This window comes from Bacillus sp. FSL R5-0560 (assembly GCF_037966305.1).
Lineage (GTDB): Bacteria > Bacillota > Bacilli > Bacillales > Bacillaceae > Bacillus > Bacillus mojavensis.
In genome coordinates this window covers 1,100,243-1,157,109 of record NZ_CP150195.1, presented here as the reverse complement: position 1 = coordinate 1,157,109, position 56,867 = coordinate 1,100,243, and the positions used below count along the sequence as shown (strand labels likewise).

Genomic DNA, 56,867 nt, shown 5'->3' with positions numbered 1-56,867 from the left:
CGTCACTTCCGTATCGTCGAATTCAGTCGGTTTGAATTCTTTTACATGCACATGGGAAATCCAGCCGCATTGGGGTCTAGTCGAAGAAAGTGTAGGGAATAAAAAGATTTGGTTCGAAGGGTCCACCATGATTGGTGGTTTGTGAGAAATTTTTGTCACTTCATAAGTTCCCGCTTTTCTTCCCGCGTAGCTTGATCCGAAAAATCGGCAGCTTCGGTCGACAATTTGCAGCGGCTTCATGCTGACGTAAAACATACAGTCTTTTTCAATGATTTTTGAACAGATTTTGCCGTCGATTTCTTCTGGCAGCACGGCAATTGTTGCGCTGTTTACTTCATACGATTCTAGTGGTGCGTCAGTTTTCTGACTCATGTTATGGCCTCCATCCTTTTTCTGCAAATTTTATACTAATAATCTATCATCTGTGTTTATAAAACGACAGGATTTTTTAACAAATGAACTAAAATCATCTTTTATTTATATTTTTTAGTTCTATTTTACTAGTAATAAACCGATTTTACTTTACTATATGATCTCATAACACAGCACTTCGCAGGATATGTCGATAGATTGCCAAGTATTAGTTGTCTAAAAATTATAAAAATTTATTGATTTTTTCGACCGTTATCCATATACTATAAAAAAGGCATTGGGGGGATTCTTTATGAAAGAGAAAAAGTCGTACACTGAGCTCATGAAGTCCCGCAACACGCAAAAAACAAAAGAATTTGATGTAACAATGATGGATATTTACATTCAAATGGTGCTCGATGAATCCTTGTTTAAGCGTCGGTTGACCATGCTGACTGACCAAATCAACAAAGCCTTGGACGAAAAAGATAAAGATGCGTTTCTTACGCTCTCTAAAGAATATGCAGCGCTCAAACAGAGCGAATAAGCCAATCCTTAAGGATTGGCTTTTTTAATTATCCATTTACAATCGTTCCCCCGTTGACATGAATGGTCTGCCCGGTGACGTAAGTAGAATCATCGCTGGCAAGATATAAATAGCTCGGCGCCACTTCCACCGGCTGGCCCGGCCGTTCCATCGGCACATCCGAACCAAACACTTCCACATCTTTTGCGGCAAAGCTGGCCGGAATGAGCGGTGTCCAGATTGGTCCCGGCGCAACCGCATTGACTCGAATGCCCTGCTGGACAAGCGATTGGGAAAGGGATCTTGTAAAAGTGACAATGGCTCCTTTTGTCGCTGAGTAATCGATCAGTGTTTTATTGCCTTTGTACGCGGTGATCGATGCTGTATTGATAATACTGCTTCCTTTTTTCAAATGAGGCAACACAGCCTTCGTTAAATAAAACATAGAGAAAATGTTTGTCTGGAAGGTTCTGATCAGCTGGTGGCTAGTGATTTTTTCAATGCTCGGCTGCACATGCTGCTCAGCGGCATTATTGACCAAAATATCAATGGATGAAAAAGCCTGGCTGGCCTGTCTTACCACCTCGTTACAAAAGGCTTCATCTCCGACATCTCCTGCAATCAGCAGGCACTTCACCCCTTCTTTCTCTACATACTCCTTTGTTTCTTCGGCGTCCTGATGTTCATTAAAATACACAATGACCACATTCGCCCCTTCTTTTGCGAATAACACCGATACAGCGCGTCCGATCCCGCTGTCTCCACCTGTAATAATGGCCGTTTTGCCCGCTAGTTTTTTTGCCTTCTTCGGCTTATCAAATACCGGACGGGGATCCATCAGATATTCGAATCCCGGCTGCTGGTCCTGATGCTGCGGCGGCAATGTTTTCTTTTTCTCATTCGCCAATGCAATCACTCCTTTTCAACCCTATTATGTTATGAATAAAGCCTGCTTCCTATGTATGAAAAGATAGAAAGTGGAAAAATTAAGAATAAATGATATTGGAGGTACAATGGCTTGGCTAATCAACATTTTTCAAAAGAAGCTCCTGAAACATATTGGAGAACATCGGCGGACTTGCCTTCTTTTCCGGCGCTGCAAGAGGATACGGAATGTGATGTCACTATTATTGGAGGAGGCATTACAGGAATCACGACGGCCTATGAGCTGTCCAAAAGAGGCTTCCGAGTCGTTCTGATTGAAGCAAATCAGGTTCTCAATGGCACAACGGCCCACACAACGGCAAAAGTGACAGCTCAGCACGATATGATCTATGATGAATTTATCCGCAACTTCGGGTTGAACCACGCAAGGCTTTATTATGAAGCGAACCAAAATGCAATTGATTACATAAAAGGGATTGTTGATGAACATCAGATCGATTGCGAATGGACCAAACAAGATGCTTACCTTTACACAACAAGTGAAGATGCTGTACAAAAAATCCGCACTGAGCATGAGGCATATACAAAACTAGGGATTGAGAGAGACCTCGTAAAAGATCTTCCCCTTCCCGTCGGCTCTAAGCTGGCGCTTGTAATGAAGAACCAAGCCCAATTTCACCCGCTTCACTTTTTAACGGCGCTTCTTGATCAGATCGTGCAAAAAGGCGGACGGATTTTTGAAGAGACTGTTGCGCTTGATATTAAAAAAGGGGAAATGCCTGAAGTTGTTACAAAAAGCCGGCACGCCATTAAAAGCCGATTTATCATATGCTGCTCCCATTTCCCTTTTTATGACGGGGGCGGATTATATGCAACAAGAATGTATTCTGACAGATCCTATGTCCTCGCCGTCAAGCCGAAGATCGACTATCCTGAGGGCATGTATGTAAGTATAGATCAGCCGTCAGTTGCGCTTCGCTACACCATTGCCAACGGAGAAAAGCTGATTCTATTCAGCGGAGTAAGCCATAAAACAGGCCAAGGAAAAGACATGTCGACCCATTACGAAACGCTGAGACAATTGGCAGAAAGCACAATTGGAATCGAAAGCATTCCCTATTACTGGTCCACACAGGATCTCGTGACTATCGACAAAATCCCATTCATCGGACCTATGTCTGAAAACGAAGACAATATTCTCGTTGCGACCGGCTTCAAAAAATGGGGCATGACATCATCAGCTGTCGCAGCTCAGCTTTTGTCAGACCTTGTGGAGAAAAAAGACAATCCATATGAGAGCATTTTTACACCGTCGCGTTTTCATCTGAATCCCGGCTTGCAAAAGGTGATTTCCTATAATGCAGATGTGGCCAAGCATTTCATTAAAGGAAAGCTTGAAAAACCCGACGTCGGGTTTGAAGAGATCGCGCCAGGTGAAGGAAAAGCCGTCACCATTAACGGGAGACGCGCGGGGGCATTCAGAGATGAAACAGGGTGCCTGCATCTTGTTGATACAACCTGCACCCATTTAGGCTGTGAAGTGGAATGGAACGATGGAGAGCACACATGGGATTGTCCGTGCCACGGATCACGCTTTAAACCAAACGGCGAGGTAGTTGAAGGGCCGGCCATCAAACCATTAAAACAAATTGACCTTGATTAAACCGTTCAGTGAACTGAACGGTTTTTTTATAAATAATTTCTATCTGGCGTCTTCATTCGTGCTCCCCTTGACCGATAAAAAAGAAAAAGGCTTAAAAAACCAAAAGATAAAATTATATTTTTCCCAAGGGGGATCACTGTATTGTTATTTAAAAAAGATAGAAAAAAAGAAACAGCTTATTTTTCAGATTCAAACGCACAGCAAAAAAATCGCATTCAGCTCACAAACAAGTTCTCAGATGTGAAAAAACAGCTCAAAATGGTCAGGCTGGGAGACCCAGAGCTGCACGTGCTGCAGGAGCTTCAGCCCTTAATCCAAGAAAACATTGTTTACATCGTGGACGCTTTCTATAAAAACCTCGACCATGAGAGCTCATTAATGGATATTATTAACGACCACAGCTCAGTTGACCGCTTAAAACAAACGTTAAAACGGCATATTCAGGAAATGTTTGCCGGTGTCATTGATGATGAATTCATTGAAAAACGAAATAAAATTGCTTCTATCCATTTACGAATCGGCCTTCTGCCAAAATGGTACATGGGGGCGTTTCAGGAATTGCTTCTATCAATGATTGATATTTATGAAAAATCAATTTCAGATCACCATGAACTGCTGAAAGCAATCAAAGCGACAACCAAAATCTTAAACTTGGAACAGCAGCTTGTTCTTGAAGCGTTTCAAGCTGAGTACAACAAAACTCGCGATGAACAAGAGGAAAAGAAAAATCTTTTGCATCAGAAAATCCAAGAAACCTCCGGGTCGATCGCAAATCTGTTTTCAGAAACGAGCAGATCCGTTCAAGAGCTTGTTGACAAATCTGAAGGCATTTCCGAAGCATCCAAAGCCGGCACAGTCACATCCAGCACCGTTGAAGAAAAGTCGATCGGCGGGAAAAAAGAGCTTGAAATCCAGCAAAAACAGATGAATCGGATCGATACGAGCCTCGTCCAAATCGAAAAAGAAATGGTGAAGCTGGATGAAATCGCACAGCAAATTGAAAAAATCTTCGGCATCGTCACAGGCATTGCCGAACAAACGAATCTTCTGTCACTAAACGCATCTATTGAATCAGCCCGTGCAGGCGAACACGGCAAAGGCTTTGCTGTTGTGGCCAATGAAGTGCGGAAGCTGTCTGAAGATACGAAAAAAACCGTTTCTACAGTGTCCGAGCTTGTGAACAACACCAATACACAAATCAACATCGTGTCGAAGCATATCAAAGACGTGAACGGGCTTGTCAGCGAAAGCAAAGAAAAAATGACACAAATTAACCGTTTATTCGATGAAATCGTTCACAGCATGAAAGTCAGCAAAGAACAATCCGGAAAAATTGACGTCGATCTGCAAGCCTTTCTCGGAGGGCTCCAGGAAGTCAGCCGCGCCGTTTCTCATGTGGCTGCTTCTGTTGATTCGCTCGTCATACTTACAGAAGAATAATCATCAAAAACCGGCCGAACGGAGGGCCGGTTTTTTTACGTTTCTTATGTAAACCTCCATTAATATTAAGTTGACATAGAAGCTGTCTGCATTTATTGTAGAACCATATTTTATTCGTTAGCTGGAGGGTTTCATATGAAATTAATAGACATGATGCACATTGCAATCTTTACTGCACTGATGGCAGTGCTTGGCTTTATCCCCCCTCTTTTCTTATCCTTTACACCCGTTCCCATTACGCTGCAGACGCTCGGTGTCATGCTGGCCGGCAGCATCCTCAGACCCAAAGCCGCTTTTTTAAGCCAGCTTGTCTTTTTGCTGCTCGTTGCCTTTGGAGCACCGTTATTGCCCGGCGGCCGTGGCGGGTTTGGCGTTTTTTTCGGGCCGAGCGCTGGTTTTCTGATGGCTTATCCGTTCGCCTCATGGCTGATCAGCCTAACCGTTCACAGACTGCATAAGGTAACGGTGTTCCGTCTCTTTTTCATTCATATTGTATTCGGCATCGCCTTTATTTACCTGCTTGGGATTCCTGTACAGGCTTTTATCATGCATATGGATCTGTTACAGGCGGGTTTTATAAGTCTTTCATTTGTGCCCGGCGATTTATTAAAAGCGGCAGCATCTGCGCTGCTTGCCATTAAAATCACCCAAGCCTTGTCTCTTTCTGATACGATGTATACAAAAGGAGGCTGACATTCTGTGACCATTACACATACATATAGATCCTTTGCCGATATAAATCCAAGCCGGATTGCAATCCAGACTGAATCTGAACATATTACATATCGGGATTGGAATCGGCTGGTCACCCAAACTGCCAATTGGCTGCGGACACAGCCAAACGTTCCAAAACGTGTAGCCATCCTGCTCCCAAACAGCCTTGCATTTTTACAGCTGTTTGCCGGAGCTGCCGCGGCCGGGTGTACGGCCGTTCCTATTGATACACGCTGGAGTGCGGCTGAATGCGGTGAGCGGCTGGCAGTAAGCGGTGCTGATTTTGTGGTGGCTTCATATCTTTTTAAAAACAAACTGACAGATAGTCTGACACCCGTTGTTTGGCTGGAAGACTGTATGGCGCATATCGCTGAGGCATCCGCTGATCCGGCAACAGCCGTTGACCCTGAGCTTCCCTTTTATATGGGCTTTACGTCAGGCTCAACAGGCAAGCCGAAAGCATTTACGCGCTCTCATCGCTCTTGGGTTGAAAGCTTTCAGTGTACAGAAACAGATTTTTCGGTCTCCTCAAATGACAAAGTTCTGATTCCGGGAACGTTAATGTCTTCTCACTTTTTATTCGGTGCTGTCAGCACTCTGTATCTCGGGGGAACCGTTTGTTTGCTTAAAAAATTCATTCCCGCTCAAACGAAGGAGTGGTTCACACAGAAATCCATCAGCGTACTCTATACCGTACCGACAATGACAGATGCCCTCGCCAATATTCACGCTTTTCCTGACAGCTCCGTTACAATCATTTCATCGGGAGCGGACTGGCCGGCAGCATCCAAGGAGAAGCTCGCAGCCAAATGGCCTCATTTGAAGCTGTACGATTTTTACGGCACATCTGAGCTTAGTTTTGTGGCATATCTATCACCGGAAGACAGCAAACGAAAACCTCATTCAGCGGGCCGCCCTTTTCATAATGTCCGCATAGAGATTCGCAGCGCCGCCGGGGACCTCTGTCAGCCGGGGGAAATCGGGAAAATATTCGTCAAAAGCCCGATGAAGTTCTCAGGCTATGTAAACAGCCGCACATCAGATCAATCGGAATGGATGACAGTAGATGACATGGGCTATGTTGATGAAGAGGGATTTCTGTACATTGCAGGACGAGAAAACGGAATGATCGTATATGGCGGATTAAATATATTCCCTGAAGAAGTTGAGCGTGTGCTTCTCTCCTGCCCAGAGGTTGAAAAAGCAGCTGTGACGGGCATTCCGGACGAGTATTGGGGAGAAATCGCCGCGGCCGTCATTTGCGGGAATACAGACGCCAAAAAACTGAAAGCCTGGTGCAGACACAAACTGGCATCCTACAAAATCCCGAAAAAATGGGTGTTTACAGACTGTATTCCGGAAACTAACAGCGGCAAAATTGCCCGTTCCAGCGTAAAAAAATGGCTGCGGGGTATGGTGGATTGAACGCGGTGATTGCAGATGCAAAACGAACGATTTTCGGAAAAGAAAACGGACTGCTGAAGCAGTTTCTGCCGGAGGATTTGGCTGCTCCTCTCATCAGCTGTCTCGGCCGAAAGTTAGAGGATCAAATCGATGAAGTGATTTTGGGAAACGCCACTGGCAGAGGCGGCAACCTCGCCCGGCTGTCAGCACTTCAAGCCGGACTTCCTTTATCTGTTCCCGGCATGACAATTGACAGACAATGCGGCTCAGGGCTTGAAGCAGTGCGTTCCGCATGCAATCTTATCAAAGCGGGATCCGGAAACATTTATATCGCAGGCGGCTCAGAAAGCAGCAGCCGATCTCCTTTTTCAGAAAGAGCCCGCTTTTCACCGGACACTGTTGGTGATCCCGATATGGGCATGGCGGCCGAATATACAGCAGCACGCTATGCCATCCCAAGAAGCATGCAGGACGAATACGCGCTTCACAGCTATCACCGCAGCTGGAGTGCTCATACTGAAGGGCTGTACCGTGAAGAGATTGTTCCTCTCGGGGAGTTGGAAACAGATGAAGCTTTCTTGAAAAGACGGCCGATGGAAGCAATCATTTCTCGTGCAAAGCCGGTGTTTGACACCAGCTCCGGAACGGTTACAGCCGCCAACAGCAGCGGCATATCAGATGGGGCGGCTGCACTCCTTGTCATGGAAGAGAAAAAAGCTGCATCCCTCGGCTATAAACCTGTGCTGCGCTTTATCGGAAGCGCCGTTAGCGGCATTCATCCCAACTATCCGTCCGCCGCTCCGGTTGAAGCGATCAGAAAGCTTCTAGCTGCTAACGCACTGACGACTGACGATATCGGTTTATACGAAATCAACGAAGCCTTTGCCGTTAAAATATGCGTCTGCTCACAAGAACTGGGTATTCCCTATTCAAAAATCAATGTGCGGGGCGGCGCATTAGCTCTCGGCCATCCTTACGGCGCTTCCGGGGCGGCACTGGTCACCAGATTGTTTTATGAAGCGCAAAGACGGACAGGCTGTCAATATGCTGTCGCTGCCATCGGAAGCGGCGGCGGAATCGGTTTGGCTTTATTATTTGAGGTATTGGCATAGGCTTTTTCATAGGATGCATGCCTCTGATTTAGTATAATAACGATAAGATTAAAGTCAGGAAGGGGATTTTATGACAGCCGTTTGCTTAGTAAGACACGGAGAAACCGATTGGAACCTGCAGCAAAAATGCCAAGGGAAAACAGACATCCCGCTGAACGAGACAGGCGAACGCCAAGCAAAGGAAACCGGAGAATACTTAAAAGATTTCTCTTGGGATATCATTGTCACCAGCCCGCTGAAAAGAGCCAGAAGAACCGCGGACATTATTAATGAATACCTCAATCTTCCTATTGTCGAGATGGATGACTTTAAGGAGCGTGATTACGGGGACGCGGAGGGGATGCCGCTTGAAGAACGGACAAAGCGCTATCCGGACAAGAACTATCCAAACATGGAAACGCTGGAAGAGCTCACGGACAGGCTGATGGGCGGATTGGTAAAAGTAAATCACGCATATCCAAATCAAAAGGTACTGATTGTCGCGCACGGCGCAGCGATTCACGCACTGCTTACAGAGATTTCCGGCGGTGATCCCGAGCTTCAGAATACGCGCCTTGTCAATGCCTGCCTCAGCAACATTGAATTTGCAGAAGAAAAATGGAAAATTAAAGATTATAACATCAATAGCCACTTATCCGGTTTTATTCAATAAAAAAAGACAGGCGTTTGCCTGTCTTTTTTATTTATTCTCCGCTGCCATATCATTTTGAAGTTCATCTAAAATGGCATTCGCTCCATCCACACTGCGGCGCAGAGACCATACCTGACGGTCAACATGGTACACATGTCCGTTTTTCACTGCCTTCAGCTTCTTCCACAGAACATTTTTTTCGATCGGGCGTTTGCCGTCCGCGTCAATATCGTCTGTTTTTCCTGTCATCAGGATGATTACATCCGGGTCTGTTTTCAGCAGCTGCTCAAGTGTCATTTTCATGTTCACAGAGTCGCCGCCATTACCGGTTTTTTTGTTATCGGACGTGCTGATCGCATATTGATAGCCGACTTGTGTTAAAAGTCTCGATGTGAAGAAATTTTCATCTCTGGCCATAATCGTGTCATTTGTATTTCCAATCAAAAGCACAGATTGGCTGTTCGCACTGATCTTTCTCTTTGTTTCATTCACTTTTTCTTCATGCGCTGTCAGCTTTTTCTCCATATCCTTCTCTTTGCCGACTGCTTTTGCAATGGTAAGCGAAACGTCAATTGTATCCTGATAATCAGCATTTAAATTATTAAGCGCGATCGTCGGCGCGATTTTTTTCAGCTGATCATATACTTTCTTATGACGAGTCGTGTCTGCAATAATTAAATCGGGTTTCAGCGAAGAAATTTTTTCCATACTTGGCTGTGACCTTGTACCGACAGATGTGTAGCCGTCAATTTTTTTCAGTACATCCTTGTTGATCAGCTGCTTCGCTTTATTGTCATCCGCCACTCCAATAGGCGTAATGCCGAGATCAAGCAAAGTGTCGATGAAGCCAAGCTCAAGCACAACGACCCGCTTCGGATGCTCAGACACGTTCGTCTTCCCTAAATCATGTGTTACCGCTACTTTATTTTCTTCACTGTTTTGATTGCCGGCTGAAGAAGAACAAGCCGCCGTCAAGACAGAAAGAAGTAAAACTGTAAGAATAATCAGTGTTTTTTTCATAATATTCCAGTCTCTCCTGTATCTCAATTGAGGTGTCCAAAAGATAGTATAACACGTAATGATAATCATTATCACTATTATTATTGAAAATCAGAATAGAAAGTTTCATTTGGAATGGGGTGACGATTGGGAGGAATGTTTGAAAACGGATATGCTGTCATGTGATACAGAAGCTTTGAATGAACCTGCATATTCTATACAAACAAAAAGCTTGCAGAAAAAGCATCGTTTTTTCTGCAAGCCGAAACTTCTCATTTTACAGTTTTACAAGGACCCTTCCTTGAATGTGATTTTGCAAAATATCGTTTAACGCATCAGGTGCTTCTGTTAAAGAGACTTCCTTGTCTACGATGGTCAGCAGCTGATCAGGCTTGAGATCAGAAGACATGCGCTCCCAAACAGCGGCTCTGACATCCATCGGACAGTACACTGAATCGATTCCCAGCAGACTGACTCCGCGAAGAATAAACGGATACACCGTTGCAGGAACCTCTCCCCCGCCCGTTAAACCGCTGACTGCGACAGATCCGCCGTATTGAATTTTGCTTAAAAGCGAGGCAAGCTGCTTCCCGCCGACAGGATCAACGGCTCCTTGCCATTGCTGCTTGGACAGCGCCTTACGTTTTCCGTCATAGACATCTTTCCTGCTGATCACTTCATCAGCACCGAGCTGCTTCAAATAGTCAGCCGCCTCCCGGTTTCCTGTGCTTGCGACCACATTGTAGCCGCGTTTGCTGAGCATCGATATTGCAATTCCGCCGACACCGCCGGTTGCTCCGGTGACAAGCACGCTCCCTTTTTCAGGAGAGAGTCCGTTCTGTTCAAGACGATGGACAGATAACGCCGCTGTAAACCCCGCCGTTCCGTACGCCATCGCTTCCTGCAGCGAAAGGTTCTTTGGCAAAGGCACCAGCCAGTCGCCAGGCACTGAAACATATTCGCTTAATCCGCCATGGCGTGAGACACCAAGCTCATAGCTTGTCGCAATGACTTCATCTCCTTCGGCAAAACGCGGATCATTTGAAGAGACAACCGTACCTGCGGCATCAATGCCTAAAATAAGCGGATATTCTCTAACAATATTCCCGCCTGCTTTTCCGGCCAAGCCGTCTTTGTAGTTGATGCCAGAATATGCTGTTTTAATCAGCACGCCGTCTTTCGGCAAATCCTCTGTTGATATGGTTTTGACATTGACTGAAACATCATCTGCATTTTTTTCTGCCAGCAATGCTTGAAATAACGTTGACATTCGGCACACTCCTTTTCATCTTTATCGTAACCGAACATCAGCCAAAAAACCAAATCATGAGGCCTCTATTTTCACTTCTCCGGCACATTAAGACTGTAATGCACAAATGCCGTTTCCTCTTCATAGCTGTTTTGCTCATATAAACTTCTTGCCGTCCGGTTGTGATGTTCCGTCTGCAGCTTTACACATTTCGCTCCGTTTTCCGAGGCATAATCCTTTGCAGCGGAAAGCAGCCGCCGGCCAACTCCCTTTTTTCGTACAGAAGGAGCGACAAATAAATCATTTAATGTGTAGATTCTTTTCATAGCCACGGAAGAAAGGGCTGGGTAAAGCTGTGTAAAACCTATGAATTCCCCATTTTCTTCCGCGATAAAAATAGCAGATTCTTTATTTTCCAGGCGTGCTTTCAAAAAAGCCTCTGCTCCTTCCAGATCAGGCGCCTGCTTATAAAATTCCCGGTACTGATTAAAAAGCGGCGCAACGGCTGCCGCATCTGCTGTTTCAGCTTGTCGAATGTTCATCCCTTTTCCTTCTCTCTATATGTTGTTAAGAATTTCATTTTATATTTTAATAGAATTTTCTGTAAACCACATTGTTCAGAATACTTTTTTCAGCATGCATGGAAAAAATATCACGATAATATCCATTGATCTCAAAGAAAAACATGCAGGTCATTGGAACTGATTTATTCGACAGGGTTCTTTCTGGTCGCGGGAGGATTTAACCTGAAAAAACATGAAATTTCAACATAATGATTATTTACTCATGTCTATTTTCGTTCTTTTCTGTATGTATACAGTTATTTCGAGCCACTATAAAAATAGCGAGAGATGATATACCTAAATAGAAATAAAACAATCTCAAAAAAATGGGTCTACTAAAATATTATCCAATCTATTACAATAAATTCACAGAATAGTCTATCAATAGGCTGCTCTGAAATTGTAAAAGGAGAGGGTAAAGAGTGAGAAGCAAAAAATTGTGGATCAGCTTGTTGTTTGCGTTCACGCTAATCTTCACGATGGCATTCAGCAACATGTCTGCACAGGCTGCCGGAAAAAACAGTGAAGAAAAGAAGTACATTGTCGGATTTAAACAGACAATGGGGACTATGAGCACCGCCAAGAAAAAAGATGTTATTTCTGAAAAAGGCGGGAAAGTTCAAAAGCAATTTAAGTATGTAAATGCAGCCGCGGCAACATTGGATGAAAAAGCTGTAAAAGAACTGAAAAAAGATCCGAGTGTTGCTTATGTGGAAGAAGATCATGTTGCACATGAATATGCGCAATCTGTTCCTTACGGCATTTCTCAAATTAAAGCGCCGGCTCTTCACTCTCAAGGCTACACAGGCTCTAATGTAAAAGTAGCTGTCATCGACAGCGGAATTGACTCTTCTCATCCTGACTTAAACGTTCGAGGCGGAGCAAGCTTCGTACCTTCTGAAACAAACCCATACCAAGACGGCAGTTCTCACGGCACACATGTAGCCGGTACTGTTGCCGCTCTTAATAACACAATTGGTGTTCTGGGCGTAGCGCCTAGCGCATCGTTATATGCAGTAAAAGTGCTTGATTCTACAGGAAGCGGCCAATACAGCTGGATTATTAACGGCATTGAATGGGCGATTTCTAACAACATGGATGTCATCAACATGAGCCTTGGCGGACCTACTGGGTCTACAGCGTTGAAAACAGTAGTCGATAAAGCGGTTGCAAGCGGTATCGTCGTTGTTGCCGCAGCCGGAAACGAAGGAAGTTCAGGCAGCACAAGCACAGTCGGCTACCCTGCAAAATATCCTTCTACTATTGCGGTTGGCGCAGTAAACAGCAGCAACCAAAGAGCTTCATTCTCAAGCGCAGGTTCTGAGCTTGATGTGATGGCTCCTGGCGTAACCATCCAAAGCACACTGCCTGGAGGCACTTACGGCGCTTACAACGGAACGTCAATGGCGACTCCTCACGTTGCCGGAGCAGCAGCGTTAATTCTTTCTAAGCACCCGACTTGGACAAACGCGCAAGTCCGTGATCGTTTAGAAAGCACTGCAACATACCTTGGAAGCTCTTTCTACTATGGAAAAGGGTTAATCAACGTACAAGCAGCTGCACAATAAGATAAAAAAGAAGCAGGCCACTCCATACCTGCTTCTTTTTTATTAATCGGCCCCCTGTTCTGAGGCCGGGTGTTCTGACGTATTTTCATCGGTTTCCGCATGTTGAATCCGCTCCATGATCGAAGGGTGGCTCCCTCTGAAAAGTTTCACGAGAAAAGGCGGATCAACCTGGCTCAGCCCCGTAACAGCCAAATCCTGAAACGTTCTGACTGCGGCTTCGCTGTCCCCTGTCAGCTCAATTCCATATTGGTCTGCCTTATTCTCCTGATAACGGGAAACGGCATTAGAAAAAGGCGTAACGGCAAAACTCAAAACAGACACGATAAGCAATAACAGCGGCAATGCCGCAAGATCATGCCGGCCCTCTACATGAAACAGATTTCGTGCAAAGCGTACCCCCCGCTTGTAAAGCTTATCAACCATATAAAATCCCGCTAGCGACACGATTAAATAGCCGGCCAATCCGATATACACGTGCTTCATGACATAATGGCCCATTTCGTGCCCCATAATAAAGAGAATTTCCGAATCGTCGAGTTTATTCAGTGTTGTATCCCACAGAACAATCCGCTTATTGGCCCCAATTCCTGTCACATAGGCATTAAGCGCGTTTGTTTTTTCTGACATATTCACTTCATACACATGATCAGCCGGGATATCGGCTTCATCTGCCAGTGCTAAGATTTTGCTTTCCAGCTCTTTGTTTTTCAATGGATAAAAATCGTTGTATAAAGGATCAATAATCACCGGCTGAATAAAAAACAGAAACAGCGAAAACGGCACTGTTAACAGCCAGGCGTAAAACCACCATTTTTTTTCATGCTTTTTGATCAGCCAATAAAACACGAGAACGCAGAGCGTAAAGATCGGAAAACTGATCCAAAAGTCTATGACCTGGTCCTTAGCCCAGCTAGAGGCTGTCTGCGTCGAAATATGGTAATCAAGCGATACCTGATAGCCTATCCAATCTAAAGGCAGCGTCACTAACGTTGTGATCAGCGAAAGCACAAACACAAAACCAATCATCTGCAAAAAACGAAAGGGCACGGCCGCTTCCATCCATTTCTTGATTTTCTTTGAAACACCGCTGACCAGCAATACAAAAAATAGAAACCAATCAAGAGGAATACTGATAAAAAATAAAAAGTTCTTCACGTCAGAATACTGTTCGGCGACAGCCAATTGAGACGGCTTCATGAAAGAAGCCGGGTCAGCCTGTGTTCCTTTCACGGCCTCCGGCACAGCGGAATCGCCGGACATAAAGAAATACCAATAGAAAAAAATTCCATACAACACATATGCAAGCCCTGCACCCGCAATCCACTTGCGCATAACGCCTCACTCCTCACATCTAGACCCATTACTTCTATTGTAATCATAAATCCAATTTCTTAGAACCAAGCTGTGAGTTCGGACTTTTCCGCATGGAATCACCCACTGCTGGAGAAACTAGCAAATGTTTGGAGTGATGCAGATGAAAAAATTAGTAGCAGCTATCGTGGTTATCGGTCTTGTGTTTATTGCATTTTTCTACCTTTACAGCCGGTCAGGCGATGTGTATCAATCGGTTGATGCGGAATTGATCACCCTGTCTTCAGACGGGCGGGAAAAGATTGAAATCGAAAAAAGACAGCACGTCAAAGATATGCTGGACATTATGAATCAGGGAAAACAGCTGAAAACTGAGAAAACATCAGCTCCTGATTATGAAGGCACGGTAAAATTTCATAAAGACAGATTTGACTCATTCAGATTATGGATTGACGACAGCCAGCAGGCCGTTTTTTTGAAAGACGGCACGTATTACAAATTAACGCGAAACGATACCAAAGCGCTGCAAAACATCATTAAAAAAGAAGCAAAGGATTAAAAATGAAAAAGCGAAGCCCGCTGCTTCGCTTTTCTCACATTAATGAGGCAACATATCTTTCAGCGCCCGTCTGAGCATTTTGCCTGTTGCATTTTTCGGAATGTCATCAAGAAAGATGATCGCGGCAGGCCGTTTGTATTTTGCCAGATGCTTTTCGCAATGCGCCATCATTTCTGCTTCTGTGACACCAGACCGTTTCGGTACGACATACCCCTTTACCGCTTCGCCGCTTTCAGCATCAGGCACGCCGATGACAACAGCCTCCTTTACGTCCGGGTGGCTGTACAGCACCTCTTCCACTTCACGCGGATACACATTGTACCCGCCTACAATAATCATGTCTTTTTTCCGGTCTACAATGTAAAAATAACCATCCTCATCCCGCCTTGCCAGGTCTCCCGTATAGAGCCACCCGTCCTTTAAGGCGTGCTTCGTTTCCATCGGCATATTATAATAGCCCTTCATCACATTGGGCCCTTTTACGATCAATTCGCCCACCTGGTGATCAGGGACCTCTCGGCCGAGCGGATCGACGACCTTGTTTTCGACATGCAAAATACTTGTCCCGATGGAGCCTGGTTTTCTCCCTCTGTCAAACGGGTTAAAGCATGTGACAGGCGATGCTTCCGAAAGCCCGTAGCCCTCCAAAATGGTGACGCCGAATTTCTCTTCAAATGCCGTAAGCAGCGCGACCGGCATGGCCGCACCACCCGAGATGCACAAGCGAATAGAAGAAAAATCATCTGCCTTGCCTTCTTCATACTGGAATAAATAATTATACATCGTAGGCACGCCGGCAAAAATGGTTGCCTGCTGCTGATTTACAAGTTTAAAGACAGATGCAGGGCTGAACTGCGGTTCAATCAGCACGCATGCGCCGCTCATCAGCGGAGCGTTCATGCAGACAGTTAAGCAAAAAACATGAAACATCGGAAGAGCGCAGACTACATTGTCTCTCTCATCCATTCCCAAATACCCGGCGACATCGTTTGCATTGCTGAACAAATTCTGGTGGGTCAGCATCGCGCCTTTCGGTTTTCCCGTTGTTCCTGATGTATATAAAATAACCGCTGTATCATCAGGTACAAGCTCTGGATGGCGTGCAGCACCGTGTGTCGGTTGCAACAATTTTGTAAACGTTGTCATTTTCATTCTGACCTCGGGATCTGAAGCTTCCTGCTCATTTTCTCCCGTCCGGCATAAAATGACGAGTTCGACCTTTGGCAAAGATTCATGCATGCTTTCATAAATCGGCAAAAGCTGATCTACTCCTACGATTGCTTTGACATCACCGTTTGTCAGCATATAGCCGATTTCTGTCGGCGTGTAAGTCGGATTGATCGGCACCACCACAATACCGGCCTTTAATGCGCCGAAAAATGCGATGACAAAATCAGGCGAATTGCCAAGCAGCAAAGCAAGATGGTCCCCTTTTTCCATGCCCGCTTCCTGAAGGCCATCCGCAAAACGCTGAATATTGTCATTCAGTTCCTTGTAAGTAATCACTTGATCCCTAAACCTGCATGCGATGCTGTCCGGCTTCTCAGATGCTGTCTCTTCTAATTTCGAAACCAGATTCATTCTCCCACCCCTTAAAGTGAATGAGTAGTCATTCATTATTGAAGATAAGCTTTCCTTTTCATTATAGAGAAACACAAAAAAACACTCAAGAGCAAAAAGCCCCGAGTGTCAGTAGTGTTATAGATTCTTCAAAGCTTCGGCAATCGGTGTATCTCCTTCAGTGAGATCAAAAGCCCGATTTTCCGTGTTGGTTTCATCTAAAGAGGCAATGACTGCTGCCGCAACGTCATCACGTGATATATCACCCCGCTCTAGATCTACGGCTGCGGAAACCGTTCCTGTTCCCGGTTCATTGCGAAGGCCTCCCGGACGTATAATCGTATAGGCTAAGCCGCTGGATTCCAAAATTTTATCAGCATAATGCTTGGCCACGTAATAAGGTTTAAGTGCCTCATTCCAATTTTCACGGCGGTGGGCCTGCAGGGCGCTGACCATAATAAAACGTTTGATTCCCGCGATTTCCGCAGCCTCTATAGCTTTTGCCGCTCCGTCAAGATCCACCAGCAGCGTTTTATCATAGCCTGTGCTGCCCCCGGAGCCCGCTGTAAAAATAATCGCGTCACAGCCTTTTGCCGCGGCTGCGATTTCTTCCGGGCTTCCTTCTAGATTTGCTAGCACAGCTTCCGCGCCGGCCGCTTCCAAAGATGCTTTCTGTTCTTCTTTTCTGACCATCGCTCTGACGGAATGATCAGCATTCTCTTTGAATAAAGAAACAAGTCTTTGTCCGATTTGTCCGTTCGCTCCGATTAAAAACACTTTCATGTGAATCCCTCCTGCCTCCATTATTTCAAAACACAAATTTCCTTTCAAACAATGTGTTTCACATTAATAAATTAGATCTAGAAAATCTTCTTTCGTAATGTTCCCAAAATAATGCTTCAGATTCACATCAGTCAGGGCATCAGCAATCACACTGCGCTCATATTGCTTTCCAATCAGCAGGTTTTCGATTTCCGATACATCGCCCACACCGAAGAAATCACCGAAAATTTTGCAGTCTTCAATTTTCCCTTTTTTTACTTCCAAACGCAAATCTATGGACCCGATCGGATAACGCTTCGAATGGTTCAGGTTAAATTTGGGTGAGCGGCCGTAGTTCCAGTCCCAATTTTGATAGCGTTCTTCCGAGATTTTGCGAATGACTTCCCAATCTTTTTCAGTCAGCTTATACTCCGGCACATCTTGAATGTGATTAGTGTTGAAAATATGTCTGAGCAAATGACTGCGGAATTCGTCGGTCGTCATTTTATCATCAAGAAACTCACTGATGTTTGCCACACGGCTTCTGATTGATTTGATGCCCTTTGATTCAATTTTATCCTTTTTGACTTTTAAAGCGGACACAACATGATCAATGGCTGAATCAAACATGAGGGTGCCGTGGCTGAAGATGCGGCCTCTTGTGGCAAATTGGGCGTTCCCTGATATTTTGCGTCCATTTACCACAATATCATTCCGGCCGCTTAATTCCGCTTCCACTCCAAGCTGATGTAACGCTTGAATCACCGGCTCAGTGAATTTTTTGAAGTTATGAAAGCTGTCACCGTCATCCTTCGTGATAAAGCTGAAATTCAAATTCCCTAAATCATGATACACAGCCCCGCCGCCTGATAAACGGCGGACGACGATAATTCCGTTTTCCTCTACATACTTTGTATTGATTTCTTCTATTGTATTTTGGTTTTTTCCGATGATGATAGACGGCTGATTCACGTAAAAAAGCAAATACGGCTGTTCAGGGTCTAAATATTTCAGGCAATATTCCTCGATGGCCAGATTGATCCGCGGATCATTGATATGTTGATTGTCAATAAATAACATGGTGCTCCTCCTTTATCCTTCCCACACAAAACCAGATTTCGCAATGTTCACTTCCCCGTTAAAAACGGTCTTGGCTTCTTTGCGAAGATTGTCATGCACGCCGAAATGAGGCAAATGGGTCAACAGCAGCTCGCCCGCTCCCGCTTCTTCTGCAATTCGCCCTGCTTCCAAGCTGTTCATATGGCCTGCGCTTGTCCCGTCTTGATCAGCATAAAAATTGCATTCTGAGATCAATAAATCAGCATTTGTCGCAAACGGAATAAATGAATCCTGATAGCTCGAATCAGCAGTATACACAACAGTATGGCTGCCGTCAGTAATCCGCATCGCATAACAAGTCACCGGGTGAACCGTTTTTAAAAAGGTAATCGTAAACGGACCGACAGTCAGCGGCTGATCAGGCTGATAGGCAATCCCTTGCGTATGCGTTTTATATGTAAGCTTTTGAAACTGTTCTATATCAGCATCATGTCCGTAAATCGGAAGCGTGTGCTCTCCTTTGCCGAGGAACGATCCGACTTGCTTGGCAAATTGCAGCGGCCCAATGTCGGCAATATGGTCATGGTGATAATGAGACAGAACCACAGCATTCAGCTTTTCCGCCGGGACATATCCAAACAGCTTAGATAACACGGCACTTCCGCAATCCACAAGCAATGAATAATCCCCCGATTGAAACAAGTAGCCCGACGTCGCTTCATTTGCGGCCGGAAAACCGCCGTAGCATCCGATAACTGTAACTTTCATAATGTCCTCCTTCTTTTTAAAAGAAAATTGATCCTCCTTCAATATACCCATTTTTCTAAAAAAAAGCATGTTTTAAACATTGTATCAAAACAGATATTGAATTTTACTTTCTGTTATATTACAATGAAGACATTACAAAGGGGAAAGAGGGATTGGTTATGCTAGGGAAAATTACTGAATTTTTTAGAAACCTGCCTTCGAAAAAGTGCACGGAATGCGGAAAAAAGATAGATGAGCAGCATGAGTGTTATGGAAATATTTGCAACGACTGTATAAAAGTAAGCGATATGTAAAGAGGCGAAAATCTCACGCATATAGTGTGAGATTTTCTTCATTCTTCTAACTTCTCTTTATATTGAAATAATAGTTAGGGTTGGGTCAAAGCTCACCTGTTTTTAGATAATTCTGGTGATTCACTTTATATTTTTGAATATTCTATATTTTCGAAATATAATTTACTATAGACGAACCTATTTCTTATCTATTATAATTTGATCTAATAGTGAGATTAAATATATGTCTATTCATGATATATGTTGATACTTTGTTTTTTGGGAGGTAATCTATGAAAAGAATTAGGTTTGGATTAGCCACGCAAATATTCGTTGGACTTATTCTAGGTGTTATTGTTGGCGTTATTTGGTACGGCAACCCAGCACTGCCTACTTATCTGCAGCCAATCGGGGATCTCTTTTTACGCTTAATCAAAATGATAGTGATTCCTATTGTTGTCTCCAGTTTAATCATCGGTGTAGCCGGAGCCGGAAATGGAAAGCAAGTTGGTAAATTAGGCTTCAGAACAATTCTGTACTTTGAGATTATTACGACCTTTGCCATCATTCTCGGACTAGCCCTTGCAAACATCTTCCACCCGGGTACAGGAGTTAATATACACGAAGCTCAAAAAACAGACATCAGTCAATATGTTGAAACAGAAAAAGAACAAAGCAATAAATCAGTGGCAGAAACATTCCTGCACATTGTGCCGACAAACTTCTTCCAATCCTTGGTCGAAGGGGATCTTCTTGCCATCATCTTCTTTACCGTACTATTTGCGCTGGGAATTTCCGCAATCGGTGAAAGAGGCAAGCCAGTATTAGCCTTTTTTGAAGGCGTTTCCCATTCGATGTTCCATGTGGTAAATCTTGTGATGAAAGTAGCGCCGTTCGGGGTTTTCGCTCTAATCGGAGTTACTGTCTCTAAATTCGGACTCGGTTCTCTTCTATCTCTCGGAAAGCTTGTCGGATTGGTATATGTCGCGCTTGCTTTCTTCTTAATCGTCGTTTTTGGGATTGTCGGAAAAATTGCCGGCATCAGCATCTTCAAATTCCTAGCTTATATGAAGGACGAAATTTTATTGGCGTTCAGTACGTCCAGCTCTGAAACCGTTCTTCCGCGCATCATGGAAAAAATGGAGAAAATCGGCTGTCCGAAAGGTATTGTATCTTTCGTTATCCCGATTGGATATACGTTTAACTTAGACGGCTCCGTTCTCTATCAGTCTATTGCCGCGCTGTTTCTGGCACAGGTATACGGCATTGATTTAACGATTTGGCACCAAATTACGCTTGTATTAGTTTTGATGGTGACATCTAAAGGAATGGCTGCCGTTCCGGGAACTTCTTTTGTCGTCTTGCTTGCAACACTGGGCACGATCGGTGTTCCGGCAGAAGGACTTGCCTTTATTGCCGGTGTTGACCGCATTATGGACATGGCACGTACAGTTGTAAACCTGACTGGTAACGCACTTGCTGCCGTTGTCATGTCTAAATGGGAAGGCATGTTTAATCCTGCAAAAGCAGAAGCTGTCATGACCCAATCTAAAGCAGATCAAAACGCAACCATTTCCGGTTAATCAAAAAAGCCTGCGGGGTTCTTATCGCCCCACAGGCTTTTTTTTAATCTTGAACTAGCTCAAACAGCTCTGTAATCAAAACCGTCTCCTCATTCAGCTCCATTTCGCCATTTTTGATCAGCTCCGCCCATGCTCTCCGATGGTCCTCCTGAAATTCATCAATTCGGTCTCCATTGCCCTCGCCTTTGACTAACCTCATATCAGGCGCTCCAAAGGTCGTTTCAAACACATCTGTCACTTTTATATTGCATCTCGGATGATCATGTTTATCATAAACGGTTACAAGCTGTCCCGCTGTTTGATATACTTCACTCAGTTCATCATTTGTATATAATGACTTTGGCGCGCAGGTGGCCGTTTTTTCTCCAGCAAGGATTTGCTGGATCAGCTGTTCTCCAAGACCTTCATCGCCTTCCCAGCCGAAAGTGCTTTTCAGCTCATGGATTTTCATTCGTTTCCTCCCTCTTATACCATCGGTGATTGCACATAATAATACAGAAGCTTCGCTGTATGGCGGAGGGAAGACTTATGCGTGCGCTCAAAAGCGTGCGAAGCGTCTATTCCCGGCCCGATCAGGCCGTGCACGATATCGTGACCTGATTTGATCGCTGCTGAGGCGTCCGACCCGTAATATGGATAAATATCAAGCTTATAGTCAATATGATGCTTTTCAGCTAAATCGACCAAATGCTTTCTCAGCTGATAATGATACGGACCGCTCGAATCCTTCACGCAAATCGAAACCGAATATTCGTCTGTCGCCTGCCCGTCACCGATAGCGCCCATATCCACCGCCAAGTATTCAACAGTTTCAGCAGGAATATTGGAGTTTCCGCCGTATCCGATTTCTTCATTATTAGAAATCAGAAAATGAGTCGTATACGGCAGTTCAATGTCTTCTGTTTGAATTTGATGAATTAAGCGAAGCAACAAGGCTACGCTTGCTTTATCATCTAAATGGCGTGATTTAATGAATCCGCTTGATGTGATCTCGACACGGGGATCAAACGAAACAAAATCCCCGACGCCAATGCCAAGCTCTTCCGTATCCTTACGGCAGTGCACAGGCTCATCCAGGCGGATTTCCATGTTCTCTTGATTGCGCTCCGCTTTTCCCGCGTCTTTGTACACGTGAACAGACGTTTGGTGCATTAAGATGGTCCCCGTATACGTTTTACCCGAGGCCGTTTCAATTTGGCAATACTCCCCTTCAATCGAGTTGTAGCGGAAACCGCCGATCAAATCAATTTTCAGCCGGCCGTCTGCCTTAATTTCTTTCACCATTGCGCCCAAGGTGTCAACGTGCGCCGTTAGCATTCTGTGACGGGATGTATCGCGGCCCGGAAGTGTGGCAATCAAACCACCCTTATGGTTCAGAACCGTTTCGACCTTCCATTCTTTTAAAAGGTGTTCAACGTATTTGATCACCTCATATGTATTCCCTGTCGGACTTGGGATAGACACAAGTTCTTTAATCAGCTCCATCGTTTTCCGAACGGACGTCATCGGACATTCCTCCTTTTATTATCTATTTAAAATATACTCTTTTCCTGATAGACCCGTCCAATCTTTTCCTATCAATCTTTCATATGCTGTAGTAAGCATGGGAAGAGGAGGGATATCTATGTGCTGTCGTCATTCACATGAACAGAAATGTCATTGTCACCATTGGTTCGATGATTTTTGGTTCTTTGACGAGTGGTTCGATAAAGATTTCCACGACCATTGCAAGAAAGAGAAAGAATGCCATGACCCTTGCGAGAAAAAGAAGAAAAAGAAAAGAAATTGCTCTTGCAAAAAACGCTGCCACTCTTGCTGTCATTGCTAAGGACTGAATCAGAAATATTCTGATACCCCATGCCTAAACGAATATTTCATTCATATTTTTCCAAGCGGGCTGTTACTGCTGCTTGGATTTTTTATTGAAACAGCCTTTTTGCCTTTACAATCCAAACCACTGATGCCGCGGCTATCACAGCCACGATGAGTTCAACAGCCGCCGCATGTTCTATCACTCCTTTTTGGTATAAAACCGCCGGTACATTAAACAGCCCGTGTAAGAGTATCGAATACAGCAAAAACAGCGGCCGGCGGCTTTTAACCGCATACAGCACAAGCAGTGACAGACCGATTTGGACAGAGATGGCGCTGATTCTTTCCATTCCGCCGAGCAGCCATTCATACGAAGGTGTATTCAGCAGCTGCGCCTGAATCGGCATAAGCGCCTGCTTCACATCATGATGAATCAAAAGCTGTTCAAAAGTGCCGCTATTGATCGCAAAAGCGTACACGATAAGCGTAATGCTGGACAAGCCGGTTATTAGGATCGCCTCCAGACCGCCGTGGCCCGCTCCGAAGGCCAGACCGTCCGCCCAAGAAAGACGGCGCTTCATAAAGAAACGCATCATGATATACCTTCCGCACTCCTCAAAAATCCCGGCCATCAAGCATCCGTAAAGGGCATACCACACTGGATGCTTCATCACTTCTTTTGTCGTTTCATTCATTTGCAGCACATAAACATGAACGCCGCCCTCCAATAGCTGAGCAAAGACAAAAAACGTAAGAGCGCCAATAAAAAACACCTTAAGCGAAGCATGATACTTTCGCCTAAACCACATCATCAGTCCGATCGGCAACAAAAACGCAATAACCCCGGAAATAATCATAGAGGCTATCGCTCCTTGACTGACCATTTTTTTCCTCCTTTTCTGGTTTTCTACTGACAGTTTCTCTTTTTTTATCAAAAATCCTCTTTTTAGTACCAGATACTAATATCTAGTGTTATAATCTGATAATAAAAGGAGTTGTTATGATGTCAAAAGCAAACATTACAGCAATCGGAACCTATGCGCCGACCCGGCGTTTAACCAATGCGGATCTGGAAAAAATCGTAGATACGTCTGATGAATGGATTGTTCAGCGCACAGGAATGAGAGAACGGCGGATTGCCGATGAGCAGCAGTTCACTTCAGACTTATGCATTGAAGCAGTGAAAGATCTCGAGAGCCGTTACGACGGAACACTTGAAGATGTGGATATGATTCTCGTCGCCACAACAACAGCAGATTATGCCTTTCCGAGTACAGCTTGCCGGGTGCAGGAATATTTCGGCTGGGAGAACACCGGCGCGTTAGATATCAATGCGACATGCGCAGGACTGACATACGGTCTCCATTTGGCAAACGGATTGATTACATCCGGGCTTCATCAAAAAATTCTCGTCATCGCCGGAGAAACATTGTCAAAAGTGACTGATTATACAGATCGAACGACATGCGTTCTGTTCGGCGATGCTGCGGGCGCACTATTGGTTGAACGAAATGAAGAGGCACCGGGATTCCTCGCCTCCGTTCAAGGAACATATGGAAAAGGTGCAGATATTTTGTATCGGGCAGGACTGCGGAGCGAACTCAATGGCATGCCGCTTGCGGATTCAGGGAAAATGGTCCAAAACGGACGCGAAGTGTACAAGTGGGCCGCAAGAACCGTTCCCCGTGAATTTGAACATCTTTTACACAAAGCAGGGCTCAGCCGTGATGATCTTGATTGGTTTGTTCCACACAGCGCCAACTTGCGCATGATCGAATCGATTTGTGAAAAAACACCGTTTCCGATTGAACAAACACTCACCAGTGTCGAATACTACGGAAATACATCCTCAGTCTCTATTGTTTTGGCCCTTGATCTGGCAGTGAAAGCCGGGAAGCTGAAAAAAGACCAAACCCTGATGCTTTTCGGCTTCGGCGGAGGATTAACGTATACCGGACTTCTGGTCAAATGGGATGTTAAATAAAAAAAGACCTTGTTTCCTGAGAAACAAGGTCTTTTTCATTAGGAAGCCGGCTGTTCTTCTGAAGTGTCTTCCTTCCGGCTTAAGATCGTAAAGTAGGTAATGCTCAGCGCGATCATGACAAGAGCAATGCCGATTAAGACACCGGCCATCTGCCACATGTAGCCGAAATCTCCGTTTGAAATCACTGCTCTGAACCCGTTTATGCTGTAGGTCATCGGCAGCGCGCCATGGATCACCTGATAGAAATGCGGAAGCAATTCTAACGGGAAGGTTCCTCCGCTGGCCCCGAGCTGCAGCACTAAGATAATGACTGCAATAAACCGTCCCGGATTGCCCATCGTCGTGGCCAAAAATTGTATCATTGCAAGGAAAGCGAGACTCGTAATGATCGTAAACACGTAAAATCTCCATGTGCTCTCCACCTCGAGACCGATTCCGAGAAGAAGAACTGTCGCCACAATAAGCGATTGAATGATTCCCACCAGCATCATGACATTAAATTTACTGAAGAACCACTCAAATCCGTTTCTCGGACGGCCTGATGCTTCTTTTAGCGGGAATACGACCGTCAGCATAATGCCGCCGACATACAAGCCCATTGACAGGATATAAGGCGTCAGTCCTGTTCCGTAGTTAGGGACGGAATGAATGGCGTCGTCATTGGTTTTAACCGGATCTGCAAACATACCGTATGTTTCATCATCAGCGCTGATATCCCCTGTTTGATCAGCCGCATCATTCAGCTTATTAGACAGCTGTCCTGTGCCGTCCAGAAGCTTGCCTAAACCTGTATCAAGCGATTCAGATCCCTCAGCGAGTTTCGATGATCCATTTTGAATTTGTTTAGAACCGTCTAACAGTTTCAGTAAGCCGCCTGACACTTGGCTGCCGCCTGTCACCAATTGTTCTGAGCCTGCTTTTGCTTTACCAAACTGTTTATTGTATTCTCCAATACCGGCTGTCAGTTTATTTTGGCTATCTGTGATCTGCTGTGAACCGTTGTATATCTTCTCGGTTCCTTCAGTTAATTTGTCAATTGCATCTTGCGTCGCTTTTGCACCGTTATAAAGCTTAGATGTAGCTTCCGGCATTGCTTTCAGCTGTGCCGCCTGCTCTTTTACATCTTCCAGAGAGGCTTTAATCGTTGAAATGTCAGGAAGCTGATCCACTGAAGGGAGCCGGCTTATGATTTGGTCAAAATCAGGCGCATCCACTTGTGGTAGCTTCTTCTCAACAGAATGAATCAGCTGGCTTTTTTGCTCCGCTGTTAAGAACTCGCTTGAATTGATCAGATTTTTAAATGCCTGATCACGGTTTTTTAAGCTGTTTTCAAACTCTGTCAGCTGCTTTTTAAATTCGTTCATCGCAGTTTCAGATTTTTCAAGGTTGCTGACAGCTGTTTCAAGCTGTGTCAAATCGACTGCGTTTATGACCTTCTCTGCTTTTTCTACTTTCTGAGAAGCCTCTGCGGCCTTTGTATTAAGCTGATCCAGCCCGTTTGTAATCTTTGGAAATCCCTGCTGCAATGTCTGCTGGCCGGCAAGAAGTTCATTCAGCTTGCCTGTCAGCTCACTTGACCCCGCGGCAATTTTTCCTGAATTTTCATAAATGGTATTGCTGCTGTCCTGGAATTTGCCGAGCGAGCTGTCAAGCGATTGAATGCCGCTTGTTACTTTAGCTGCTCCTTCTGCCAGCTGCGCCGTTTTGTCACTGATTGTCGCAGTGCTTTCTGTCAGCTTCTCCAGGTTTTCTTTCAGCTGGGCGCTTCCGTTTTTCGCATCCTTTGTGCCGTCATCAATTTTTTTCGCTCCGCTGCTCGCGTCGCTGAGACCTTTGGCAATATCTTTAAAGTTATCAAAAATCACTTTTGTATATTGCTCGGTCACTTCTTTAGAAACAGAAGCTTTCAGTTTATCAATCGCTTTTTCGCCGATCGTTGCCCCTACATAGTTTGAACCGGCATTCGTATGGTATTTCAAATCCAGTTTTTTCGGATTTTTGTCCATTACAGTGCTGGCGTTTTTAGAGAAGTCTTCTGGAATCTCGACTACTAAATAGTATTTTTGATTTAATAAGTCCTTTAATGATTGGTCGAGATCATTGGAAAAATGCCAGTCAAAGCTTTTATTATCCTTTAATTCTTTTACCAGATCATCACCGATTTGAAGCTTTTCTCCCTCATATGTCGTTCCTTTGTCCTGGTTGACGACAACGACAGGCAGCTGGTCAACTGTGCCGTACGGGTCCCAATAAGCCTTTAAGAAAACACCGCTGTAAATAAGCGGGACAAACAAAATGGCGATGATGGGAATCAATAATTTTTTACTCGTTACGATGTCTTTCCATTGACTTCGTATTGTGTTCATCCTGATGCCTCCATTCTAAAACTGACTCATCATGAAAAATGGTCATTTTCTTGTAAAGAGAAAGGATTATCTAGTTGGCTGACAATCCTTTGACAACATACAACTCAAGCAGTTCCGCAATCGTTTCTTTATCAAGCGGAGGATGCTGTTTTTCCCAATCAAAAATGAGCGCGATATAAAGCTTCAACATGACAAAAGCCGTCAGCTCAGGATCACATGGCTTGATATCTCCGTTTTCGACACCCTCTTCTATCTTATTTTTAATATAAGAAAGAATGGAACGCTCCATTTTCTGAATCACGTCCTGAACTGCCATTGTACCAATCTCAGCATTTTCTTGAAAAATTTTAATCGTCAGCTGATGTGTTTTCCTGAATTCCAGAATGGCAAACAGCGCCCTGTGGACATTTTCATGGAACGGGAGATCAGGCTCCATCGCTTCGTCGGCTTTTTGCTTCATTTCTCTCAATAACGTAGAGAAAATATCGTCAAACAGCTCTTCTTTATTTTTGAAAAACGTATAGATGGTTCCTTTTCCCACGTTCGCAAGCTTCGCCACCAAATCCATTGTCGTCGCTTTATAGCCAAACTGTGTGAAAGACTTTGTGGCAGCCTCCAAAATGAGCTTTTTTCGATCTATTGACATTTATATCACCTCAAAACTGACCATTTGAACATTTTAGTCAATAAGTACATATGCAAATGTATCATACCATGCTGAACAATTCAAACATTTTTTACACATTGCCATCACCTAGACACAAAAAACCTCCGTACCGGCACGGAGGTTTAGTCGAATAAATATTTCAGCGTATCTGACACAGCTGCTTTTCCTTGATCGATACAATCCGGAATTCCAACACCCTCGAAAGATGCACCAGTCATGTACACACCTGGATATGAGGAAGCCAGCGCTTCACGGAGCTCATTGATACGCCGTTTATGGCCGACATGGTATTGAGGCATGCTTTCATGCCAGCGTGTGACACATGTCATTTCCGGCTCGCCGTTGATTTTCATTACTTTCTTTAAGTCTTCCAGCACAATGTTGATAATGTCGTTATCTGAGAGGTCGACGATGGATTCGTCTCCGGCCTTTCCGACATATGCCCGAAGCAGTGTTTTGCCTTCCGGCGCTGCGTGCGGCCATTTTTTGTTCGTCCACGTACAAGCCGTGATCGCGAAATCACTGTTCCTTGAAATGACAAAGCCCGTGCCCTCATGCTCCATCTGGACGGTACCTTCCGGAAAGCCTAAGGCAACATTCGCCACAGATGTGGAATGCATGTTTTTCAGATTTGCAACAGCCGGCAAATCGGAAAGCATTCCCGCGGCAGCTTTATGCGGTGCTGTTACAATCACTGATTCGGCATCAAGGGATACGCCGTTATCAAGATCAAGCGAGTAGCCCGTTCCCTCTCGGCTAATGTTGGTAACCTTTGTGCCTTTGTATACCTTTGTCAGCTTTAGTTGATTTTCAATCTCTTCGACAAGCGTCTGCAGGCCTGTTGTCAGCGTCTGAAACTGCCCTTGTTTTTTGGCTGTCAGCTGCTGGCCGGAGCCTTGAGGTCTTGTTTTTTTCATCCCCAGGATCAGGCTTCTGTGCTTTTGTTCCGTCTGATAGAATTGCGGGAATGTTGACATCAGGCTGAGTTTGTCGATATCACCTGCATAGATGCCTGATAAAAGCGGCTCGATTAAATTCTCGACAACTTCATCCCCGACACGTCTGCGGAAAAATTCACCCAGTGACTGATCCTCTTTTGATTTACTTGCGGGCAGGATGAAATCCATTGCAGCTCTCGCCTTCCCTGACAGAGAAAACAGCCCCGTTGACACGAACGGCGCGATTTTGGTCGGTATTCCCATTACAGCTCCCTTCGGCATCGGGTGCAAAGTGCGGTTGACAAGCACGTAGGATTGTCCGGTCGCATTGTTCACAAGCAGATGGTCAAGACCTAAGTCTTTGACAAGCTGCGGAGCGCTTTTTTTTCGTTCCAGGAATGAGTCAGGCCCTCTTTCGATGATATAGCCTTCCTTCTTGACTGTCTGGATTTTTCCGCCTACTCTCGGGCTTGCCTCAATAAGCGTCAGCTCAAGCGGCAAATTTTTGTCTCTAATTTCTTTTTCCATGTAGAAGGCGGCGGCTAAACCGGTAATGCCGCCGCCGATGATGACTACATGCTTTTTGCCGTCACTCATGTTCATCGCCTTCTTTAACGTCCTAATTTTTTCAAAACGACTGTTGCTAAAGCATCAATAAATGCCGGTTTAGCGTTCGGCATTTCCGGCCGGTAATAGCTGGCGCCGATATCGTCAGTCACCACTTTGCACTCATAATCGTTGTCATAAAGCACTTCTAAATGGTCCGCGACAAATCCGACAGGCACATATACGAATGCTTGATAGCCTTTTTGTTCAAATAAATCACGTGTCAGATCTTGCACGTCAGGTCCAAGCCACGGATCAGGCGTGTTGCCTTCACTTTGCCAGCCGACAGCGTATTCAGATACGCCTGCTCCTTCAGCGATCAACTTCGCGGATTCATGAAGCTGATCCGGGTACGGGTCTCCGTACTCTTTAATTTTTTCCGGGAGGCTGTGCGCGGAAACAATGAGCATCGCGTTTTCTCTTTCTTCCTTCGGCATTGACGCATACGTGTCCTTCACTTGGTCAACCCAATATTTCACAAACTTCGGCTCGTCGTACCAGCTTTCGACAGACGTAATTGTTAACCCGCCGAGTTTTTCAGCCTCTTCTTTCGCACGTTTGTTGTAGGACTGCACGCTGAATGTGGAGAAGTGCGGTGCCAATACAAGGCTGACCGCCTCTGTAATGCCGTCCTTATGCATCTCTGCCACAGCGTCTTCAATAAACGGCTCGATATGCTTCAGCCCGATATACGCTTTAAACGTAATCTCATCCTGAATCTCGTTTAAGTGCTGTTCAAGTTTATAAGCCTGTTCCTCTGTGATTTTGGCAAGCGGTGAAATGCCCCCGATTGCTTCATATCTGTCTTTCAGATCCTGAAGCATTTCAGGCTCAGGCTTTCTGCCTCTTCTAATATGTGTATAATAACGCTCTATATCTTCTTCTTTGTAAGGCGTGCCGTACGCCATAATGAGAAGCCCCATTTTCTTTTTACCCACTGTTTACACCCTCTTTAGATGATCTATCACAAAACAATTCTGACAGGCTTTTATCCTGATACCAAAAAATATGCTCAGGAGTATAGGCCTATTTTCTTTGATTGAGAATATTCATGTACAAATGCAGTCAGCTTTTTCAGCACTTCCGGACTGACATCAGGAAATACGCCGTGCCCGAGGTTAAAAATGAAGCTATCCGATTGTAAGCCTTGATCAAGAATTTCTTTCGTTCTCTTCTCGATCACTTCCCACGGAGCAAGCAAAATGGACGGGTCCAGGTTGCCTTGCACTGTTTTGGTGATGCCTTTTGATCTGGCTTCATCAATGCTAAGTCTCCAATCGAGCCCGACAACATCGAGAGGCAGGTCATGCCAATCCGTTGCTAAATGGCTGGCACCTACACCAAACATGATAAGCGGCACATTTTCGGACGCCAGCTCAGAAAAAATCCGGTTCATCACTGGTTTGATGTACGTTCTGTAATCCGCTTGATTCAGCGCGCCAACCCATGAATCAAAGATTTGAATGGCTTTTGCGCCCGCCTTTATTTGCGCTTTCGCATACACGATAATCATGTCGGCAAGCTTTGTCATCAGCAGGTTCCAGGCATCCGGCATGCTGTACATAAAGGCTTTTGTTTTATTGTAGTTTTTCGAAGGCCCGCCTTCGATCATATAGCTGGCAAGCGTAAAAGGCGCACCAGAGAAACCGATTAGCGGGACGTCAAGCTGTTCATTGACAAGCAGTTTGATCGTTTCGAGCACGTACGGCACGTCCTGTTCCGGCTCAAGCTTTCCGAGCTTTTCAATGTCCTGCAGAGAACGAATAGGCTGATCAATCACCGGCCCGATTCCATTTTTAATTTCAACATCCACACCGATCGACGGAAGCGGCGTCATAATATCTTTATAAAGGATTGCAGCATCGACTCCGTATTGCTCGACCGGAAGCCTTGTGACGTACGCACACAATTCGGGCTGATGTGTAATTTCGAACAATCCGTATTTTTCCTTCAGCTTACGGTACTCCGGCTGTGAGCGCCCGGCTTGTCTCATGTACCAAACAGGCGTGTGATCCGCTTTTTCTCCCCGCGCAGCTTTTAAAAACGTCTCGTTAAACGTTTCTCGTTTCCTCATTTGATTTCCACCTTTCATACTGCAACCATACGTTCGTGTTCCTTGACCATTACACTATACCTCGTTTTGGGCAAATGGTATAGAAATCCGGCCCAAAGTTCAAAAAATCGCCGAATTCCATTAAGAGGAAAACAACTTCGGCTGAACGTAATCGGTTCCTTCTCCTTCTTTTTTTGTCTGTGTATTATAAGGCACCACTTTATAGGAAGCACCCGAAAACAAATTGGCATATGGGATCTCATAGCTTCCCTTTCCTTCAACAGAATCAAGAAGCGTATCATTGCCGTCCTTATTTACATAAATTCTGTACACTGCCCGATCATCCTCTTGCGCATTCCATTTTAATTCAATCGTAAACAGCCCCGCTGCCCTAAATGTATAGTCTGCCGTCAGCGTTTTGACAGGCTCAAGCTCAATAGGGCTTTCAAGTTCTTTTACTTTTTTAGGCTTCGTAAACGCAGAACCCGTTTCGCCAGCCTGTGTCAAAATATCTTTAAACATTCTGGTCGGATATGCGCTTCCGCCTTTTAAATAATGGTTGTGATCTGTTTTGTCATAGCCCATCCAGACAGCACCCGTTATGTTCGGCGTATAGCCTGCAAACCAGGCATCCTTTGTGGCGCCGGAAACGCCAGTATATGAGGTAGAACCGGTTTTCCCGGCAAGATCGCCGTGAAAGGTGCCGGACGTTGCTGTTCCCTTCTTAACCACCTGCTGAAGCATTCTCGTCATGTTCCAAGACGTCTGTTTGCTGAATACTCGTTTTCCTTCTTCTTTATGATCGGCTATTGTTTCCCCGTCCTCATCTGTTATGTTTGAAATAAAGTACGGCTCGGTGTATGTTCCATTTGCGGCAAACGTATGAAAAGCGCCGGCAAGCTGGAGGGGCGACACGCCTTTTTCTAAACCGCCGAGAGCTAGAGCAAGCCCCTCATCCGGTATATCAATACCGTTTGACTTTAAATAAGATTTTCCCGTTTCCACACCGATCTCATTCAGCGTCCACACTGCCGGCGCATTTTTGCTGTAAGTGATGGCATCCGACATCGTGACTTCCCCTTCATAACGCCCGTCATAGTTTTTGGGTGTATAGTCTCCGTAGGATTGTAATTCATCCTTTAACAGAGAGTACGGCTTAAATCTCTTTTCCTGCATCGCCGGTCCGTATACAGCCAGCGGCTTAAACGTTGATCCCGGCTGGCGCACAGCTGTCACACGATTATATCCTTTAGCCGTGTAATCTCTTCCGCCGATCGCCGCTTCCACACCGCCCGTTTTATTGTTGATAAAAACTGCGCTTCCTTCCGCATCTTGATCTGTTCCGGGATAATATCTGCCTTCCTTCATGACTTGATAAGCCGTTTTTTGCAGTTTTGAATCAAGCGGCACCTTAATCGTGTACCCGCCTTGAAGCAGCTGCTCTCCGGAAATGGAATACTTATCCTCCGCTTCTTCGATCACAAGGTCAATATAGCTGTCAAACCAAGGTGTTTTTGACTGTTTCTTCACGTTCAGCCCGAGCGTCCTCCCCTGCGCACTGACAGCCTCTTTCGCACTGATATAGCCTTGGTCATTCATCATGCCGAGAATCGTATCCCGCCGCTCCTTACTTTTATCAGGATGCAAAACAGGAGAATACGTAGAAGGCGCCTTCGGAATAGCAGCCAAGACCGCGCCTTCGGATACGGTTAGATCTTTAACTTCCTTATTAAAATAATAGTGGGACGCAGCTTGAATGCCATAAACCCCGTGTCCGAAGTATAGCTGGTTCAGATACATTTCCAGCAGCTTGTCCTTGCTGTAGTCCCGTTCAAGGTTGATCGCTATGATCACTTCTTTCGTTTTTCTTAAAAACGTTTTGTCATGTGTCAGAAAAATATTTTTGGCAAGCTGCTGGGTGATCGTGCTCCCGCCTTCTACTTTTCCTCCTGCTAATATATCGCGGTACACCGCTCTTCCAACAGATTTCACATCGATACCGTGGTGTTCGTAAAACCTCTTATCTTCCACTGCGATAAACGCTTCTCTGACCTCTTTCGGAATTTCATTAATGGAGACCGGTTCACGATTTTCTGTATACAGACTTGCGACCTCATCCCCGTTTTGGTCAACAATTTTTGAAGATGCGTGAAGGACCAGTTTCTTTTCATCTATGACATAATGACCGAGAAAAATGATTGAAATATATCCTATTAATGCGAGAAAAGCAGTTAACACTAAAATAATGATGGGAATGAAAAGTTTCTTTTTCTTTATCTTAAACATGAACTCACCTCGCCTTTCTAAAGGTAGTATGGGAAAAATTGTTTTGATTTATGTTTGAAGCAGTCGCCAATAGAAACTTATACCATTGTTTTGATATACTAGCAAGCAGGAGGTGGCTGATATGAAGGTATATATTACATATGGGACAGCCGATTTTTTGAAAAACATCGTGCAAAAACATTCCTCGGAAAATATGCTTTTGATGCAGGGACAGGAAAATGCGATTTTAATTCACGAAACAAACGGAGAAACGGTTTTTCAGGCCCCCCATTCTTATGAAGTCATTGACCAAGTCGGGGACATGAAGCATCCTGGTTTCGCAGTATTGAACAATATAGCCGTCACACAGGAAGGGCGGCCGCTGTTTGAAAACAGATTTAAAAACAGAGCGGGAAAAGTCGAAAACGAGCCCGGTTTTGAAGCCATTCGTGTCCTGCGTCCCCTTGACAGCGATACGTACGTCATTCTCACCTTGTGGGAAACAGAAAGAGCCTTCCAAGACTGGCAGCAGTCAGGCTCATACAAAGAAGCCCACAAAAAACGCGGCACGTCTGCCGTAGTTGACACAACGTCCATCTTCTCCCGGCCTTCGTATGTCACCACATATGTTGCTGTCGAATAGCTGCCGGAATGTCCGGCAGTTTTTTTATGGCGAAAGGGAGGGAAGTGAGATGAAATATATTTGCCCAGTCTGCGGGTTTAAAAGGCTGACAGAACCAGCATATGATGACCGAGGGAATCACTCCTATGAAATCTGCTTGTGCTGCGGCTTCCAATTCGGATTCGACGATTATGAATTGACGAGTGAGGACGGCTCTTACTTAGAACCTTCGGAAAGCATAATCGCCTACCGAAAAAAATGGCTTGCTGCCGGTGCCGTTATTTTTTCACCCGAATGCTACCCGCAGCATCAGCAGCAGCGCTAAAAAGGGATTGAAGCATGAGTTGGTCGAGCAGCTAAAACATATCCATGTTGATCTGAAGTAATATCTGCTATCGGATACCTTCTGTCCCAGCACCTTCCGCCTGCCTATGAATAATCTGTAGGAAGCGGAAGGAGTGATCAATGATGGAAATCGGGATTATGTCTGTTCATTTTCTTTATGTGTTTTTTATTGGAGCAATCATTCTTTTTATGCTGCTGCGAAAAGATACAACCTTTATATCGTTGTTTGGGATTTTCATCATTTCGTTATGGGCCAGCCATTCGCTTTCAGCTTCGGTCAGCAGTTTATTCCACAGCTTCATCTACGCGGCATCTGAGCTGCTGCCTACGATTTTCATTATCTGTTTTATCGTATCTATGAGTGATGTGTTAACGAAAACAGGGATAAATGAAGCAATGATTTCTCCCTTTGTACGACTAGTTAAAGGACCTGTGATGGCATACTGGCTGATAGGCGGACTGATGTTTGCCATTTCTCTTTTCTTCTGGCCTTCGCCGGGTGTCGCTTTAATCGGCGCCGTTCTGCTTCCGGCAGCCGCCCGTGCCGGCCTGCCGCCTATCGCTGCCGCCATGGCAATGAATTTATTCGGGCACGGCTTTGCCCTTTCAGGAGACTTTGTCATTCAGGCAGCGCCAAAACTGACAGCTGATGCAGCAGGCATCCCTGTCGGTGATGTCGTCTCAGCAAGCATTCCGCTCGTTCTGATTATGGGCGTGACTACAACAACTGCCGCTTTCTTTTTGATTCAGCGTGAACGCAAAAAACAAATGCGGCCCGCTTCTTTTTCCCCGATGATGTCAGCTGAACATGACACTTCAATGTATTTGCCGAAACGTCTTCGGTCTTTGCTGGCTCTTTTGATTCCTCTTGTATTTGCAGCTGATATCGCCTGTATGGTCATATTCAACCTTCAAGGAAATGATGCAACCGCGTTAATTGGCGGATCATCCATTTGCATCCTGCTGATCGTCCATTTCCTTGTGTATAAACAGAAAGGGCTTGAAAAAATTACTGGATATTTTATCGAGGGGTTTCAATTCGGCTTTAAGGTTTTCGGTCCCGTTATCCCGATTGCCGCTTTCTTTTATCTTGGTGATTCCGGCTATGAGAGCATATTGGGTACTGAACTTCCTAAACATTCACACGGCATTGTCAATGATCTCGGCATCGCCCTATCCCACGCGATGCCTATGTCCAAAGAGCTTGCGGCCGCAGCTTTGACTGCCGCTGGAGCCGTAACCGGGCTTGACGGTTCAGGATTTTCAGGCATTTCCCTCGCCGGATCCATCGCCAAGCTTTTTTCATCTGCTCTCCATGCTGATCCAGCCGTCCTGACTGCACTCGGGCAAATATCAGCCATCTGGGTGGGCGGCGGTACGCTTATTCCATGGGCGCTCATTCCCGCTGCAGCCATTTGCAAGGTCGATCCATTCGAGCTTGCAAGAAAGAACTTCCTCCCCGTAGTCATCGGGCTTTCGGTGACAACCATTGCAGCGATGATCATGCTTTGAAACACAACCAGTTGAAATATTCAGACTTTTTCTATACAATCATGGAAAAGCTTAGAAAAGGGGGAAGCGGCTTTGTCCATCAACACGCTGCAAAAAGAGATAAACAAACAGCTCGACAGCTGTTTCGATGAAATGGTGGAAATCAGGCGCCATTTCCATATGTACCCTGAACTTTCCAATCAGGAAGAAAAAACGGCCGCTTTTATTGCTTCCTATTACGAATCGTTAGGAGTCCCGATCCGCACCAAAGTCGGCGGCAATGGGGTTCTGGCTTATATTGAAGGCAGCGAAACCGGTCCTGCTGTCGCATTGCGGGCCGATTTTGACGCCCTTCCCATCCAGGATGAAAAAGATGTTCCTTACGCTTCCAAAGTGCCCGGTGTCATGCACGCATGCGGCCACGACGGCCATACAGCGGCTCTGCTTGCCGTTGGAAAGGTGCTTTATCAGAACAGGCATGATCTCAAAGGAACGTTTATTATGATCCACCAGCACGCTGAAGAGTACGCGCCAGGAGGTGCAAAACCGATGATTGAGGACGGCTGTCTTGAAAACGCAGACGTCATATTCGGTACCCATCTTTGGGCGACTGAGCCGATTGGAACCATTCTCTGCCGCTCCGGCGCCGTAATGGCAGCAGCTGACAGATTTACAATCAGCATTCACGGAAAGGGCGGCCATGGCGCTCACCCCCATGATACAAAAGACGCCGTCCTGATCGGCTCGCAAATTGTTTCCTCGCTGCAGCATATAGTCAGCCGCAAAGTCAATCCGATTCACTCCGCCGTCATATCGACAGGCTCTTTTATGGCTGATAATCCCTTTAATGTGATTGCAGACCATGCAACACTCATTGGCACAGCCCGTTCGTTTAATGACAATGTCCGCGACATTCTGGAAAAAGAAATTGAAGCCGTTGTAAAAGGAGTGTGCAGCATGCACGGCGCTTCCTATGACTACAACTACGAACGCGGATACCCAGCGGTAGTCAATCACCCCGCGGAGACCGACCATCTGGTAAACGTCGCAAAAAACACAGACGGCGTTCATCAGGTTCTTAAAGGTGAACCGCAAATGGGCGGCGAAGATTTTTCTTATTACTTACAGCATGTCAAAGGAACCTTTTTCTTTACCGGAGCCGCTCCTGAACAGCCTGAGCGTATCTATTCCCACCACCATCCGAAATTTGATATCAATGAAAAAGCAATGCTGACTGCTGCCAAAGTGCTTGCAGGGGCTGCAATCACTTATCATTTATCATAAAAAAACAGCCGGAGTTTTACTCTCCGGCTGTTTACTTTAATATTCTCAGATGAAAAACGTGTCTTGCTGTATCTCCAAGCTGAGCAAGCAGTTTATAATTGGCAATTCCGCCGACTGCGGCCCCTACCCCAGGTAAAAGCTGAAAAAGCTTGACGACATCAATATAATCGCGATACTCCTGCTGAAATACTCTCCAGTCAATATCCTTTTTCTCCGTCTCCCAGTTTTCAATGACAGAAAAAAGCGATTTGCGGCAGTCATCACTTGAAAAAGCAAGCTGAAATACAAGCAGCAAAAACATCCTTTCTTCTGCATTCTTCACATCAAAGCCGTATATTGAGGACAAAGTGAATAAACATTTCATCTTAATGGAGAGCAGCAGCGGGAAATCAGCAATACCTAAAAAGATGCCGCCCGCCCCGGTGCCGACTCCTTCAGCAGCCGCCACTTTCTGATAAGAAGCGATCGTTTTTTTGGCAAGCTCGTTTTTTTCACTGAGTGAAAGTGTGCTTGTATCCTTCTTATAGGTAATGATATTAGATCCCGCCATCGTGGCTTCCACCATTTTTTTCACGCTTTCAGTTACTGCTGCATGAATTTTTTCAGGTATCCGTTCATTCACCTTTGTTTGCACACGCTTTGAGAAGCGTTCAAACATGGAATCCTTTCGCAAAAAATGCATTTTCCATTGAAGAGCTTCCTGCATCAGCAGATTCTCGCTCATTTGACCTACCCCTTTTTTCAGCTCACAGCTTTCCGTGTTTTTTTAATCTGGCGGTCATGTAGGACGGCAGAACAACAAAGATCAAGACGGCAGAGCCGATCAGCGCGTACAGAAAACCTGCAGCGCCCGCAGCATAGGCAGAGGCCGCTGCCATGAGCAGAGCCTGCACGCTAAGCGCAGCTTTTAATAGAGAGAAATAGCTTTTCAGCTTCGCTTCCTTTTTGACAGGATATAGCTCTTGAAGCGCCAGATGGTCAAAGTGGCCAAATAGCGGCAGAAACTGAATACCTGTGATAAAGATGGTAAACACAGTCAAAATCCCTGCGATCATCGGGCTTGCAGAGGCATACATAATGATCAGAGCAAAAATAACGGTTAATCTGACTTGAATGCCTAAGTAATCACTTGAACGCAAAAACGCGCGGGCAAACATGTAAGCAAACGTTTTACGCTGTTCAAACGGCACAAACCGCAGCAAAAAGTCGAGATACGCTCTCCGTTTCGCTTGTTTCTTTAAATGCGGCACATCCGTAAACAGGTTGGCAATCCGGTAAAAACGCTGCTTGCGTCTTAACTCGTATTCAATATGGCTCTCCCATTTGAATGTTTTTCCTTTTGCAGCGGAAGACACATAAAGATAAAGAGCCGCCATAATGATATAGATGACAAGCGCATACACATAAACCGATTGAAAAACAAAATACAGGACGACTGTATTAGCGGCAAAACGAATGACAAGATTCATCTGTTTCATGCTTCGGTCATTTTGAAACGTCATACGCCATTCTATGGCCTGATTCCACGCTTTCAGCAGCAGAAGCTGTACAAATACCGCCGCATACGACACGAGCGAGGCCCCCGGCGTGACAGCGAAATAAAGCGGCATTGCTACGAGGCTCAGTGCAATCAGCGGAAACAGCTGGGACACATAGCTGTAAACAAACGCCTGCATCAAATACGGCTCCATCTTAGCCTCAAGCGGCAATAAGAAGACAAGGTCAGCCTCCTTTAAAAGCGTCCGCACATAAGACCCTGTCAGAACGAGTGAAAACAGCACGGCCATCACCCAAAAGGACGGAAAGTGGGCGGGAATGTCCCGTACCCATTTGCTGTACCAGCTCGCGGCCCCTGCGATAAAAAAGATCAAAACGATAACGAGGTGATCGTTGAGCATATATTTCATGTACCTTCTTGTTTCTTTGATATGCTCCTGCAGCCGTGACTGCCAAATATCCAGCATGTTATTCATGGCCAGCGTCTTCCTTTGTGAGCTCTAGATACAAATCATCCAGCGCCGCGTCCTTCATTCCAAACTGCTCTCTGAGCTCTGACAGCGTGCCGCGCGCCCGCACTTCGCCGTTATGTAAGATGATAAACGAATCACAGTAGCGCTCCGCCGTTGCTAGGATGTGTGTTGACATCAGCACGCTCGCTCCGCTTTTCTTGGCTTCATTCATCCGCTCAAGCAGCGCATTGATGGCCAGCGGATCAAGTCCCAGGAATGGCTCATCAATGATGTAGAGCGCAGGTTCTGCCAAAAACGCACACATGATCATGACCTTCTGCTTCATCCCTTTAGAAAAATGAGCCGGGAACCACTTCAGCCTCTTTTCCATTCGGAATTCCTTTAACAGCGGAGGCAATCTTTTTTCCATCGTTTCTTTTGAAAGGCCGTAGGCCATCGCCGTCAATTCAAGGTGCTCCATCAGCGTCAGCTCTTCATATAAAACGGGAGTCTCAGGAATATAAGTGAATTGGGACCGATAGCCTTCCCGATCCTCGGCAAAGGTTTTTCCATTTAACTCAATAGACCCTTTGTGCGGGTCCATCAGCCCGATGATATGTCTGATTGTTGTACTTTTACCTGCACCATTTAAACCGATTAAACCGACAATTTGGTTCGGCTCAAGGCTGAATGACACGTTTTTCAAAACCGGATTTCTCGTATAACCGCCGGTTAAGTCTTTTACCGATAGCAGAGACATAGTTTCTCCCCTTATATTGTTTTTCTTCATAGTACCAAAACAAAGCCTGATTTGAAACAATTCCCTTTTAACAAATGATGAATTTGCTGTCATAAAGAGACAGGTTCCTGGACATTATAATTGTTGTAGAGGAAAAAGCATATCAACTGAAAAATGAGGTGTTTGTCAAAGACGTCTTAGGCACAGTTGGATAGAAAATAAACATGTCCTATGCTCAAACCTTTTCTCATTCACTGAATTGATAAATCTTCAATTTTGAAGCTGACTGTCAAATGAGGTGTTTATCGCAGGAATCGTTAGGCATTAAACAAGTCTTCATTTTATTGACAAATGAGGTGCTTACCAAAGGCATATCACATTTTCTTCATAAAGCTGATTCCTCTGCATTCAGGATGAACGCTCCGCCGTTCATCCTGTTTTCTATTTTCTGCATTTCTGTGGTACGATGAGTTTATACATAAAAACACAATTTCATAAGGAGGAACCCTCATGCATAGTGCAGAGAATTGTATCTTTTGTAAAATTATCGCCGGCGAAATTCCGTCAGCAAAGGTTTATGAAGATGAACATGTGCTGGCATTTCTCGATATCAGCCAAGTGACGAAAGGCCACACCCTCGTTATCCCGAAAACACATATTGAAAATGTTTACGAATTCACAGACGAATTAGCGAAACAGTATTTTCACGCCGTTCCGAAAATTGCCCGCGCCATCAGGGATGAATTTGAACCGATCGGCTTAAATACGTTAAACAACAACGGCGAAAAAGCAGGACAATCTGTTTTCCATTACCACATGCATATTATCCCGCGCTACGGAAAAGGCGACGGATTCGGAGCAGTGTGGAAAACACATGCAGATGATTACAAACCGGAAGATCTGCAAGACATTTCTTCATCCATTGCGAAACGCTTAGCCTCATCATAAAGATGAGGTTTTTTTATTGTGAATAATTCGCAATTTCTTTTGATAATTCTAAATTTTTATCAAAAAAACTGAATTTTTGTGATAGGATAATTGTATTATTTGTTACATTAACGTGGAAAACAGGGAGAGATCATGATGGAACGTACAACGAATTTTAACGCAGGTCCTGCAGCGCTGCCATTAGAAGTTCTGCAAACAGCACAGAAAGAGTTTATTGATTTTAATGAATCCGGCATGTCCGTTATGGAGCTTTCCCACCGCAGCAAAGAATATGAAGCGGTGCATCAAAAAGCGAAAAGCTTGCTGATTGAACTGATGGGCATCCCGGATGACTATGACATTCTGTTTCTTCAAGGCGGGGCGAGCCTTCAATTCTCAATGCTTCCGATGAACTTTTTAACACCTGAAAAAACCGCTCATTTTGTGATGACAGGCGCTTGGTCTGAAAAAGCGCTCGCTGAAGCGAAACTGTTCGGAAACACATCTGTGACGGCGACAAGCGAATCAGACAATTACAGCTACATTCCCGAGGTTGACCTTACAGATGTAAAAGACGGCGCCTATTTACATATTACGTCTAACAATACGATTTTCGGCACACAGTGGCAGGAATTCCCGAGTTCTCCTATTCCTCTCGTCGCTGACATGTCCAGCGATATTTTAAGCAGAAAAATCGATGTATCCAAATTTGACGTCATTTACGGCGGTGCTCAAAAAAACCTTGGTCCTTCAGGTGTTACCGTTGTCGTCATGAAAAAATCATGGCTGCAAAATGAAAATGCCAACGTTCCGAAAATCCTTAAATATTCAACACATGTCAAAGCGGATTCTCTTTACAACACTCCGCCCACATTTGCCATTTATATGCTGAGCCTCGTCCTTGAGTGGCTGAAGAAAAACGGCGGAGTTGAAGCTGCTGAACAGCGCAACGAACAAAAAGCACAGCTTCTTTACAGCTGCATTGACGAGAGCAATGGCTTCTATAAAGGCCATGCCAGAAAAGACAGCCGTTCACGCATGAACGTTACCTTTACGCTCCGTGATGACAGTTTAACGAAAAAGTTCGTCCAGGAGGCGAAAGAAGCAAAAATGGTAGGCCTTGGCGGACACCGTTCAGTAGGAGGCTGCCGTGCTTCCATTTATAATGCGGTATCACTGGAAGACTGTGAAACATTAACTGCTTTCATGAAGAAATTCCAGCAGGAAAATGAGTAAAAAGTCTGGCTGTGCAAACCGTTCGTTTGGTATACTGTTTGCATAATAAATTCTTTAAGCCTTCGCAATAAATGATGAGCATATTATTGGAGGGCAGAAAGCTTAGCAGAGGAGAGCATAGATATGAAAACAAAAGAGTTAGTCGTTATGGCTCTGTTTGCCGCAATCGGCGCAGCGCTCCATTCCATTATTCCGCCCTTTTTAGGCGGGATGAAACCTGATATGATGCTGATCATGATGTTTATGGGCATTCTACTGTTCCCGCGGGTGCAAAACGTTCTCGTTATCGGGATTGTGACCGGAATCATTTCAGCTCTTACAACCGCGTTTCCTGCCGGACAGATTCCAAATATCATTGACAAACCTGTATCAGCGTTTCTGTTTTTCTTCCTGTTCCTTCTGGTGAGAAAGAGCCAGAAAACAGCTGTAGTCGCAGTTCTGACAGTCATCGGCACCATCTTATCAGGAACTGTATTTTTAACGTCAGCTTTATGTATCGTCGGTTTGCCTGGCGGTTTCGCCGCATTATTCGCCGCAGTCGTTCTGCCGGCAGCTGTATTGAATACAATCGCCATGATCATGATGTATCCGATCGTGCAAACCATTTTAAGACGCTCAAGTTTTATGGAAGCTGCAAAATAAATGTGACACAAAACCTCTTCCGCTTCCGGGAGAGGTTTTTTCTTTAAAAGAGCCCGCAGCATGTCAGTATGTTTTAAGCGATGAGTTTTGTGATAAAGATAAGACATAGTGTAAAGGCGGTTCCGGTTGAACAAACAAGCGCTTTCTGCCGAATGACTTTCTTCGGCGGATAAGAAGCAGCCTGGCTGAGAAGTCTGATATAGTAGATGGCGCCTGTTGCAAAGGCAAGGGTGATGCAGGATAACACAATCATAAAGACAGACAACCTTCTCCCTCCTTTTCACTTAAAAAATATGCTAAAATAAAGCAAGCTATGTATAGAAGTTCATTCTTCGAACAAAATGGAAAAATCTGAATGTATCATATTTCAAGAAAAAAACGGGGTGATTTTAATGGCGGACGGACGTTCTCTATTAACAGGACTATTTGTGGGCGGCATCATCGGAGGTGCTGCAGTTCTTCTATCAGCACCTTCTTCAGGTAAACAGCTGCGTGAAAAAATAAAAACCAATTGCGATTCTTTTGAAGAAACGATCAAGCGCTTAAAATCAGATGGTGTAACCTTAAAGGACCAGCTAGTAAAAGCGGCAAAAGAAAGTGCAGATGTCATTAAAGACGTAAGCGGTGAACTGCAAACCTCAATTAAAAAATGGCAGGAAGAGATCAAACCTCATCAGCAGGATCTTCAAAAAGAAATCGCTGATATTGAGGAAAAAATCAAACAGCTGGAGAAAACCTTACAAAACTAATATCCTATTCAAAGGAAAAAAGTGCGGGTCAAAACATGACCTGCACTTTTTTTATTCGCAAAAGCCTTTCCTAGCAACGGCTCAAGAATTTATTAAAAAATTCTTACATTTTCATCTTTATTAATCTTTATTTTATTGGCATAATAGAGAAAAAGATAAAGAGAAGCAGGTGACGTAATGAATCAAGTGGAACCGCCTTATGATGTGAAAGAGGCTCTGGTCTTCACCCAGAAAATGGCTCAGCTTAGCAAGGCTCTTTGGAAATCGATTGAGAAGGATTGGCAGCAATGGCTCAAACCGTATGACCTGAATATTAATGAGCACCATATTTTATGGATCGCTTATCAGCTGAATGGAGCTTCCATTTCTGAAATAGCAAAGTTCGGGGTCATGCACGTATCAACGGCATTTAACTTTTCAAAAAAGCTCGAAGAACGCGGGTATTTAAGGTTTTCAAAACGGCTGAACGATAAACGAAACACATATGTTCAGCTGACTGAGGAAGGAACTGAGGTATTCTGGAGCTTGCTTGAAGAATTTGATCCGACGCGCAACGCGGTTTTTAAAGGGTCACAGCCTCTGTATCATTTATTCGGAAAGTTCCCTGAAGTGGCAGAAATGATGTGTATGATCCGCCATATATACGGCGATGATTTTATGGAAATCTTTGAAACATCACTCACAAATATCGACAACGACTTTGAAAGCGTAAACGGAAAACTGAAGAAAAAAGCAACGGACACTGCTGCGGATGAATCAGCCGAAGAACTTGAACCTGTAAACAGTTAATCAAAGTGTCTGATAATGTCTATAAAAACCTCCATCAGTTCTTTATAAAGCCCCTGCTCATACAGGGCAAAAATCGTTTCATGAACATCTAGTTTTTCATTCAGCTGTCCGGCAAAAAGCGCAAGGAGCTTATCAAAGGTTACAAATCCTTGCGCTTTTTGTGCTGCCAGCTCCTCTGACAACTCACCGCATATGCGCACAACCTCTTCCCCTTCTTCTCTGCTCAGCCCTTTATCAATCAGCAGCGCATAGAAAGGGTACCTGTCCATATCCACTGTTTTCACTAATAATTGTATGTAATATTCCAATCGCTCAATGCGATGATCCATCGAATCCATCCACACCACTTCTTTCTATCTTTAATCTTATTTTAGCTGATAATTCACTGAGAAGAAAGTTCTAACCCCATATTTCATAGATTGTTTGCCCCTTTCAAAAAAATACCTGCTGAAAGATATTTTTTCTTAAAAAAGCATTGATTTTTTTTCTTGAGAGGAGTAAATTATTTTGAGATTCTACTCAAGATGTACGGAAGGATGACTTTGATGAATTGCTGGAAAACCATAAATCTGATGAAAGATTATGGTGCCGTTCGCATAATATTGATTGCTGTGTGTTTCATGATTATGGTTTTTATATCTAACTTCTTAGCATTTGAGCTTTTGCGGCCTAAAACAAGCTTGAGTGATGAATATGTACCGCTGTTCGGCGTTTTGCTCGTCGTTATTTTATTTGTACATAAAGTCATCCATGTCCTGCCGATCATCTGCAAAAAAAGAAAAATAGAAAAAAAGATTTACGTATGGCGTATGCGAACGTGGAAACGGATACCGAAAACGACGATGCTGATTTCACTGTTAAGCCCTTTTATGCTGATAACACCTGTATTATTTTACGCCGCACTGGCGTTTCCGAATCACGCCCATTACTTCTGCATGATTTCAGGCATTCATGCAGGCTACTGTCTGCCGGACTTTTTGCTGGCTCTGAAGCTGATGCAAGCACCGAAAGCATGCTTTATCGATCAGGAAGCAGACGGCTTTGATATTTTGGTCGAAAAGTAGCTGACGCTTGACGCTGTGCCGATTTTTCAGTTTGCATTCTATCTTTTTTGATCAATATTTGGTAATGTAATATGGGAGCAGTTCAGAGAGAGGGGGAATCTCCCATCATTTTATTCTATTTTATCGTGGCTGCCTTGTTTATTGTTTACTTTATAAACAGGCTCACCAATACACTATGCCTTGTCAGAGAGATTCCTGAAGAGCGCCAGGATAAGGTATTTCGATTTATCAATGTATGTATATTAATTTTACTGATCTCTTCATTTGTGGAGATATCCTTTACTGTTTAAATATGAGGAAAGTAAAGAAAGCATAGCTGCCGGCCTCGTTAGAACCGACAGCTATGCTTTTTTACATTGATTAGTAAAGCCAAGAAGCGCCGATGATAATCAACAAGATAAATAAGACGACCAATAAAGCGAAACCGCCTGCAAATACTTCACCCATCTTAAAAAGCACCTCCTGTAAAAAGCTTTATTTTCCAATTACATCTTATGCAGTTAATTGATAAAACGATTAGGCGCTTGTGAAAGCAAAGGATCGCTTTTTCAACAAGCGATCCCTTTTGCTGCTTAGTAGATGTAAGCTGCACCTACAATGATAAGCAAAATGAACAGTACAACAAGCAAAGCGAAACCGTTTGAATATCCTCCGCTCATGTTACATACCTCCTTTTCTTGATCAATATATTTGTATGTCATCAGGAAAAGTTTGACTAGACGAATGCCCTTTATTTAAAATCTTTTTACAGAAAGCCACAATATGTTATGATACGCATAGGCAATTCAATTTGGAATGATTAGGAGTGTTTGAAAACAATGAAGAAAATCGCAATAGCAGCTATCACTGCTACAAGCATCCTCACTCTCAGTGCTTGCAGCAGCGGCGACAAAGAAGTCATCGCAAAAACAGACGCAGGCGATGTAACAAAAGGCGAACTTTACACAAACATGAAAAAGCAAGCTGGAGCGAGCGTCCTGACTCAGCTGGTGCAAGAAAAAGTTTTGGACAAGAAATACAAAGTATCAGATAAAGAAATTGACAACAAGATGAAAGAATACAAAACACAGCTCGGTGATCAATATACTGCGTTAGAAGATCAATATGGAAAAGATTACCTCAAAGAACAAGTTAAATATGAATTGCTTACACAAAAAGCAGCTAAAGATAACATCAAAGTTACAGATGACGAAATTAAAGAATACTGGGAAAACTTAAAAGGCCAAATTCGCGCAAGCCACATCCTTGTCGCTGACAAAAAGACAGCTGAGGAAGTAGAGAAAAAACTGAAAAAAGGCGAGAAATTTGATGCCCTTGCGAAGGAATACTCTACAGACACAGGCTCAGCTACAAACGGTGGCGAACTTGGCTGGATTTCAAAAGATAACGAACAACTGGATTCTACATTCAGAAAAGCTGCATTCAAACTGAAAACAAACGAAGTCAGCGAACCTGTGAAAACACAATTCGGCTACCATATCATCAAAAAGACTGAAGAACGCGGAAAATATGAAGATATGAAAAAAGAGCTGAAATCTGATGTTCTCGACCAAAAACTTAATGACAACACAGCTGTGCAGGCAGCCGTTCAAAAAGTAATGAAAAAAGCTGACATCGATGTGAAGGATAAAGATTTGAAGGATACATTTAACACTTCTTCAAATAGCAGCTCTTCAAGCAATTCTAAATAAAAAAAAGCTGTGCAGGCTCACTGAGCTGCGCAGCTTTTTTTATGCGATGGAATGATTTTGGTTTTCTTCCTCACGCTGCTGGGACGTGCGGCGTTCTTTTTCTTTTTCCATCCTCTCAATGTAGATCTGACCTTCTTTTTCAATAAAAGACTGGTCTAACTTATCTTCCTCTTTGGCTGCTGACACCAGCTTATATGCACTGAAAATGATGCCCACAATACAAAGATATACCCACCATGGAAAAAACAACACGGGCTTCTCCCCCTTTTGCATAGATTCTTTATTTTTAACCTTATGCAGGAATAAGACAGGTTATGAGCGGGAAAAGCATGTAAAAAAGGACTGAGCTGAACATGTCAGCATCAGTCCTTTTTCATTATTGATTATTTATGAAACGTCGGTTTATAAAAGGAACGGTTTTCAAGTGCAAATACACGTTCAGTGTACTCGCCCGGCTTCACGCGTTCCAGCGCTCTGTCCATCATATTCATTTTCGCATCCAGATTATCAATATAGTGCAAAATTTCCGCTTCTTTTACCATCGGCGGTTTTGGGCTGCCCCACTCTGCTTTGCCGTGATGGCTCAGGATTAAGTGCTGGAGGATCAAAACCTCTTCAGAATCGATTTGAAGCTCCTCAGCCGCTTTTGACAGCTCTGTGACCATGATCGAAATGTGGCCTAGCAGATTGCCTTCTACTGTATAGGAAGTGGCAACTGGCCCCGACAGCTCTTTTACTTTTCCGAGATCGTGAAGGATAACTCCTGCGTACAGAAGATCACGATCAAGAGACGGATATAAATCAGCAATTGCTTTTGCCAGATTCAGCATAGAGACGACGTGATACGCTAAACCTGAGACAAACTCGTGATGATTTTTCGTAGCCGCCGGGTAATCCATAAATTCTGCTTCGTGCTTTTTGACCAAATATCTTGTTATCCGCTGGATATTTGGATTTTTCATTTCAAATATATATTGAGTGATGGTATCCAGCATTTCATTTTTCGGAATCGGCGCAGTTTCCAAAAAATCATCAATATTGACGTTTTCGTTCTCGCTCACCGGTCTGATATTTCTCAGCTTCAGCTGGGTGCGTCCGCGGTAATGATGGACATCCCCCACCACCTTAACGATCGTCTGCGGCGCATAGGTTACTTCATCACTTTGCTTGGCATCCCACAGCTTGGCTTCAATATCACCTGACTGGTCTTGAAGCATCAGAGTTAAAAACGGTTTTCCATTGCTTGCAATCCCTTTTGTTAAGGATTTAATCAATAGATATTGGTCAACCTGTTCGCCAACCTCATGTAGCATAATCCCTTTAGCCATACTATTAAAGCTCCCTCCGTATCTTACATAATATCAGTATATCACATACCGATTATCAGCTATATAACCTCATTTATGACACTAAATGGGTGATTTGATCACTTTGAAACGCGGTTTTTACATGTTCATGGCATGTAAAATAGAAAATCTGCCGTTCCCCTCCTGATAAAACAGAAAGCATTTCCAGCACGCGGTTCAGTCGTTTCTGATCGAAATGGACAAAGCTATCGTCGAGCTGGAAGGGCAGCATAGCCCCATCCTGACGAGTAACGGCCAGAGCGAAGCGAATTGCTGTGTACAGCTGCTCACACGTGCCCTGAGACAGCTCTTCCGCCTGAAATACCGTTCCAGCACTGTTCATGACCAGGATGGAATCATCTGTTTCGGAAAAATAAATTGATTGATAGCTGCCGTCAGTCAGCGGGCGGAAGAATTTCTCGGCTGTCTCCAAAAGACGCGGCAGACCGACTTTTTTATGCCGCTCCATTTTGTTTTTGATCACATGTCTGACCATTTGAATCGAAGCCCATTTTTTTGCAGATTCTTTCACACGCTCTTTTTGCATTTCAGTTTGCAATTTGAGGTCAGAGACCAATCCCGAAGCCTCTAACTGTTCCTGTTTGACCAAAAGCAATGCGATTTGAGCGCGCAGCTGTTTCAGCTCCTCATCGAGCCGTTCTTTTTTTTCATGTTCCTGCAGTCTTTTTTGCTCCAATTCAGAAAGAGTGCCGGAGTCTGCCAGATTAAGTTCTGCTGAGCTGACACCTTGAAGCTGTGCATTTACGTTATACAGCTTTGTGTCAATATCCTTCCATTTCTTGCTGATGTCGGCTATGGCGAAAAACTCATTTCTGTCTTTTGCTCTCGCTTCAGTGAATAATTGTTCGATCTGTGCTTGGAAATAACGTATTTCTTGCTCCAGCTCCAGCACCTGCTCTTCGTGAAATTGAATATCTTTATTAATTTCTCTTTTTTGCTTCTCAATCTCTTTTTCGCGTTCCGCGTTTTTCCGCAGTTCGTGAAGGACATCAGCCACGGGGGTTTGAGAATCGATTTTGTCAGGATGCAGCATTCTGACGCGTTCCTCAAAAGTCCGCCGAAGCTTTTGTAGTCTCCCGGCTTCGATCGTCAACTCATGTTTTTTCTTCACTTCTTTTTGTACGTCCTTCATTACATTGTAAGCATCCAGTAAGAAGGAAGGGTCTTCCTTAAATCCGAGTTCATTCATGAATTGCTCAGCTTGGCTGAAGGAGGGAGCCATATCGGCCTCCCACTGTTCAAATTGCTCAATGATCCTTTCGTAAGCTGCCTCTTTTTGCTGAAGCTCTGCCCGCAACGATATAAGGTGCTGTTTATTGCGGTCATCCTCCCATAATGCTTCTCTAATCGCTTCGGCTTCTCGCGGAGAAATATCCGTCTCTGGCTCTTTCGTCTCCCTTACTTCTTCAGAAGACAGCGGCTTTCTGCCAGTTGTAAAGGCATACAGCACGAGTGCGGCACCGATGCATATAGCTGGAATCCATTGCTTCAGCAGCAGAAAGAGAACCATGAAGAGAATGCCTGCTGCCATCACGGTCTTCTTTTGTTTCGCCTGCTGCCTTTCGAAGAACTTCAGCTGTTCCCTCAGTTTCATCTGCTCTTGATGCTGTCCCTGTGCTTCATCATATGCTTTAAGAACGGCTTCTTTTTCTTTTCTTTGGCTGTTTTCAAGGATGACGGAAGATATGTCACGAACTGCCCTTTCAGCGTCTTCCAGCTCGCGCCTCGCCACTTCAAACACTTCATCAAGCTGTCTTTTTCTGTCTCTCGCCTGCACGTAATGCCGCACCGTCTGCTGGAGCTGCCATTCATAGTCATAGGACGTGTTCATATTCAGCAGTTCATTTTCATCTGTTTTATTTAGCTGCTCCAGCCCGGCCGCTGCCTGTGAAGAGGACTGGCGCAGCTGAGCCTGGATGGCGGCAAGCTGTTCCCCGTAGGATTGGTACATATGATACGCTGATGATAGCTCTGAGATAAGTGCTTCATTCTTCAATATGGCCTCATTTGGGTTAAGCTTTTGCAGCTGTTTGTCCAACTCTGCAAGCTTAACCCGAAGCGCCTCCAGCTGTGCGGATTTCGGATGAAGATGGGATTCATACTTTTCTAAACGATGTAATCCGTCAGCAGGGAATTGCCCCGCATGGTCCGGATATTGTTCAATCGCCTGTTCCAGCGCAGTTTTTTCGATTAGCACCGGTTTCAGTTCAATGGCTCTTTCGATGTTTCGAATATGTTCCGCGGTCTCTTTCAGCTCTGTTTCAGCGGCTGCAAGACGGGATTCGAGCGTTCTTTTCTCCTCAAGAAGCTGATGATAGCCCGCCTCCTCCGCTTCAGCCTGTTTCAGCTTTGCTGCCAGCTGCTTCAGCGTTTCTAATTCCTGATTCAAATGAGGATTTCGGCCGTTTGGTTTAAAGAGCCTTTCGCTTTCCTTCGTCAGCCTTGAATCAAGCTTTGATACGGCTTCAGCGCCAAACAGGCTGGAAAACAGCAGGAATTCCCCGATCTTGTCCCGATTAAAGGTGTGAATTTCCTGCAATCCGAATACATCAAACGAGTAAATGGCTTTGTACAGCGCCCTGTCCGTGCCCTGGAACAGCTGCTTTAGAAAATCTTCCTGCTTTACTTCCCCGGATTCTGTGTACACCCTTACCTTCTCAGCGGCTCCTTTTGTCCGTTCAATCTTCATCACGCCGTATGCAGGGTGCTCAGCCTCAAGAACACCGCCATACACGCCGCCTGATTTCGGTTCATATTTTTTCGATTTCGGAAATCCAAACAGCATGCTTTCTATAAATGACATCATCGTCGTTTTTCCTGCCTCATTTAATCCATAGATTAATTGGACAGGCGAGGCGGAAAAGTGAAAGGTCCGGTTTGAAAATTTTCCGTATTGGTAGATATGTAATGATATGATTCGCATAGCTTTCACCGCCTCATGTCTCAAGCACCTTAAGCTGTCTTTTCAATAGAACCTGTGCCTGCTCTTTTATTTCCTTGGTCTCCTCTTGACTAAACCGGTCTGCGTGTCTCCTATATACCGGATGCCGTTCAAGCCCTTCCAGCACGCCTGCCAGATCAGTCTGTTCAATGTCATCCAATAGACCGCCAAAAAAAGGATCAAGGCTGTTAAGCTCTGCTTCATTTTCCATCTCATCTTCCAATGAAAGCGGCCATATAAAATTCTCCTCGTCCGCCTCTTGCTCCTGAAAGGCTTCAAGCAGCTCGTCCAATGAACCTCTCGGCGCATCCAATAACCATTCTGGCGCGGTCCCTTGTAATACGAGCTTCACACATGCAGGAGTCCCCTTTTTCCGCAGTTTTGAAAACGTGTCCTCGACAATTTGAAAGAGCGCGGTCATATTCTCTGCCGCTGACACATCAATTTCTGCTTTCTCCCATAGGACGTCATGCGCTTTCTTAAATTCATAGGACATATCTCCGCGCTCCACACGGACAAGATAAAAGCCTTTATCTCCTGTCTCCTTCATATGGCGCGCTTGAGGATTTCCCGGATATATCGCGGCTGGGTGCCCGGCAACAAGAACCTGGCGTTTGTGAATATGGCCAAGCGCCCAATAATCCATTCCGCTTTTCACAAGATCATCCTGAGTAAACGGGCAATATGGATCATGTCCTTCAGACCCTGATAACGTGCCGTGGAGCATCCCGATATGAAAGGGCGCGTCAGTTGATTTCCGGTAGCGGGCGGCTAGATTTTCCGTCACGGCTCTGGTCTGATAGCTGAAACCGTAAATGCTTGCTGCGCGCCTGCCATCCTTATAAAACGATTTTTCTTCAGGGACTGGGGATGTAAACATGTGAACATTCTCCGGCCATTCAATCGGTGTCCATTCTCCGCCGAGATGATCATGGTTCCCAAAAATCACATAGACTGAAATCCCGTACTCTCTAAGTCTATCGAACTGTTTTTTTAAAAAGAGCTGCGCCTTTAAACTTCGATTGGCCTCATCAAACAAATCCCCCGCCAGCAAAACGAAATCAACGTTCTCTGTGATTGCAGCGTCTATGATATGTCTCACGCTTGAAAACGTGCTTTCTTTGATCCGGGCAAAAATGGGTTCCGGCAGATGCGATATCCCATAAAACGGGCTGTCGAGATGAAGATCTGCCGCATGAATAAAGGTTAGATCAGTCAACATTCTGCTCCTTTCCAGGATGAAGTACCCTTATTTTAGCACCGATTTCTTACGAATGCACGTTCTGTCAGAACGAATACAATTAAAAAACAGCCTGAGCATTCCCAGGCTGTTTTTTAATCAGTTTTTTGCCAAACGCAGCGCTTGTTTGATTGCTTTAAATGCGCTTGAGTTGCCGTAAATCAAGACGCCGCCTTTATAAATTCTGGCGCCAATGACGGCAAGTATGATAATGGTAAGCAGAGTTATCCCGATGCCGGCAGCCGCCTGCCAAAACGGAATTTCAAGCATGCCGACGCGCAAGAACATAATCATCGGCGTAAAGAACGGGATAAACGACGTGACCGTAATAAATCCTGCTTCAGGAGCGTTTAGTCCGAACATGGCAATCATAAAACCGGCAACCACCAAAAGCGTCATCGGTGTGATCGTTTGCTGCACGTCCTCTATTCTGCTGACGACGCTGCCAAGAAACGCGGCCAGTGTCGCATACAAAAAGTAACCGAGCAAAAAGAAAATAACCGCATATATCACGGTGGAAACGGGAACGTCGGTCAGATTAAGAAAACCGCCGACAGATGAAGCCGTTTCGCTCGTTTTGTTCAGCTTCAGCGACAGATATCCGGCAGAAATAATGACAGCAAGCTGTGTTATTCCGACGAGCCCGATGCCTAACAGCTTTGCAAACATTTGCTGGATCGGCGGCATGCTTGAGATGAGGATTTCCATGACACGCGAAGATTTTTCGGTCGCAACCTCCATCGCAATCATGCTGGCATACATAATAACGGAGAAATAGATGACAAACAGCATAATGTAAACAAGCCCCATCGCCTGCCCCAGCTCTTCCTCAGACTTTGCACCCTCTTTCAGCGCCTCCTGCCCGACAGTGACAGGCGCATAGAGGCTGCTGATGGTTTCCTGCGAAACGCCGAGTTCCTCTGTTCCAACAGCGGTTTTTGTTTGCGTTAACGCCTGCTGCAGTGTTTGAACCGTGCTTTCATCCGAAATCGTTAACGCTTTGTACGTCCCTGAGATCGTCCCTTTTTCATCTCTTTTGATAATGAGCATGCCGTCAAGCGTTTCATCTTTGACCTGCTTTGTAACTTTTTCCTCTGGTTGCTTAGACTGCTTCACATCAAGATCGCTGTCTGTATCGACTGCTTTCAGCTGCTTTGAGAAAATCGGATATAATTCGTTTGTTTCATCAATAACTGCAATTTTCTCTTTTGTATCTTCTCCTTGAAACATAGAAATGATCGATTCTAAGTTAGTGACAGCCAAAACAAGCAAAACCGTGACGACAGTAGAAATAATAAAAGATTTTGCCATAATCTTATTTTTATATGTATGAGAAAGCATGATCAAAAATTTATTCATAGACGGCCCCCACCTTTTCTATAAAAATGTCATGGAGTGACGGCTCTTCAAGCTCAAACTTTCGAATAAAACCTTTACCTTGGAGCATGGCGAAGATCTCTTGAGAGATGTCTTCATTGGCAATTTGGAGCTTTACGCCGCCGGCCGTTTCCTTCCATTGCGTAATGCCTTCGTGCCCCTGTAAAAAATGCAGATCGTCATCGGAATGAATGGTCACATTCTTTTTGCCGAATGAACGTTTAATTTCCTTCAGACTGCCTTGCACAACAGGCTTTCCTTTTTGCAAAATACAAAGGTGCTCACACAGCTCCTCGACATGCTCCATCCGATGGCTGGAAAATAAAATCGAGACACCGCTGTTTTTCAAAGAGATAACAGCCTCCTTCAACAGCTCGACATTGACAGGGTCCAGCCCGCTGAATGGTTCATCGAGAATCAGCAGCTCAGGCTTATGCAAAACCGACGAAATAAACTGGATTTTCTGCTGGTTTCCTTTTGAAAGCTCATCTACTTTTTTATTCTCGTATTCTGTTATATTGAAGCGTTCAAGCCATGTTCCGAGCTCTTTTACAGCCTCACCTTTCTCCATACCTTTTAATCTTGCCAGATAGACAAGCTGGTCCTTTACCTTCATTTTTGGATAAAGTCCGCGCTCTTCCGGCAAATACCCGATTTTGTTGCTCATACTGTAGTTGACGGGGCGGCCTTTCCAGCTGATCGTACCCTTCGTAATGCTTAATAAGCCGAGAATCATGCGAAAGGTCGTCGTTTTTCCCGCTCCGTTTGCGCCTAAGAGGCCAAACATTTGCTGTTCCGGGATTTCTAAATTCAATCCGTCAACCGCTTTATAATCTCCAAATGTCTTCGTTACGTGATCAATCGTCAGCACCGAATCTCCTCCTTCCTCGACCCATTATATACTATATATGGTTAAAACATAATAAAGGATTTTGGTTTGCTTTTTTAGAATATAAATGGAGAAGGAACGATAAATGATATAGTTGGAGGCGAAATATGATGGCGGAGTATTTTCTTACGGCTTTTGATCCTTCGGGAGAAACACTGATAAACGAGCGATTTGAGGCGGAAAACGAAGATGCGGCAAAAAAGCAGGGTGAAGCCCTGTTAAAGGAAAAAGAGCTTCATCATCATACCCATCGTTTAGTGAATGCAGCCGGAAAGCTGATTTTGTTTCAGAGATGATCAGCTTCCCGGCTGATCTGTTACGCTTGAAACTTTGGCTCCCGTTTCTCTAAAAACGCACGGATTCCTTCCTGGTGATCTTTTGTCATCCTCATTCTCTCCTGGGCACTTCGTTCAAGAGCCAGCACCTTCTTCAATTCATCAATATGGAGGCTCTGAAAAATGGCTTTCGTCTCAATCATTGCCAGTAGAGGCGAGGCTAAAAGTGTTTCAACATAAGGTCTTGCACCTTCCGCAGGCTCTCCGTTAAATGTACCATCCAAGAGACCCATGCCAGCCGCTTCTTCAGCGGATAGCTTTTTCCCGCTCCAAATCAGCTTTTTCGCTTTCGCTTCCCCAATCCTTTTTTTCAGCAAATAATGGCCCCCGCCATCAGGAACAAGTCCGATGCCGATAAAGTTCATTGCAAGTACAGCATTTTTCTCTGCAAGCACAATGTCAGCACAAAGTGCTAAACTCAGACCCAGTCCCGCGGCAGCACCATGGACAGCGGCAATTGTCACTTTTTTCATTTCGTATAACGTTAAAGTAATGGCTTCGATCGTATCCATCAGCTGCCTAAATTGATCAGGATCATGACCAGAAGTCATCATCCGTATATCACCGCCTGCCGAAAAACTTTTTCCGGTACCTCTCAGGAGGACGATGAGCGCCTCGCTTTCAGAAACCTTTTCACACGCCTCCTTCAGTTCGAACAGCATTTGCTCATTCAAGGCGTGATGAGCATCAGGGCGATTCAGCACAATTTCTGCCACAGGCCCCTTCAGTTCATATTGAATATAATCCATATGAAACACCTCCATGTATACGCTTTCTTTTTTTTCTTTCTCATATACATTCCCCGCCGTCCTTAAAGAAACCTTTTTTATTTTTCAAGGTCAATAGATACTGAAAAATGCATATCATTTGAATGGGAACATAAAGTTTTATATAGTGAAATGGAAGGGATATCGAATGAGAAAGGGGGAAGGTAACATGGATAAATTGCTGATCAGCTTTCTATTAAGCTTATTTATGGTGTACTTTCCCCCTTCTGACGTGGTCCTGCCCTCCCAGTTTGATGCAAGCACTGACAGCTATGTGCCAATGTCCTCATATCCAAAAGAATCACAATCAGCCAAAACGCCGTCACCGGGCAGTCTGCATCTGGCGGAGTTTTTGAAAGAGTACAATCCATTGGCGCAGTCTATCAGAACGTTATCTGCCAAACCGCTTGATGATCCTCACATCAACAGGCTGGAAAGGGTTTGTGCCATCCCGATCAAATACCAGTCTAATTACCTCCGAATATGAATGGATACCGTTTTGTTTGTACCCTGTCATTATGCCAATACTACATTCGGAGGGATTCTCATTGAATATAAAAGAAAACGACCTGCCGGGAATCGGCAAAAAATTTGAAATTGAAACAAGAAACCGCGAAAAAATGACGATTATTATTCATGATGACGGAAGAAGAGAAATCTATCGGTTTGATGACCGGGATCCGGATGAGCTTCTTTCCAATATTTCATTGGATGATTCTGAAGCAAGGCAAATTGCAGCCATTTTAGGCGGCA

At 44.6% G+C, this 56,867-nt stretch carries 60 protein-coding genes and 1 pseudogene (2 of these 61 running past the window's edge); 27 read left to right on the top strand and 34 right to left on the bottom strand.

Going from position 1 to position 56,867, the window contains the following annotated elements; translation table 11 throughout:
- Positions 1–372, bottom strand: partial view of a competence transcription factor ComK gene (gene comK, locus NST56_RS05790; protein WP_010333638.1) — the 5' portion only. It extends 207 nt beyond the left edge of the window; 372 of the gene's 579 nt are visible here — the first part of the coding sequence; it begins with the start codon at positions 370–372; its stop codon lies beyond the left edge, outside the window.
- A gap of 292 nt (positions 373–664) precedes the next feature.
- Between comK and NST56_RS05785 the strand changes: the two genes are divergently transcribed.
- Positions 665–898, top strand: coding sequence for an IDEAL domain-containing protein (locus NST56_RS05785; protein WP_010333637.1), 234 nt, complete (start codon positions 665–667; stop codon positions 896–898).
- A 28-nt stretch (positions 899–926) separates the two neighbouring features.
- On the opposite strand, the gene NST56_RS05780 is transcribed toward NST56_RS05785, so the two are convergent.
- Positions 927–1,784 (bottom strand): SDR family oxidoreductase, encoded by an 858-nt coding sequence (locus NST56_RS05780; RefSeq protein ID WP_010333636.1) that lies wholly within the window; start codon positions 1,782–1,784, stop codon positions 927–929.
- Between the two features lie 111 nt (positions 1,785–1,895).
- Between NST56_RS05780 and NST56_RS05775 the strand changes: the two genes are divergently transcribed.
- The 6 genes from NST56_RS05775 to NST56_RS05750 all read left to right on the top strand — a co-directional run bounded on the left by NST56_RS05775 (position 1,896) and on the right by NST56_RS05750 (position 8,747).
- Positions 1,896–3,425, top strand: coding sequence for an FAD-dependent oxidoreductase (locus tag NST56_RS05775; protein WP_326226843.1), 1,530 nt, complete (start codon positions 1,896–1,898; stop codon positions 3,423–3,425).
- A gap of 141 nt (positions 3,426–3,566) precedes the next feature.
- Positions 3,567–4,865 (top strand): heme-based aerotactic transducer HemAT, encoded by a 1,299-nt coding sequence (gene hemAT, locus NST56_RS05770; RefSeq protein WP_229147750.1) that lies wholly within the window; start codon positions 3,567–3,569, stop codon positions 4,863–4,865.
- A 135-nt stretch (positions 4,866–5,000) separates the two neighbouring features.
- The gene (locus NST56_RS05765) at positions 5,001–5,558 is read left to right on the top strand and encodes a biotin transporter BioY (RefSeq protein WP_339180638.1); all 558 of its coding nucleotides are present in this window, start codon (positions 5,001–5,003) and stop codon (positions 5,556–5,558) included.
- A 6-nt stretch (positions 5,559–5,564) separates the two neighbouring features.
- On the top strand, positions 5,565–7,004 hold the full coding sequence (locus NST56_RS05760) for an acyl-CoA synthetase (protein WP_339180636.1): 1,440 nt from the start codon (positions 5,565–5,567) through the stop codon (positions 7,002–7,004).
- Positions 7,001–8,095 carry an acetyl-CoA C-acyltransferase gene (locus NST56_RS05755; RefSeq protein ID WP_339180633.1) on the top strand — a complete coding sequence of 365 codons (1,095 nt, stop codon included), beginning with the start codon at positions 7,001–7,003 and terminating at the stop codon, positions 8,093–8,095. The genes NST56_RS05760 and NST56_RS05755 overlap by 4 nt, the downstream gene beginning before the upstream one ends.
- Positions 8,096–8,165: 70 nt before the next feature.
- Positions 8,166–8,747: a histidine phosphatase family protein gene (locus NST56_RS05750; protein ID WP_286058773.1), complete on the top strand. Its 582-nt coding sequence runs from the start codon at positions 8,166–8,168 to the stop codon at positions 8,745–8,747.
- A gap of 27 nt (positions 8,748–8,774) precedes the next feature.
- On the opposite strand, the gene NST56_RS05745 is transcribed toward NST56_RS05750, so the two are convergent.
- The 3 genes from NST56_RS05745 to NST56_RS05735 all read right to left on the bottom strand — a co-directional run bounded on the left by NST56_RS05745 (position 8,775) and on the right by NST56_RS05735 (position 11,516).
- Positions 8,775–9,746 (bottom strand): ABC transporter substrate-binding protein, encoded by a 972-nt coding sequence (locus NST56_RS05745; protein WP_339180629.1) that lies wholly within the window; start codon positions 9,744–9,746, stop codon positions 8,775–8,777.
- A 256-nt stretch (positions 9,747–10,002) separates the two neighbouring features.
- Positions 10,003–10,995 (bottom strand): acryloyl-CoA reductase, encoded by a 993-nt coding sequence (locus NST56_RS05740; RefSeq protein WP_339180626.1) that lies wholly within the window; start codon positions 10,993–10,995, stop codon positions 10,003–10,005.
- 71 nt (positions 10,996–11,066) lie between these two features.
- The gene (locus NST56_RS05735; protein ID WP_339180623.1) at positions 11,067–11,516 is read right to left on the bottom strand and encodes a GNAT family N-acetyltransferase; all 450 of its coding nucleotides are present in this window, start codon (positions 11,514–11,516) and stop codon (positions 11,067–11,069) included.
- 443 nt (positions 11,517–11,959) lie between these two features.
- Here NST56_RS05735 and aprE point away from each other — a divergent pair, with 443 nt between their 5' ends.
- Positions 11,960–13,105 carry a subtilisin AprE gene (gene aprE / locus NST56_RS05730; protein ID WP_339180620.1) on the top strand — a complete coding sequence of 382 codons (1,146 nt, stop codon included), beginning with the start codon at positions 11,960–11,962 and terminating at the stop codon, positions 13,103–13,105.
- A gap of 42 nt (positions 13,106–13,147) precedes the next feature.
- On the opposite strand, the gene NST56_RS05725 is transcribed toward aprE, so the two are convergent.
- A complete protein-coding gene (locus NST56_RS05725; RefSeq protein WP_286058776.1) occupies positions 13,148–14,437 on the bottom strand; it encodes a M48 family metallopeptidase in 1,290 nt (429 codons plus the stop codon).
- A gap of 142 nt (positions 14,438–14,579) precedes the next feature.
- Here NST56_RS05725 and NST56_RS05720 point away from each other — a divergent pair, with 142 nt between their 5' ends.
- Positions 14,580–14,975, top strand: a complete 396-nt coding sequence (locus NST56_RS05720; protein WP_010333623.1) for a hypothetical protein — start codon at positions 14,580–14,582, stop codon at positions 14,973–14,975.
- A gap of 39 nt (positions 14,976–15,014) precedes the next feature.
- Here NST56_RS05720 and NST56_RS05715 read toward each other — a convergent pair whose 3' ends face one another.
- From NST56_RS05715 to NST56_RS05700, 4 genes are all read right to left on the bottom strand, one after another.
- Positions 15,015–16,556, bottom strand: coding sequence for a fatty acid--CoA ligase family protein (locus NST56_RS05715; RefSeq protein WP_339180614.1), 1,542 nt, complete (start codon positions 16,554–16,556; stop codon positions 15,015–15,017).
- Positions 16,557–16,673: 117 nt separating this feature from the next.
- Entirely contained in the window at positions 16,674–17,318 is a 645-nt protein-coding gene (locus NST56_RS05710; protein ID WP_326226835.1) for an SDR family oxidoreductase, read from the bottom strand.
- A gap of 63 nt (positions 17,319–17,381) precedes the next feature.
- The gene (gene lplJ / locus NST56_RS05705; protein ID WP_326217185.1) at positions 17,382–18,377 is read right to left on the bottom strand and encodes a lipoate--protein ligase LplJ; all 996 of its coding nucleotides are present in this window, start codon (positions 18,375–18,377) and stop codon (positions 17,382–17,384) included.
- A gap of 12 nt (positions 18,378–18,389) precedes the next feature.
- The gene (locus tag NST56_RS05700; RefSeq protein WP_339180610.1) at positions 18,390–19,124 is read right to left on the bottom strand and encodes an MBL fold metallo-hydrolase; all 735 of its coding nucleotides are present in this window, start codon (positions 19,122–19,124) and stop codon (positions 18,390–18,392) included.
- A gap of 158 nt (positions 19,125–19,282) precedes the next feature.
- Here NST56_RS05700 and yhfH point away from each other — a divergent pair, with 158 nt between their 5' ends.
- Both yhfH and gltT read left to right on the top strand, forming a co-directional pair.
- Entirely contained in the window at positions 19,283–19,417 is a 135-nt protein-coding gene (gene yhfH, locus NST56_RS05695; protein WP_010333618.1) for a protein YhfH, read from the top strand.
- Between the two features lie 272 nt (positions 19,418–19,689).
- Positions 19,690–20,979 carry a glutamate/proton symporter GltT gene (gene gltT, locus NST56_RS05690; RefSeq protein ID WP_010333617.1) on the top strand — a complete coding sequence of 430 codons (1,290 nt, stop codon included), beginning with the start codon at positions 19,690–19,692 and terminating at the stop codon, positions 20,977–20,979.
- A 43-nt stretch (positions 20,980–21,022) separates the two neighbouring features.
- Here the strand turns inward: gltT and NST56_RS05685 are convergent, their stop codons facing one another.
- The 4 genes from NST56_RS05685 to NST56_RS05670 form a co-directional block, all read right to left on the bottom strand.
- Positions 21,023–21,430, bottom strand: a complete 408-nt coding sequence (locus NST56_RS05685) for an ASCH domain-containing protein (RefSeq protein WP_339180606.1) — start codon at positions 21,428–21,430, stop codon at positions 21,023–21,025.
- A 14-nt stretch (positions 21,431–21,444) separates the two neighbouring features.
- Complete coding sequence (locus NST56_RS05680; protein ID WP_010333615.1) at positions 21,445–22,485, bottom strand: M42 family metallopeptidase; 1,041 nt, start codon at positions 22,483–22,485, stop codon at positions 21,445–21,447.
- A gap of 133 nt (positions 22,486–22,618) precedes the next feature.
- Positions 22,619–22,801, bottom strand: coding sequence for a hypothetical protein (locus NST56_RS05675; RefSeq protein ID WP_238933070.1), 183 nt, complete (start codon positions 22,799–22,801; stop codon positions 22,619–22,621).
- A gap of 97 nt (positions 22,802–22,898) precedes the next feature.
- Complete coding sequence (locus NST56_RS05670) at positions 22,899–23,675, bottom strand: YhfC family glutamic-type intramembrane protease (RefSeq protein ID WP_339180602.1); 777 nt, start codon at positions 23,673–23,675, stop codon at positions 22,899–22,901.
- 119 nt (positions 23,676–23,794) lie between these two features.
- On the opposite strand from NST56_RS05670, the gene fabHB reads away from it, so the two are divergent.
- Positions 23,795–24,775, top strand: coding sequence for a beta-ketoacyl-ACP synthase III FabHB (fabHB, locus tag NST56_RS05665; RefSeq protein ID WP_326226827.1), 981 nt, complete (start codon positions 23,795–23,797; stop codon positions 24,773–24,775).
- Between the two features lie 38 nt (positions 24,776–24,813).
- On the opposite strand, the gene NST56_RS05660 is transcribed toward fabHB, so the two are convergent.
- The 6 genes from NST56_RS05660 to NST56_RS05635 all read right to left on the bottom strand — a co-directional run bounded on the left by NST56_RS05660 (position 24,814) and on the right by NST56_RS05635 (position 33,691).
- Positions 24,814–27,141, bottom strand: a complete 2,328-nt coding sequence (locus NST56_RS05660) for a YhgE/Pip domain-containing protein (protein WP_326226826.1) — start codon at positions 27,139–27,141, stop codon at positions 24,814–24,816.
- 70 nt (positions 27,142–27,211) lie between these two features.
- Positions 27,212–27,787 carry a TetR/AcrR family transcriptional regulator gene (locus NST56_RS05655; protein WP_229147708.1) on the bottom strand — a complete coding sequence of 192 codons (576 nt, stop codon included), beginning with the start codon at positions 27,785–27,787 and terminating at the stop codon, positions 27,212–27,214.
- A gap of 143 nt (positions 27,788–27,930) precedes the next feature.
- Positions 27,931–29,343, bottom strand: a complete 1,413-nt coding sequence (gene hemY, locus NST56_RS05650) for a protoporphyrinogen oxidase (protein ID WP_168747333.1) — start codon at positions 29,341–29,343, stop codon at positions 27,931–27,933.
- A 14-nt stretch (positions 29,344–29,357) separates the two neighbouring features.
- Positions 29,358–30,290 (bottom strand): ferrochelatase, encoded by a 933-nt coding sequence (gene hemH / locus NST56_RS05645; protein WP_010333609.1) that lies wholly within the window; start codon positions 30,288–30,290, stop codon positions 29,358–29,360.
- A gap of 74 nt (positions 30,291–30,364) precedes the next feature.
- Complete coding sequence (gene hemE / locus NST56_RS05640) at positions 30,365–31,426, bottom strand: uroporphyrinogen decarboxylase (protein WP_010333608.1); 1,062 nt, start codon at positions 31,424–31,426, stop codon at positions 30,365–30,367.
- A gap of 120 nt (positions 31,427–31,546) precedes the next feature.
- Positions 31,547–33,691, bottom strand: a complete 2,145-nt coding sequence (locus NST56_RS05635; protein ID WP_339180597.1) for a transglycosylase domain-containing protein — start codon at positions 33,689–33,691, stop codon at positions 31,547–31,549.
- A 121-nt stretch (positions 33,692–33,812) separates the two neighbouring features.
- Between NST56_RS05635 and hmoB the strand changes: the two genes are divergently transcribed.
- The 4 genes and pseudogenes from hmoB to NST56_RS05615 all read left to right on the top strand — a co-directional run bounded on the left by hmoB (position 33,813) and on the right by NST56_RS05615 (position 37,412).
- Complete coding sequence (gene hmoB / locus NST56_RS05630) at positions 33,813–34,313, top strand: heme-degrading oxygenase HmoB (RefSeq protein ID WP_339180595.1); 501 nt, start codon at positions 33,813–33,815, stop codon at positions 34,311–34,313.
- A gap of 49 nt (positions 34,314–34,362) precedes the next feature.
- Positions 34,363–34,678, top strand: a pseudogene (locus tag NST56_RS05625) (hypothetical protein).
- 79 nt (positions 34,679–34,757) lie between these two features.
- Complete coding sequence (locus NST56_RS05620; RefSeq protein ID WP_339180593.1) at positions 34,758–36,149, top strand: hypothetical protein; 1,392 nt, start codon at positions 34,758–34,760, stop codon at positions 36,147–36,149.
- A 72-nt stretch (positions 36,150–36,221) separates the two neighbouring features.
- Positions 36,222–37,412, top strand: a complete 1,191-nt coding sequence (locus NST56_RS05615) for a M20 family metallopeptidase (RefSeq protein ID WP_326226821.1) — start codon at positions 36,222–36,224, stop codon at positions 37,410–37,412.
- Positions 37,413–37,443: 31 nt separating this feature from the next.
- On the opposite strand, the gene NST56_RS05610 is transcribed toward NST56_RS05615, so the two are convergent.
- The 3 genes from NST56_RS05610 to ecsA are packed head-to-tail and all read right to left on the bottom strand — an operon-like array spanning position 37,444 to position 40,121.
- On the bottom strand, positions 37,444–38,136 hold the full coding sequence (locus tag NST56_RS05610) for an EcsC family protein (RefSeq protein ID WP_268470942.1): 693 nt from the start codon (positions 38,134–38,136) through the stop codon (positions 37,444–37,446).
- 22 nt (positions 38,137–38,158) lie between these two features.
- Positions 38,159–39,385 carry an ABC transporter permease gene (locus NST56_RS05605; protein WP_339180586.1) on the bottom strand — a complete coding sequence of 409 codons (1,227 nt, stop codon included), beginning with the start codon at positions 39,383–39,385 and terminating at the stop codon, positions 38,159–38,161.
- Positions 39,378–40,121 carry an ABC transporter ATP-binding protein EcsA gene (gene ecsA, locus NST56_RS05600; protein ID WP_010333599.1) on the bottom strand — a complete coding sequence of 248 codons (744 nt, stop codon included), beginning with the start codon at positions 40,119–40,121 and terminating at the stop codon, positions 39,378–39,380. The genes NST56_RS05605 and ecsA overlap by 8 nt, the downstream gene beginning before the upstream one ends.
- Positions 40,122–40,610: 489 nt before the next feature.
- On the opposite strand from ecsA, the gene NST56_RS05595 reads away from it, so the two are divergent.
- The 3 genes from NST56_RS05595 (at position 40,611) to NST56_RS05585 (ending at position 42,905) form a co-directional block, all read left to right on the top strand.
- On the top strand, positions 40,611–41,048 hold the full coding sequence (locus NST56_RS05595) for an HIT family protein (RefSeq protein ID WP_003327743.1): 438 nt from the start codon (positions 40,611–40,613) through the stop codon (positions 41,046–41,048).
- 135 nt (positions 41,049–41,183) lie between these two features.
- Positions 41,184–42,263 carry a 3-phosphoserine/phosphohydroxythreonine transaminase gene (serC, locus tag NST56_RS05590; protein ID WP_168747327.1) on the top strand — a complete coding sequence of 360 codons (1,080 nt, stop codon included), beginning with the start codon at positions 41,184–41,186 and terminating at the stop codon, positions 42,261–42,263.
- A gap of 123 nt (positions 42,264–42,386) precedes the next feature.
- Positions 42,387–42,905, top strand: a complete 519-nt coding sequence (locus NST56_RS05585; protein WP_010333596.1) for a tryptophan transporter — start codon at positions 42,387–42,389, stop codon at positions 42,903–42,905.
- A gap of 73 nt (positions 42,906–42,978) precedes the next feature.
- On the opposite strand, the gene NST56_RS05580 is transcribed toward NST56_RS05585, so the two are convergent.
- Positions 42,979–43,170 (bottom strand): hypothetical protein, encoded by a 192-nt coding sequence (locus NST56_RS05580; RefSeq protein ID WP_010333595.1) that lies wholly within the window; start codon positions 43,168–43,170, stop codon positions 42,979–42,981.
- A gap of 127 nt (positions 43,171–43,297) precedes the next feature.
- Between NST56_RS05580 and NST56_RS05575 the strand changes: the two genes are divergently transcribed.
- On the top strand, positions 43,298–43,654 hold the full coding sequence (locus NST56_RS05575) for a YtxH domain-containing protein (protein WP_010333594.1): 357 nt from the start codon (positions 43,298–43,300) through the stop codon (positions 43,652–43,654).
- A gap of 177 nt (positions 43,655–43,831) precedes the next feature.
- The gene (locus NST56_RS05570) at positions 43,832–44,443 is read left to right on the top strand and encodes an HTH-type transcriptional regulator Hpr (protein ID WP_024120777.1); all 612 of its coding nucleotides are present in this window, start codon (positions 43,832–43,834) and stop codon (positions 44,441–44,443) included.
- Here NST56_RS05570 and NST56_RS05565 read toward each other — a convergent pair.
- Positions 44,440–44,781 carry a YhaI family protein gene (locus NST56_RS05565; protein WP_024120776.1) on the bottom strand — a complete coding sequence of 114 codons (342 nt, stop codon included), beginning with the start codon at positions 44,779–44,781 and terminating at the stop codon, positions 44,440–44,442. The genes NST56_RS05570 and NST56_RS05565 overlap by 4 nt on opposite strands.
- 207 nt (positions 44,782–44,988) lie before the next feature.
- On the opposite strand from NST56_RS05565, the gene NST56_RS05560 reads away from it, so the two are divergent.
- Together NST56_RS05560 and NST56_RS05555 are read left to right on the top strand one after the other, a co-directional pair.
- Positions 44,989–45,507: a DUF3267 domain-containing protein gene (locus NST56_RS05560; protein ID WP_029441201.1), complete on the top strand. Its 519-nt coding sequence runs from the start codon at positions 44,989–44,991 to the stop codon at positions 45,505–45,507.
- Between the two features lie 71 nt (positions 45,508–45,578).
- Complete coding sequence (locus NST56_RS05555) at positions 45,579–45,797, top strand: hypothetical protein (RefSeq protein ID WP_081720768.1); 219 nt, start codon at positions 45,579–45,581, stop codon at positions 45,795–45,797.
- Between the two features lie 70 nt (positions 45,798–45,867).
- Here NST56_RS05555 and yhzE2 read toward each other — a convergent pair whose 3' ends face one another.
- Positions 45,868–45,954, bottom strand: a complete 87-nt coding sequence (gene yhzE2, locus NST56_RS05550; RefSeq protein WP_003155248.1) for a sporulation protein YhzE2 — start codon at positions 45,952–45,954, stop codon at positions 45,868–45,870.
- A gap of 125 nt (positions 45,955–46,079) precedes the next feature.
- Positions 46,080–46,166, bottom strand: a complete 87-nt coding sequence (gene yhzE1 / locus NST56_RS05545; protein ID WP_003327753.1) for a sporulation protein YhzE1 — start codon at positions 46,164–46,166, stop codon at positions 46,080–46,082.
- A 159-nt stretch (positions 46,167–46,325) separates the two neighbouring features.
- Here yhzE1 and NST56_RS05540 point away from each other — a divergent pair, with 159 nt between their 5' ends.
- The gene (locus NST56_RS05540; protein WP_168747326.1) at positions 46,326–47,198 is read left to right on the top strand and encodes a peptidylprolyl isomerase; all 873 of its coding nucleotides are present in this window, start codon (positions 46,326–46,328) and stop codon (positions 47,196–47,198) included.
- 39 nt (positions 47,199–47,237) lie between these two features.
- On the opposite strand, the gene NST56_RS05535 is transcribed toward NST56_RS05540, so the two are convergent.
- From NST56_RS05535 to NST56_RS05510, 6 genes are all read right to left on the bottom strand, one after another.
- A complete protein-coding gene (locus tag NST56_RS05535) occupies positions 47,238–47,450 on the bottom strand; it encodes a sporulation YhaL family protein (protein ID WP_010333590.1) in 213 nt (70 codons plus the stop codon).
- Between the two features lie 131 nt (positions 47,451–47,581).
- Positions 47,582–48,526 (bottom strand): 3'-5' exoribonuclease YhaM, encoded by a 945-nt coding sequence (yhaM, locus tag NST56_RS05530; protein WP_168747325.1) that lies wholly within the window; start codon positions 48,524–48,526, stop codon positions 47,582–47,584.
- A 73-nt stretch (positions 48,527–48,599) separates the two neighbouring features.
- Positions 48,600–51,497 (bottom strand): AAA family ATPase, encoded by a 2,898-nt coding sequence (locus NST56_RS05525; RefSeq protein WP_339180579.1) that lies wholly within the window; start codon positions 51,495–51,497, stop codon positions 48,600–48,602.
- 4 nt (positions 51,498–51,501) lie between these two features.
- Positions 51,502–52,728: a DNA repair exonuclease gene (locus NST56_RS05520; RefSeq protein WP_326197312.1), complete on the bottom strand. Its 1,227-nt coding sequence runs from the start codon at positions 52,726–52,728 to the stop codon at positions 51,502–51,504.
- A gap of 117 nt (positions 52,729–52,845) precedes the next feature.
- Positions 52,846–54,105 carry an ABC transporter permease gene (locus NST56_RS05515; RefSeq protein ID WP_326197313.1) on the bottom strand — a complete coding sequence of 420 codons (1,260 nt, stop codon included), beginning with the start codon at positions 54,103–54,105 and terminating at the stop codon, positions 52,846–52,848.
- Positions 54,098–54,994, bottom strand: coding sequence for an ABC transporter ATP-binding protein (locus NST56_RS05510; RefSeq protein ID WP_010333585.1), 897 nt, complete (start codon positions 54,992–54,994; stop codon positions 54,098–54,100). Before NST56_RS05510 ends, NST56_RS05515 begins: the two co-directional genes overlap by 8 nt.
- A gap of 128 nt (positions 54,995–55,122) precedes the next feature.
- Between NST56_RS05510 and NST56_RS05505 the strand changes: the two genes are divergently transcribed.
- Positions 55,123–55,308, top strand: a complete 186-nt coding sequence (locus NST56_RS05505; RefSeq protein WP_010333584.1) for a YhzD family protein — start codon at positions 55,123–55,125, stop codon at positions 55,306–55,308.
- Between the two features lie 20 nt (positions 55,309–55,328).
- Here NST56_RS05505 and NST56_RS05500 read toward each other — a convergent pair whose 3' ends face one another.
- Entirely contained in the window at positions 55,329–56,096 is a 768-nt protein-coding gene (locus NST56_RS05500; RefSeq protein WP_168747321.1) for an enoyl-CoA hydratase, read from the bottom strand.
- A 166-nt stretch (positions 56,097–56,262) separates the two neighbouring features.
- Between NST56_RS05500 and NST56_RS05495 the strand changes: the two genes are divergently transcribed.
- Positions 56,263–56,601: a hypothetical protein gene (locus NST56_RS05495; protein WP_168747320.1), complete on the top strand. Its 339-nt coding sequence runs from the start codon at positions 56,263–56,265 to the stop codon at positions 56,599–56,601.
- Positions 56,602–56,662: 61 nt separating this feature from the next.
- A protein-coding gene (gene khtT, locus NST56_RS05490; protein ID WP_010333581.1) for a K(+)/H(+) antiporter subunit KhtT crosses the window boundary here: on the top strand, positions 56,663–56,867 show its 5' portion. It continues 293 nt past the right edge of the window; the window shows 205 of its 498 coding nt (coding positions 1–205); its start codon is at positions 56,663–56,665; its stop codon lies beyond the right edge, outside the window.

Excerpts from the sequence above, each read along its gene's own strand:
- NST56_RS05785 (WP_010333637.1), top strand. The coding sequence starts at position 665 with ATGAAAGAGAAAAAGTCGTACACTGAGCTCATGAAGTCCCGCAACACG.
- NST56_RS05765 (WP_339180638.1), top strand. The coding sequence starts at position 5,001 with ATGAAATTAATAGACATGATGCACATTGCAATCTTTACTGCACTGATG.
- NST56_RS05750 (WP_286058773.1), top strand. The coding sequence starts at position 8,166 with ATGACAGCCGTTTGCTTAGTAAGACACGGAGAAACCGATTGGAACCTG.
- NST56_RS05745 (WP_339180629.1), bottom strand. The coding sequence starts at position 9,746 with ATGAAAAAAACACTGATTATTCTTACAGTTTTACTTCTTTCTGTCTTG.
- NST56_RS05740 (WP_339180626.1), bottom strand. The coding sequence starts at position 10,995 with ATGTCAACGTTATTTCAAGCATTGCTGGCAGAAAAAAATGCAGATGAT.
- NST56_RS05735 (WP_339180623.1), bottom strand. The coding sequence starts at position 11,516 with ATGAACATTCGACAAGCTGAAACAGCAGATGCGGCAGCCGTTGCGCCG.
- NST56_RS05725 (WP_286058776.1), bottom strand. The coding sequence starts at position 14,437 with ATGCGCAAGTGGATTGCGGGTGCAGGGCTTGCATATGTGTTGTATGGA.
- NST56_RS05720 (WP_010333623.1), top strand. The coding sequence starts at position 14,580 with ATGAAAAAATTAGTAGCAGCTATCGTGGTTATCGGTCTTGTGTTTATT.
- NST56_RS05715 (WP_339180614.1), bottom strand. The coding sequence starts at position 16,556 with ATGAATCTGGTTTCGAAATTAGAAGAGACAGCATCTGAGAAGCCGGAC.
- NST56_RS05710 (WP_326226835.1), bottom strand. The coding sequence starts at position 17,318 with ATGAAAGTGTTTTTAATCGGAGCGAACGGACAAATCGGACAAAGACTT.
- lplJ (WP_326217185.1), bottom strand. The coding sequence starts at position 18,377 with ATGTTATTTATTGACAATCAACATATCAATGATCCGCGGATCAATCTG.
- NST56_RS05700 (WP_339180610.1), bottom strand. The coding sequence starts at position 19,124 with ATGAAAGTTACAGTTATCGGATGCTACGGCGGTTTTCCGGCCGCAAAT.
- yhfH (WP_010333618.1), top strand. The coding sequence starts at position 19,283 with ATGCTAGGGAAAATTACTGAATTTTTTAGAAACCTGCCTTCGAAAAAG.
- gltT (WP_010333617.1), top strand. The coding sequence starts at position 19,690 with ATGAAAAGAATTAGGTTTGGATTAGCCACGCAAATATTCGTTGGACTT.
- NST56_RS05685 (WP_339180606.1), bottom strand. The coding sequence starts at position 21,430 with ATGAAAATCCATGAGCTGAAAAGCACTTTCGGCTGGGAAGGCGATGAA.
- NST56_RS05680 (WP_010333615.1), bottom strand. The coding sequence starts at position 22,485 with ATGACGTCCGTTCGGAAAACGATGGAGCTGATTAAAGAACTTGTGTCT.
- NST56_RS05675 (WP_238933070.1), bottom strand. The coding sequence starts at position 22,801 with ATGACAGCAAGAGTGGCAGCGTTTTTTGCAAGAGCAATTTCTTTTCTT.
- NST56_RS05670 (WP_339180602.1), bottom strand. The coding sequence starts at position 23,675 with ATGGTCAGTCAAGGAGCGATAGCCTCTATGATTATTTCCGGGGTTATT.
- fabHB (WP_326226827.1), top strand. The coding sequence starts at position 23,795 with ATGTCAAAAGCAAACATTACAGCAATCGGAACCTATGCGCCGACCCGG.
- NST56_RS05660 (WP_326226826.1), bottom strand. The coding sequence starts at position 27,141 with ATGAACACAATACGAAGTCAATGGAAAGACATCGTAACGAGTAAAAAA.
- NST56_RS05655 (WP_229147708.1), bottom strand. The coding sequence starts at position 27,787 with ATGTCAATAGATCGAAAAAAGCTCATTTTGGAGGCTGCCACAAAGTCT.
- hemY (WP_168747333.1), bottom strand. The coding sequence starts at position 29,343 with ATGAGTGACGGCAAAAAGCATGTAGTCATCATCGGCGGCGGCATTACC.
- hemE (WP_010333608.1), bottom strand. The coding sequence starts at position 31,426 with ATGAGGAAACGAGAAACGTTTAACGAGACGTTTTTAAAAGCTGCGCGG.
- NST56_RS05635 (WP_339180597.1), bottom strand. The coding sequence starts at position 33,691 with ATGTTTAAGATAAAGAAAAAGAAACTTTTCATTCCCATCATTATTTTA.
- hmoB (WP_339180595.1), top strand. The coding sequence starts at position 33,813 with ATGAAGGTATATATTACATATGGGACAGCCGATTTTTTGAAAAACATC.
- NST56_RS05620 (WP_339180593.1), top strand. The coding sequence starts at position 34,758 with ATGATGGAAATCGGGATTATGTCTGTTCATTTTCTTTATGTGTTTTTT.
- NST56_RS05610 (WP_268470942.1), bottom strand. The coding sequence starts at position 38,136 with ATGAGCGAGAATCTGCTGATGCAGGAAGCTCTTCAATGGAAAATGCAT.
- NST56_RS05605 (WP_339180586.1), bottom strand. The coding sequence starts at position 39,385 with ATGAATAACATGCTGGATATTTGGCAGTCACGGCTGCAGGAGCATATC.
- ecsA (WP_010333599.1), bottom strand. The coding sequence starts at position 40,121 with ATGTCTCTGCTATCGGTAAAAGACTTAACCGGCGGTTATACGAGAAAT.
- NST56_RS05595 (WP_003327743.1), top strand. The coding sequence starts at position 40,611 with ATGCATAGTGCAGAGAATTGTATCTTTTGTAAAATTATCGCCGGCGAA.
- serC (WP_168747327.1), top strand. The coding sequence starts at position 41,184 with ATGGAACGTACAACGAATTTTAACGCAGGTCCTGCAGCGCTGCCATTA.
- NST56_RS05585 (WP_010333596.1), top strand. The coding sequence starts at position 42,387 with ATGAAAACAAAAGAGTTAGTCGTTATGGCTCTGTTTGCCGCAATCGGC.
- NST56_RS05575 (WP_010333594.1), top strand. The coding sequence starts at position 43,298 with ATGGCGGACGGACGTTCTCTATTAACAGGACTATTTGTGGGCGGCATC.
- NST56_RS05570 (WP_024120777.1), top strand. The coding sequence starts at position 43,832 with ATGAATCAAGTGGAACCGCCTTATGATGTGAAAGAGGCTCTGGTCTTC.
- NST56_RS05565 (WP_024120776.1), bottom strand. The coding sequence starts at position 44,781 with ATGGATTCGATGGATCATCGCATTGAGCGATTGGAATATTACATACAA.
- NST56_RS05560 (WP_029441201.1), top strand. The coding sequence starts at position 44,989 with ATGAATTGCTGGAAAACCATAAATCTGATGAAAGATTATGGTGCCGTT.
- NST56_RS05555 (WP_081720768.1), top strand. The coding sequence starts at position 45,579 with ATGGGAGCAGTTCAGAGAGAGGGGGAATCTCCCATCATTTTATTCTAT.
- yhzE2 (WP_003155248.1), bottom strand. The coding sequence starts at position 45,954 with ATGGGTGAAGTATTTGCAGGCGGTTTCGCTTTATTGGTCGTCTTATTT.
- yhzE1 (WP_003327753.1), bottom strand. The coding sequence starts at position 46,166 with ATGAGCGGAGGATATTCAAACGGTTTCGCTTTGCTTGTTGTACTGTTC.
- NST56_RS05540 (WP_168747326.1), top strand. The coding sequence starts at position 46,326 with ATGAAGAAAATCGCAATAGCAGCTATCACTGCTACAAGCATCCTCACT.
- yhaM (WP_168747325.1), bottom strand. The coding sequence starts at position 48,526 with ATGGCTAAAGGGATTATGCTACATGAGGTTGGCGAACAGGTTGACCAA.
- NST56_RS05520 (WP_326197312.1), bottom strand. The coding sequence starts at position 52,728 with ATGTTGACTGATCTAACCTTTATTCATGCGGCAGATCTTCATCTCGAC.
- NST56_RS05515 (WP_326197313.1), bottom strand. The coding sequence starts at position 54,105 with ATGAATAAATTTTTGATCATGCTTTCTCATACATATAAAAATAAGATT.
- NST56_RS05505 (WP_010333584.1), top strand. The coding sequence starts at position 55,123 with ATGGCGGAGTATTTTCTTACGGCTTTTGATCCTTCGGGAGAAACACTG.
- NST56_RS05500 (WP_168747321.1), bottom strand. The coding sequence starts at position 56,096 with ATGGATTATATTCAATATGAACTGAAGGGGCCTGTGGCAGAAATTGTG.
- NST56_RS05495 (WP_168747320.1), top strand. The coding sequence starts at position 56,263 with ATGAGAAAGGGGGAAGGTAACATGGATAAATTGCTGATCAGCTTTCTA.